At 70.6% G+C, this 57,671-nt stretch carries 44 protein-coding genes (1 of these 44 running past the window's edge); 16 read left to right on the top strand and 28 right to left on the bottom strand.

All coding sequences use genetic code 11. From position 1 onward, the window contains the following. Positions 1 to 117, bottom strand: the start of a protein-coding gene (locus ACIA47_RS29455; protein WP_396711567.1) for a sensor histidine kinase. 1,104 nt of this gene lie to the left of the window's left edge; only the first 117 of its 1,221 coding nucleotides appear in the window; its start codon is at positions 115 to 117; the stop codon falls past the left edge of the window. 41 nt (positions 118 to 158) lie between these two features. Continuing rightward, complete coding sequence (locus tag ACIA47_RS29450; RefSeq protein WP_203120246.1) at positions 159 to 866, bottom strand: DUF305 domain-containing protein; 708 nt, start codon at positions 864 to 866, stop codon at positions 159 to 161. A 138-nt stretch (positions 867 to 1,004) separates the two neighbouring features. On the opposite strand from ACIA47_RS29450, the gene ACIA47_RS29445 reads away from it, so the two are divergent. Beyond that, positions 1,005 to 2,450, top strand: coding sequence for an LVIVD repeat-containing protein (locus ACIA47_RS29445; RefSeq protein ID WP_396711566.1), 1,446 nt, complete (start codon positions 1,005 to 1,007; stop codon positions 2,448 to 2,450). Between the two features lie 155 nt (positions 2,451 to 2,605). Beyond that, a complete protein-coding gene (locus ACIA47_RS29440; protein ID WP_396711565.1) occupies positions 2,606 to 3,817 on the top strand; it encodes an SLC13 family permease in 1,212 nt (403 codons plus the stop codon). Between the two features lie 4 nt (positions 3,818 to 3,821). Here ACIA47_RS29440 and ACIA47_RS29435 read toward each other — a convergent pair whose 3' ends face one another. The 10 genes from ACIA47_RS29435 to ACIA47_RS29390 all read right to left on the bottom strand — a co-directional run bounded on the left by ACIA47_RS29435 (position 3,822) and on the right by ACIA47_RS29390 (position 25,422). Next, positions 3,822 to 4,649: a MerR family transcriptional regulator gene (locus ACIA47_RS29435; RefSeq protein ID WP_112638618.1), complete on the bottom strand. Its 828-nt coding sequence runs from the start codon at positions 4,647 to 4,649 to the stop codon at positions 3,822 to 3,824. Between the two features lie 61 nt (positions 4,650 to 4,710). Further along, on the bottom strand, positions 4,711 to 6,300 hold the full coding sequence (locus tag ACIA47_RS29430; protein WP_396711564.1) for an asparagine synthetase B family protein: 1,590 nt from the start codon (positions 6,298 to 6,300) through the stop codon (positions 4,711 to 4,713). A 4-nt stretch (positions 6,301 to 6,304) separates the two neighbouring features. Continuing rightward, complete coding sequence (locus ACIA47_RS29425; RefSeq protein ID WP_396711563.1) at positions 6,305 to 7,273, bottom strand: DUF5715 family protein; 969 nt, start codon at positions 7,271 to 7,273, stop codon at positions 6,305 to 6,307. A gap of 335 nt (positions 7,274 to 7,608) precedes the next feature. Next, positions 7,609 to 8,406 (bottom strand): isocitrate lyase/phosphoenolpyruvate mutase family protein, encoded by a 798-nt coding sequence (locus ACIA47_RS29420; RefSeq protein WP_396711562.1) that lies wholly within the window; start codon positions 8,404 to 8,406, stop codon positions 7,609 to 7,611. Further along, positions 8,403 to 9,437, bottom strand: a complete 1,035-nt coding sequence (locus ACIA47_RS29415; protein ID WP_396711561.1) for a cytochrome P450 — start codon at positions 9,435 to 9,437, stop codon at positions 8,403 to 8,405. The genes ACIA47_RS29420 and ACIA47_RS29415 overlap by 4 nt, the downstream gene beginning before the upstream one ends. Before the next feature lie 72 nt (positions 9,438 to 9,509). After that, positions 9,510 to 10,253: an ArsR/SmtB family transcription factor gene (locus tag ACIA47_RS29410; RefSeq protein ID WP_396711560.1), complete on the bottom strand. Its 744-nt coding sequence runs from the start codon at positions 10,251 to 10,253 to the stop codon at positions 9,510 to 9,512. Between the two features lie 84 nt (positions 10,254 to 10,337). Further along, positions 10,338 to 12,986: a hypothetical protein gene (locus ACIA47_RS29405; protein ID WP_396711559.1), complete on the bottom strand. Its 2,649-nt coding sequence runs from the start codon at positions 12,984 to 12,986 to the stop codon at positions 10,338 to 10,340. A gap of 111 nt (positions 12,987 to 13,097) precedes the next feature. After that, positions 13,098 to 15,449: a hypothetical protein gene (locus ACIA47_RS29400; RefSeq protein WP_396711558.1), complete on the bottom strand. Its 2,352-nt coding sequence runs from the start codon at positions 15,447 to 15,449 to the stop codon at positions 13,098 to 13,100. 161 nt (positions 15,450 to 15,610) lie between these two features. Next, a complete protein-coding gene (locus ACIA47_RS29395) occupies positions 15,611 to 15,919 on the bottom strand; it encodes a hypothetical protein (RefSeq protein WP_396711557.1) in 309 nt (102 codons plus the stop codon). 62 nt (positions 15,920 to 15,981) lie between these two features. Beyond that, positions 15,982 to 25,422, bottom strand: coding sequence for a LamG-like jellyroll fold domain-containing protein (locus tag ACIA47_RS29390; RefSeq protein WP_396711556.1), 9,441 nt, complete (start codon positions 25,420 to 25,422; stop codon positions 15,982 to 15,984). Positions 25,423 to 26,143: 721 nt separating this feature from the next. Here ACIA47_RS29390 and ACIA47_RS29385 point away from each other — a divergent pair. After that, positions 26,144 to 28,114 (top strand): tachylectin-related carbohydrate-binding protein, encoded by a 1,971-nt coding sequence (locus tag ACIA47_RS29385; protein WP_396711555.1) that lies wholly within the window; start codon positions 26,144 to 26,146, stop codon positions 28,112 to 28,114. Between the two features lie 253 nt (positions 28,115 to 28,367). Here ACIA47_RS29385 and ACIA47_RS29380 read toward each other — a convergent pair whose 3' ends face one another. The 4 genes from ACIA47_RS29380 to ACIA47_RS29365 are packed head-to-tail and all read right to left on the bottom strand — an operon-like array spanning position 28,368 to position 31,212. Further along, entirely contained in the window at positions 28,368 to 28,886 is a 519-nt protein-coding gene (locus ACIA47_RS29380; protein WP_396711554.1) for a 2'-5' RNA ligase family protein, read from the bottom strand. A 60-nt stretch (positions 28,887 to 28,946) separates the two neighbouring features. Beyond that, positions 28,947 to 29,423, bottom strand: coding sequence for a low temperature requirement protein A (locus ACIA47_RS29375; protein WP_396711553.1), 477 nt, complete (start codon positions 29,421 to 29,423; stop codon positions 28,947 to 28,949). 32 nt (positions 29,424 to 29,455) lie between these two features. After that, positions 29,456 to 30,061, bottom strand: coding sequence for a DNA-binding response regulator (locus ACIA47_RS29370; RefSeq protein ID WP_112673405.1), 606 nt, complete (start codon positions 30,059 to 30,061; stop codon positions 29,456 to 29,458). Continuing rightward, positions 30,058 to 31,212, bottom strand: coding sequence for a sensor histidine kinase (locus ACIA47_RS29365; protein ID WP_396711552.1), 1,155 nt, complete (start codon positions 31,210 to 31,212; stop codon positions 30,058 to 30,060). Before ACIA47_RS29365 ends, ACIA47_RS29370 begins: the two co-directional genes overlap by 4 nt. Before the next feature lie 132 nt (positions 31,213 to 31,344). Between ACIA47_RS29365 and ACIA47_RS29360 the strand changes: the two genes are divergently transcribed. Further along, entirely contained in the window at positions 31,345 to 32,274 is a 930-nt protein-coding gene (locus ACIA47_RS29360) for a hypothetical protein (RefSeq protein ID WP_396711551.1), read from the top strand. Between the two features lie 106 nt (positions 32,275 to 32,380). Beyond that, positions 32,381 to 34,126, top strand: a complete 1,746-nt coding sequence (locus ACIA47_RS29355) for a DEAD/DEAH box helicase (protein ID WP_238410740.1) — start codon at positions 32,381 to 32,383, stop codon at positions 34,124 to 34,126. 93 nt (positions 34,127 to 34,219) lie between these two features. On the opposite strand, the gene ACIA47_RS29350 is transcribed toward ACIA47_RS29355, so the two are convergent. From ACIA47_RS29350 to ACIA47_RS29330, 5 genes are all read right to left on the bottom strand, one after another. After that, entirely contained in the window at positions 34,220 to 35,344 is a 1,125-nt protein-coding gene (locus ACIA47_RS29350) for a right-handed parallel beta-helix repeat-containing protein (RefSeq protein WP_203120257.1), read from the bottom strand. Between the two features lie 163 nt (positions 35,345 to 35,507). Further along, the gene (locus tag ACIA47_RS29345) at positions 35,508 to 35,912 is read right to left on the bottom strand and encodes a DoxX family protein (protein WP_396711550.1); all 405 of its coding nucleotides are present in this window, start codon (positions 35,910 to 35,912) and stop codon (positions 35,508 to 35,510) included. A 129-nt stretch (positions 35,913 to 36,041) separates the two neighbouring features. Further along, on the bottom strand, positions 36,042 to 38,372 hold the full coding sequence (gene lon / locus ACIA47_RS29340; RefSeq protein WP_396711549.1) for an endopeptidase La: 2,331 nt from the start codon (positions 38,370 to 38,372) through the stop codon (positions 36,042 to 36,044). A 141-nt stretch (positions 38,373 to 38,513) separates the two neighbouring features. Further along, on the bottom strand, positions 38,514 to 39,383 hold the full coding sequence (locus ACIA47_RS29335; RefSeq protein ID WP_396711548.1) for a manganese catalase family protein: 870 nt from the start codon (positions 39,381 to 39,383) through the stop codon (positions 38,514 to 38,516). Between the two features lie 83 nt (positions 39,384 to 39,466). After that, a complete protein-coding gene (locus tag ACIA47_RS29330) occupies positions 39,467 to 40,198 on the bottom strand; it encodes a sensor histidine kinase (RefSeq protein ID WP_396711547.1) in 732 nt (243 codons plus the stop codon). Between the two features lie 83 nt (positions 40,199 to 40,281). Between ACIA47_RS29330 and ACIA47_RS29325 the strand changes: the two genes are divergently transcribed. Together ACIA47_RS29325 and ACIA47_RS29320 are read left to right on the top strand one after the other, a co-directional pair. Next, a complete protein-coding gene (locus ACIA47_RS29325; RefSeq protein WP_396711546.1) occupies positions 40,282 to 40,905 on the top strand; it encodes a response regulator in 624 nt (207 codons plus the stop codon). A gap of 144 nt (positions 40,906 to 41,049) precedes the next feature. Beyond that, positions 41,050 to 41,397 (top strand): Lsr2 family protein, encoded by a 348-nt coding sequence (locus ACIA47_RS29320; protein ID WP_210784867.1) that lies wholly within the window; start codon positions 41,050 to 41,052, stop codon positions 41,395 to 41,397. A 124-nt stretch (positions 41,398 to 41,521) separates the two neighbouring features. Here ACIA47_RS29320 and ACIA47_RS29315 read toward each other — a convergent pair whose 3' ends face one another. Continuing rightward, on the bottom strand, positions 41,522 to 42,796 hold the full coding sequence (locus ACIA47_RS29315) for a hypothetical protein (protein WP_112602067.1): 1,275 nt from the start codon (positions 42,794 to 42,796) through the stop codon (positions 41,522 to 41,524). Between the two features lie 294 nt (positions 42,797 to 43,090). After that, positions 43,091 to 43,966, bottom strand: coding sequence for a hypothetical protein (locus ACIA47_RS29310; RefSeq protein WP_396711545.1), 876 nt, complete (start codon positions 43,964 to 43,966; stop codon positions 43,091 to 43,093). Positions 43,967 to 44,043: 77 nt separating this feature from the next. On the opposite strand from ACIA47_RS29310, the gene ACIA47_RS29305 reads away from it, so the two are divergent. The 4 genes from ACIA47_RS29305 to ACIA47_RS29290 are packed head-to-tail and all read left to right on the top strand — an operon-like array spanning position 44,044 to position 45,779. Then, on the top strand, positions 44,044 to 44,322 hold the full coding sequence (locus ACIA47_RS29305) for a hypothetical protein (protein ID WP_396711544.1): 279 nt from the start codon (positions 44,044 to 44,046) through the stop codon (positions 44,320 to 44,322). Next, positions 44,319 to 44,699, top strand: coding sequence for an Asp23/Gls24 family envelope stress response protein (locus ACIA47_RS29300; RefSeq protein WP_396711543.1), 381 nt, complete (start codon positions 44,319 to 44,321; stop codon positions 44,697 to 44,699). The genes ACIA47_RS29305 and ACIA47_RS29300 overlap by 4 nt, the downstream gene beginning before the upstream one ends. A gap of 1 nt (position 44,700) precedes the next feature. Then, on the top strand, positions 44,701 to 45,222 hold the full coding sequence (locus ACIA47_RS29295; RefSeq protein ID WP_396711542.1) for a DUF6286 domain-containing protein: 522 nt from the start codon (positions 44,701 to 44,703) through the stop codon (positions 45,220 to 45,222). Continuing rightward, on the top strand, positions 45,219 to 45,779 hold the full coding sequence (locus ACIA47_RS29290) for a hypothetical protein (RefSeq protein WP_396711541.1): 561 nt from the start codon (positions 45,219 to 45,221) through the stop codon (positions 45,777 to 45,779). The genes ACIA47_RS29295 and ACIA47_RS29290 overlap by 4 nt, the downstream gene beginning before the upstream one ends. Positions 45,780 to 45,817: 38 nt before the next feature. On the opposite strand, the gene ACIA47_RS29285 is transcribed toward ACIA47_RS29290, so the two are convergent. Together ACIA47_RS29285 and ACIA47_RS29280 are read right to left on the bottom strand one after the other, a co-directional pair. Next, on the bottom strand, positions 45,818 to 46,774 hold the full coding sequence (locus ACIA47_RS29285; RefSeq protein ID WP_396711540.1) for a TerC/Alx family metal homeostasis membrane protein: 957 nt from the start codon (positions 46,772 to 46,774) through the stop codon (positions 45,818 to 45,820). A 49-nt stretch (positions 46,775 to 46,823) separates the two neighbouring features. Then, on the bottom strand, positions 46,824 to 47,447 hold the full coding sequence (locus ACIA47_RS29280) for a CBS domain-containing protein (protein WP_396711539.1): 624 nt from the start codon (positions 47,445 to 47,447) through the stop codon (positions 46,824 to 46,826). Positions 47,448 to 47,636: 189 nt separating this feature from the next. On the opposite strand from ACIA47_RS29280, the gene ACIA47_RS29275 reads away from it, so the two are divergent. Together ACIA47_RS29275 and ACIA47_RS29270 are read left to right on the top strand one after the other, a co-directional pair. Further along, positions 47,637 to 48,194, top strand: coding sequence for a hypothetical protein (locus ACIA47_RS29275; RefSeq protein ID WP_396711538.1), 558 nt, complete (start codon positions 47,637 to 47,639; stop codon positions 48,192 to 48,194). A 213-nt stretch (positions 48,195 to 48,407) separates the two neighbouring features. After that, positions 48,408 to 48,800: an FKBP-type peptidyl-prolyl cis-trans isomerase gene (locus ACIA47_RS29270; protein WP_396711537.1), complete on the top strand. Its 393-nt coding sequence runs from the start codon at positions 48,408 to 48,410 to the stop codon at positions 48,798 to 48,800. Positions 48,801 to 48,878: 78 nt separating this feature from the next. Here ACIA47_RS29270 and ACIA47_RS29265 read toward each other — a convergent pair whose 3' ends face one another. Further along, on the bottom strand, positions 48,879 to 49,265 hold the full coding sequence (locus ACIA47_RS29265; RefSeq protein ID WP_396711536.1) for an STAS domain-containing protein: 387 nt from the start codon (positions 49,263 to 49,265) through the stop codon (positions 48,879 to 48,881). Between the two features lie 182 nt (positions 49,266 to 49,447). Between ACIA47_RS29265 and ACIA47_RS29260 the strand changes: the two genes are divergently transcribed. Next, positions 49,448 to 50,464, top strand: a complete 1,017-nt coding sequence (locus ACIA47_RS29260; protein ID WP_396711535.1) for an SMP-30/gluconolactonase/LRE family protein — start codon at positions 49,448 to 49,450, stop codon at positions 50,462 to 50,464. A gap of 70 nt (positions 50,465 to 50,534) precedes the next feature. Here ACIA47_RS29260 and ACIA47_RS29255 read toward each other — a convergent pair whose 3' ends face one another. Then, complete coding sequence (locus ACIA47_RS29255) at positions 50,535 to 51,803, bottom strand: Ig-like domain-containing protein (RefSeq protein ID WP_396711534.1); 1,269 nt, start codon at positions 51,801 to 51,803, stop codon at positions 50,535 to 50,537. An 884-nt stretch (positions 51,804 to 52,687) separates the two neighbouring features. On the opposite strand from ACIA47_RS29255, the gene ACIA47_RS29250 reads away from it, so the two are divergent. Further along, positions 52,688 to 53,653 carry a sugar phosphate isomerase/epimerase gene (locus ACIA47_RS29250; protein WP_355496301.1) on the top strand — a complete coding sequence of 322 codons (966 nt, stop codon included), beginning with the start codon at positions 52,688 to 52,690 and terminating at the stop codon, positions 53,651 to 53,653. Positions 53,654 to 53,676: 23 nt separating this feature from the next. Next, the gene (locus tag ACIA47_RS29245; protein WP_396711533.1) at positions 53,677 to 55,776 is read left to right on the top strand and encodes a PQQ-dependent sugar dehydrogenase; all 2,100 of its coding nucleotides are present in this window, start codon (positions 53,677 to 53,679) and stop codon (positions 55,774 to 55,776) included. A 115-nt stretch (positions 55,777 to 55,891) separates the two neighbouring features. Here the strand turns inward: ACIA47_RS29245 and ACIA47_RS29240 are convergent, their stop codons facing one another. Beyond that, positions 55,892 to 57,571, bottom strand: a complete 1,680-nt coding sequence (locus ACIA47_RS29240; protein ID WP_396711532.1) for a right-handed parallel beta-helix repeat-containing protein — start codon at positions 57,569 to 57,571, stop codon at positions 55,892 to 55,894. Positions 57,572 to 57,671: the final 100 nt, after the last annotated feature.

The following is a 57,671-nucleotide window of genomic DNA, read 5'->3' as shown; positions in this document are numbered from 1 at the left end:
ACCCCCCGGCTGGTTCACCGCCGCGGCCAGGGAGACGAGGACCACCAGCGCGGCGACGGCCACGTCGAAGGCGACGCCGCGCAGCGGGCGACCGAACAGGGTGCGTCTCACGGTCACCCAGCGTACGTGTCCGGGACGCTCGCGCCCCGCGCCCCGGCTCAGCCGCCGAGGACCTCGCGCATGCGGTCGATCTCGACGGTCTGCTCGGTGGCGACGGAGTTGGCGAACTCGTTGAGCGTCAGGTCGGAGCCGACCGTGAGCAGGTTGGTGGCCATCTCTATGGCGCCCTGGTGGTGCTCGGTCATCATCCGGACGAAGAGCCGGTCGAAGTCCGCGCCACGGGCCGCGGCGAGCTGTCGCATCGCCTCGGGCGACTGCATGCCGCGCATGGTGCCGTGGTCGTGCCCCTGCACCTCCGCCGGGAGGCCACGGGTTTGCAGCCAGCCGCGCATCATGCCCATCTCCGGCCCCTGGCTGGCTCGGATGCGCTCGGCGATGGCCCGGACGTCGGGGTCGGCGGCCCGGTCGGGGGCGAGCTCCGCCATCGCCAGGGCCTGCGCGTGGTGCGGGATCATCATCCGGACGAACCAGACGTCCAGCGAGTTGTGCGGGGCGGGACCGGCGTCACGGACCTCGTGCGCCGGGCGGGTGGCCGCCGTCTCGCCCGGACGGCCGGGCGCGATGACGGTCAGGTCGGTGGGGACGGGGCTGGCCGTCGGCGACGCGGCGGAGGTGGCGGGCGCGGAGACCGGCTTCGGTGCGCTCGTACCGGTGTCGCCGTCGAGGCGGATCACCATGAACACCACCAGCGGCAACACGAGAGCCAGTGTGACGACCGCCAGGGTGCGTGCGCGCCGGTTGGTCATGGGCCACTCCCTGCAGTCGAGGTCACCGCGATGCTATCCATTGAAGAACCCACTTTCATGTGATCCAGCTCACATCGACGTTCTTCGTCGGGCGGTAACGTGTCAACCATCGTCTCCCCCTTGCGAAGGGCCCCGCCGATGATCAGATTCCACAAGCCACGGTTACGACAACTGCGTGTCGTGGCACTCGCCACGACCGGCCTCCTCGTCGCCAGCGCCCTCGTCGCCCCGGCGAGCAGCGCCCAGACGGTGCCGCAGGCGGCCCCGGCCCCCGCGCTCACCAACACGATCCCGGGCGTCGACGAGATCGTGAGCAGCCCCAACCTGCGCCAGATCGCGAACGTCCCCAAGGTCGCCCCACTGGACGCGACGAACAGCGACATCGCCTTCCAGGGCAAGTACGCGTTCGCCGGCAACTACAACGGCTTCGTCATCTACGACATCTCGCGGCCCAGTGCGCCGACGGTCAAGGCCCGGGTGCTCTGCCCGGGGTCGCAGAACGACATCTCCGTCCACGGTGACCTGCTCTTCCTCTCCACCGACTCGTCGCGCAGCGACGACTCCTGCAACAGCACCACGCAGGGAGCGAACGTGAAGGGCTCGTGGGAGGGCATCAAGGTCTTCGACATCAAGGACAAGGCCAACCCGCGATACATCAAGTCCGTCGAGACGGCCTGCGGCTCCCACACCCACACCCTGGTGCCGGGCAAGGACCGCAAGGCCATCTACCTGTACGTCTCGTCGTACAGCCCGCGGGCCGAATTCCCGGACTGCCAGCCGCCGCACGACTCCATCTCCATCATCAAGGTGCCGGTGAAGAAGCCGACCGACGCGGCAGTGGTCGCGACGCCGAACCTCTTCCCGGACGGCGGTTTCCCCGGCAGCCAGACCGGCTCGGCGACCACCGGTTGCCACGACATCACCGCCTACCCGTCGAAGGACCTGGCCGCCGGTGCCTGCATGGGTGACGGCATCCTGCTCGACATCAAGAACCGGGAGGCCCCCCGGGTCATCAACCGGGTCCGGGACGAGGTCAACTTCGCGTTCTGGCACTCGGCCACCTTCAACAACGCCGGCACCAAGGTGATCTTCACCGACGAGCTGGGTGGTGGCGGGGCGGCGACCTGCAACGAGACCGTCGGCCCGAACCGCGGCGCGGACGCCATCTACGACATCGCCGGCCGCGGCAACGCCCGGACGATGACCTTCCGCAGCTACTACAAGATCCCCCGGGCGAACGCCGACACCGAGAACTGCGTGGCGCACAACGGCTCGCTGATCCCGGTGCTCGGCAAGGACATCATGGTCCAGGCGTGGTACCAGGGTGGCATCTCGGTGTTCGACTTCACCGACTCGGCCAACCCGAAGGAGATCGCCTTCTGGGAGCGCGGCCCGCTCTCGGCCGACACGTTCGTCGGCGGCGGCACCTGGTCCGCGTACTACTACAACGGCCACATCTACTCGAATGACATGGTGAAGGGCCTGGACGTTCTGGAGCTGAACGACTGGCGTACCTGGTCGGCCAAGCTGACCCGCTACCAGGAGCTCAACGTGCAGACCCAGCCCAGCTACCTGGGCTGGTAGGCACCACGCACCACACCGGGCCCGGTCTCCGATCTTCGGGGGCCGGGCCCGGCGCGGTGCGACGCCAGGCTCGTCGGCGGCGGGCACGGTGGGGCCCGTCACCAGGGCGGGGGCTGCGAACCGGCTGGCCAGACGCTGTGCCAACGTGAACAGACGTGACAGTTGCCGCCCCGCCCGAACCGACCACGCGTCGGCGGCCCCACCCCCTGGACCTGGTGGCGGCCGTCCTCGTCGTGATCGGGTCGGCCTGCGCGCTGAGCGGGCTGCTCCCCCGCGCGGAGACCACCGCCACCCTGCACCGGATCCTGCCGCTGCTGCTGTTCCTCGGCACCGTGATCGTGCTCGCCGAGCTGACCGCCGTGGCCGGTGTCTTCGACGTGCTGGCCAGCCGACTGGCCATCGCCTCCCGGGGCCGGTGGGCCGTACTCTTCCTGCTCTGCGGTGGTCTCGCCACGCTGACCACCCTCGTGCTCAACCTCGACACCACCGCCGTGCTGCTCACCCCGGTGCTGCTCGCGCTGGCCCGGAACCTGCGGATCCCCGCCGCCCCGCTCGCCGTCACCACGGTCTGGCTGGCGAACACCGCGAGCCTGCTGCTGCCGGTGTCCAACCTGACCAATCTGCTCGCCGCCGACCGGGTCCGGCTGGCACCTCTGGCGTACGCGGCTCGGATGGCGTTGCCGCAGCTCGCCGCCGTGGCGGTCACCATGGCCCTGCTCTGGTTCGGGTGGTGGCGGCGGGATCGACCCGCCGCTGGGCGCTTCATCCCGCCGACCCGGCACGTGCCGGCCGACCCGGTGCTGCACCGTACGGCGCTCGCCGGTTGCCTGATCTTCGTCGCCGGCATCCTCGCCGGCGTGGAGATCGAGATCGCCTCCACCGTCGGGCTCGCCCTGGTGCTGGTCGGATTCCTGGTCCGCTCCCCCGCCACGCTGCGCCCGGGTCTGGTCCCGGTGCGCCTGCTGTTCTTCGTCACCGGCCTGTTCCTGGTGGTGCAGACCCTCGGCCGGCACGGGTTGGACGACCTGGTCGGCACCCTGGTCGGCGCCGACGGTGGTGCGCTGGGTGCCCTGCGCGCCGGTGGCACCGGAGCGCTGCTCGCCAACGCGGTGAACAACCTGCCCGCCTACCTGGCCGGCGAGTCGGTACTGCCGACCGGTGACCACACCCGCCTGCTGGCCCTGCTGATCGGCACCAACGTCGGCCCGCTGGCCGCCCCCTGGGCGTCACTGGCCACCCTGCTGTGGTTCGAGCGCTGCCGGGCCACCGGGGTGGCGGTGCCGGTGACCCGGTTCGTGCTGACCAGCACCCTGCTCGCGGTCGCCGCGACGTTCGCCGCGGTCGGCGCGCTGCTCCTGGTGAGCTGAGCGCTCAGTCGCGGTACACGGCGACCTGAAGTTCGGTGACGCCCTTCTCCGGGGTGTCCGGGCAGTAGTCGAGGTAGACCTCCCGGGCGAAGCCGTCGGTGCGGTAGCCGTTCTCCTCGATCCACCGAGCGAGCGCCTGCATGCTCGGCTCGACGTCGTCCATCGCACCGTGATGGATGATCGTCGCGGCGTTGCGCAGCTCCGGCAGGTCGCGCACCGTGACGTCGGGCGCCGCGGACGGCTCGGCGTCGACGAGCACACCGGCGTGTACGACGACAGCGTCGCCGCCCGGGTCCGCGGGCTCGTACCAGGCGATGCCCGGCCCCGTCGGCGTGATCCCGGCGGCGGCCAGCCGGCGGAACAACTCCGGGTAGAGCGGCTGGATCACCGGGCCGATGTCCTCGCCCTGATAGCTGGGCGCGACGGCGGTCAGCTCCGCGACGCGGACCGGCGCGATCTCCTTGAGGACGACGTCCTGGGTGGTCATCCGACCCTCCGACTCGATCATTCGGAGCCTCGCCTCGACGGCCGTGAGCCGGGCCGTGTCGGCGGCCAACTGTTCCGCCAGCTGGCTCCGGCGCAGCCGGAGCATGCCGCGCAGCTCGGCCACGTCGACGGCGTCGTCGACGATCGCGCGCACCTGTTCGAGGGTGAGGCCCAATTCCTTGAGGGCGATCACCCGGTTGAGCCGGCGCAGCTGGTCGGCGCGGTAGAAGCGGTAGCCGGTGTGCGGGTCGACGCTGGCGGGGGGCAGCAGGCCGATGCTGTCGTAGTGGCGCAGCATCCGCACCGAAACCCGGCCGAGTCTGGCGAAGTCTCCGATGGTGAACATGGTCCCCTCACACTCGTCCCTGACACCGTGTCAGTGTCAAGCGTGGTGTGCGGGGCGGCCGTCAGTGGCGGGCGGGGCGCGGGCCGACCAGCCGGCGGACCACTGGAGCGGCGTTCCACTTGGCCGCGCCGACCAGGTCGCGGGCGTGCTCCAGGACCGTGTAGTCCGGTCGGGTCAGCCCGTCGGCGATGGCCCGGTCCAGGTCGTTGCCGCAGCGGCTCAGCACGGTGTCGAAGTCCCGACGGACGGGCTCCTGCAGGTCGTAGCCGAAGGAGCGGTGCAGCCGGGCGAAGAGCGGCTTGTACAGCCGGACCCGCTCGTGCAGCCCCGACGAGTACGACATCGGGTTCTTCGGACGGCGGAGGATGTAGTCGGGCAGCACGTCGGCGAACGCCCGTCGGACGATCCACTTCTCCTGCCCGTGGCGCAGCTTCAGATCCACCGGCAACCGCATCGCCAGCTCCACCACGCTGAGGTCGAGGAACGGCACCCGGGCCTCCACGCCGTGGGCCATGGCGGCCCGGTCGACCCGCTGCAACTCGGTGCGGCACAGGTTGCGGATCCGGTGCAGGAACAGCCTGCGGGCCGCCGCCGGGGCGACCTGGTGATACATCGGGTACCCGCCGAACAGCTCGTCGGAGCCGTCGCCGGTCAGCACCACCTTGATGCCCAGGTCACGGAGCCGCCGGAAGATCGGCACCGAGACGACCGCGTTGATGATGTCGCCGTACTCGGTCAGCTCGGAGATCCGGATGGCCTCGCGGACGTCGGCGAGCCGGATGTCACGCGGTCGCAGCTCGACCACCACGTGCGGTACGTCGAGGTCGGCGGCGAGCCGCCGGGCGTACGCCACGTCGGGGCTGTCGGCCACGCCGACGGTCACCGCGACGCAGTCCGGGTGGATGTCGCGCACCTGCCGCAGGGTCAACGAGCTGTCCAGCCCACCGGAGAGCACCACCCCGACGGTCAGGTCGGTCTCCACCCGCATCCGGATCGCGTCGCTGAGCGCGGCGCGGACCAGCAGCGCGGCCTCGTCCGGGTCGTCGATGACCGGCAGGCCGTCGCCGATGGTGAGCAGGTCGACGTACGGGCTCAGTCGCACGTGCCCGTCCGCCTCCGCCCAGCCGTGGTGCCCGGGCGGCACCTCCGCGATCGGGGCGCCGTGCCCGACGAGCGCCTTGACCTCGGAGGCGAGGTGCAGGCAGCCGGGTCTACGGGACCAGTACAGCGGTTTGACCCCGAGCGGGTCGCGGGCCAGGTACGCCCTGCCGGTGGCCCGTTCGACGACCGCGAAGGCGTACTCACCGCGGAGTCGGGTCACCGCCGCCTCGCCCCACTGCTGGAACGCGGCGAGCAGCACCTCGGTGTCGCTCTCGGTGCGGAAGGCCTGCCCCAGGCGGGTCAGCTGCGCCCGCAACTCCCGGTAGTTGAAGATCTCGCCGTTGAAGCAGAGCATCCAACGCTCGTCGGTCGACGTCCACGGTTGCACCGCCCGGTCCCGGTCGACGATCCGCAGCCGGCGGGTGCCGGCGAGCAGCCCGCTCTCCGACCGGGTCTCGGTGACCTCACCGCGCGGGGCCAGGGCGGCGAGCATCCGCCGGAAGGTCGCCGGGTCGGCCTCCGGGCCGATGCTCAACGCGATGCCGCACACCGGCTCAGATCCCCATCTCAGCCTCGTACGCCCGGCGTAGGCGACGCCGGGCGGTCGGCGCGAGACACAGGTGCCAGGCCTGCCCCTCGTCGATCAGGTTCAGCTCACCGGCCTCCTGCCGGCTCAGCAGCAGCTCCGCCAGGGCCTCGCGCGCGCCGAACCGCTCGAACCAGGCCAGCTCGACGTCGGCCGAGTAGCCGAGGCAGTGCCCGCTGGGCAGCATCGCCGCGTAGCCCAGGCGGCGCAGCCGGTACTGGTGCTCGGCGCTGCGGACCAGGCTGGTCACCCAGAGCGGCGGGGTGGCCGGCGGCGCGACGGCGGTGAACTCCCGTCCGATGTCGTTGAGCAGCGCCACCACCTCGCGCCGGGCGCGGCGGAACAGCAGCCCCGCGGTGCGCGGGGTGGCGTCGGGTCGCAGCCGGCGACGCAGCCCGCGGGCGGCGCGGCCGAGCATCGTGGCGGGCTGCTCCTGGTAGCGGAAGCGCAGCAGGTCGCGGCGGCGCAGCCACTCCAGGTCGACCAACTCGGGGCTGCCGTTGACCTGGTCGTCGGTGACGAAGGTCGGCGCGTCCTGCCACCACAGCACGTCGATGCGGGAGAGCAGGTAGATCCGGACCAGTGCGCTGAGGTCAGTCGCGGAGGTGCGGTCGTTCGGTTGGTAGCGGGCCATCTCCAGCAGCAACGTCTCGCGCGCGCCGATCAGCCCCTGCGGGGTGGCGTCGAGGACCGCGGCGAGCGCCGGCTCCCGCAGCCGCTCGTCGACGAGCACCTGCCGGGCCCGGGTGCTCGCCGCGTCGGCCAGGGCGCCGACCTCGACCACCAGTTCGGCGACGGCGGCCCGGTAAGCGGGCAGGTCGGGAGCGGGGGCGGAAACGCGGCGGGGGGTCGCACCGGAGGGTCGGCGGCGGGCCGGAGCGGTGGGCGACGGAGGCGAACCGGGTTGCTGTCCCGGGCTACGGCTGGGCACTCGCATGACGGGTCCCTCTCTCCGGTCACGACACTGGGTGGTTCGCCCTGAAACACACCGTAATCATCGGGACCGGAACGGACCGAACGATCCTCCTATTTACCCCCTAACGGAGCGTGAACGACGCACCGGGGTGATCCTTGGGTTTGGCGCTTTGGAGCTGATGTCGCCAACGAATCAACGCCGCCGGCTTCGCAAGCGGGACCGTGATGCCACACAAGCGGGCGGAGATGTCGCCACACAGGGGGCCGTGATGTCACAAACGATTCAGCCCCAAAGGCACCGTTCAGCCCAGGCCAGACCCCGCCCGGCAACCAGCGCCGGAGCGTCGGCGGCCACCGTCAGTCGCCGTCCGTCCGCACCAGGGCCTGCACCTCGGCGTACGACGGCAGTCCCGCAGGTGTGGTGGGCCGGCCGTCGCGGATGGCGGCGGCGGCGGCAAGCGCGGCATTCAGCGCGGCCCGGAACAGCAGCGATCCGGTGCTGACCCGGGCCACCCCGGCCCCTCCCAACTCAGCCAGCCCCGGCCCGCCCGGCTGGTACAGGGCGTTCACCGGAGCGTCGATCCGCTCGGTGAGGACACGCAGGGTGGCCAGGTCGACGGTCCCGGGCACGAAGATCCCGTCGGCACCGGCCACCCGGTAGGCGCGAGCACGAGCGAGGGTCTGCGGCAGTGGGTCGTCCACCCCGAGCCACCAGGTGTCGGTGCGGGCGTTGACGAACAGCTCCGGCACCGCCGCCTTCACTGCCACGATCTTGGCAGCGGCGACCTCGGTGTCGGCGAGGGTGCCATCGGCGCGCCCGTCCTCCAGGTTGATTCCGACCACGCCGAGCCCGGCCAACTCCGCCACGTACTCGGCGACCTCCGCCGGGTCGTCGCTGAAGCCACCTTCCACGTCCACGCTGAGGAGCACTGGCAGCCGAGCCAGCCGGCGGGCCAGGGCGAGGGTCTCCGCCGCGGTGGCCGCGACGCCGTCGGGAAGGCCGGCGGTCGCGGCGACCCCGAGGCTGGTGGTGCCGATGGCCGGATGTCCACGCGCGGCGAGCGCCGCCGCCGAGGCGTGGTCCCACGCGTTGGGCAGCAGCAGGGGACGACCGGCGCGGTGCAGGGCGTGGAACGCGGCACGACGTTCGCTCATCGGACGCTCACCTCCAGAGTTGTCGGCACCCGCAGGGTCGGGTGCGGCTCGTGGCGCACCGGGGTCGGGCCGCGCCGGCTGCGTTCTCGCAGCACGTCGAGCACCCCGGTGGCCAGCGCCAGGGCGTGCCGGTCGCCGGGGCAACCCCGCTCCCCCGTCCCGAAGGTCAACAGCCCGGCACCGGGACGACCGGGCTGGAACGTCGCGGGCTCGGTGAACGCCCGCGGGTCACGGTTGGCCGCGTCGAAGCGCAGCAGCACCGGACTGCCCGCCGGCAGATCCTGCCCGCCCAGCCGTACCTCGTCGACGGTGACCCGTCGGGTGGCCCGGACCGGTGGGTCGAGGCGCAGCACCTCGGCCAGCAGGTCGGCGGTCCGTGCCGTGGCCGCCGCTCCCGGGACGGCCGGGGGCAGCAGGTGATGGGTGGCGGCGCCGATCAGGCCGGCGGTCGCGTCGCACGCCTGGACCAGCAGACCGATCAGGTTCGCCCGTACCTCCGACGGACCCTGCGGCGCGAGTGCCAGCAGCGCCGTCACCGCCTGGTCGGCCCGCGCGGTCAAGGCCGGGTCCACCCCCGGATGGTACGCCGCCGCGACGACCGCGACCGCCGTCCCGGCGGCTGCCGGATCAGCGAAACCGAGGCGATCGGCCAACGCCCGCAGCGGAACCGGCCGGGCCAGTTCCCGCATCACGTCGACGCGGTCGCCGGCGCGGTCGAGAACAGCAACTGTCAGCCGCGCCGCGTCGTGTCGCAGGTCGTCCGGGTCCAGCGAGGCCAGCGCGCTCACCGCGACCGCCCGACGGTCGGCGTGCCGTCGCGGTGGACTGAACCGGCTGACGGTGGTGCGCAGCCAGGCGAGGGTGCCGGGCGAACCGGTGTCGACGGCCGGTACCTGGAATGCCGGGTCGGTCAGCGCCGCGCTCACGTCGGCGTGCCGGGTCACCCACCAACCGCGTTCCGGTTCGAACGAGGGCGGCCCACACGCCGGTGTTCCCGGGGCGGGCGCAATGTGCGGCCAGTTGTCAGTCACCGCCCGACCGTAGGGCGCGAACCGTTCGCCCCACACCGAACGATGCCGCCGCGTTCACCCGCTGCTCGCCGGTCAGGCGCGGCCGCTCGTGGGCGGCGGGGCTGCCGGCGGGTCGAGGGTGTGTTCGGGGATGGACAGGGCCGCGGCCAGGCCGGGGCGGCCGGTGGGAGTGAGACGGACGGCGCGGCCGGTGCCCTGGCTGACCCAGCCCAGGTCGGTGAAGCGGCGGCAGAGCGCCGCGCCGAGCGCCCCGGCCAGGTGCGGGCGGCGTTCGGTCCAGTCCAGGCAGTCTCTGACCACCGGGCGGCGGGCGGCGCGCAGCACGTCAACGGGTACGCCCAACCCGGCCGCCCAGGCCCACCCGTCGGGTGTCAGCGCCAACCCGCTGGACCGGTCGAGTCGGCGCTCGGCCAGCAGCGCGTCGTACATCAGCACGCCCAACCGCCCGGCGAGGTGGTCGTAGCAGGTTCGGGCGTACGCCAGGGAGGCGCTGGCGGTCACCGCGCGCAGCGACCCGGTCGGTGCGGGCGCGGCCGGAGCGTGCCCGGCCAGGTCCTCGATGAGCTGGGCCACCGACGGCCCGGCCAGTCGCAGGTAGCGGTGCCGGCCCTGCCGTTCCTCGACGAGCAGGCCACCGCGGACGAGTCGGGTGAGGTGGTCGCTGGCCGTCGACGGGGCGACACCGGCGCGCCGGGCCAGCTCACCGGCGGTCCACGCCCGCCCGTCGAGCAGCGCCAGGCACATTCCGGCGCGGGTGCCGTCGGCCAGCAACGCCGCCAGCTCGGCCATCCCCCGACCGTCGGTGCCAACGCTCATCACGCCAGTCTAGGTACTGCTGAACAGCGACCTGGGGGCCTCCGTCACGTGGACGGCGGCCCTCAGGGCTGGTGGTGCCGGGGCTCAGCCCTTCGGCGTCGGAATCAGGTGCGCGGCGAAGCTGACCGCGGACGGGTTCACCTTCGCTGCCGCCATCCCTCCGGGGGCGGCGAACCGCCGGTCCAGCGCGATGGTGGTGTTGTTCCGGTTGCGGTAGACCACCACGAAGCCAACTCCACCGCTGTTCTGGATCTGCGCGATCGTGGGATCGGTGGCGGCGGTGGCGGCGGTCGGGTCGCCCGGGTTCTCGTAGAGGCGCAGCCATTCACCCCAGGTGCCCGAGCCCTGCTCGGTCTCGTACACCCGGTACATCTCATTGTCGGGTCCACGGGCGACAACGGCGATCCGGCCCAACGCCGGGTCGACAATCGCGGCCGGGGAACCGGCAGCGGTGAACGTGCCCACCGTCTGCCAGGTGGTCGGCCAGGCGCCACCCAGTTCCTGCTTCTTCATCACCAGCGAACCGTCGGCCGCACGCGCCACCACAGCGGTGCGGGGGCCCTGGATGAGGAAGGCAGCCGGCACGCCTGTCACGTTTCCGCCCAGGTCGGTCCAACCGGTGAGTGCCCCGTCGGTCGAGTAGAACGCGGTCTTGATGGTGCCGGTGCTGGTCGTGGCGACCAACTGAATCCCGGTGTCAAGCGCGAGAGTGGCGAAGCCACCGGCGAGGTCGACGTCACCGAGGCTCTTCCACGACGCACCGGTCCCGGTCTGACGGTAGTGCCACAGGCGACCGTCGGCGTCCACCGCGAAGATCACGCTGCTGCCGTTGGCGAGAGTGACCGCGACAGGCGGGGCTGCCATGGTTCCGCCGTAGTTCCCGGTGGTGCCCCAGGTCGCGGCGTTTGCCACCGTCTGGGCACCGGCCCAGACCGTACCCGTGGTGTGCAGGACGCTGATCTGCATCTGCTTGCTGGCGCCCAGCACGTTGAGTGCGGGCTGTCCGGTGAACGCCTCCGCGCCGAAGAGGGGGGTGTGCTGGACGCTGGCGAAGTCGTCGGGGTTCGCCTGGTGGACGACCCGCACCTGACCGGTGTTGTCAGTGTGCGCGTAAACGATGGTCCCGAGCGCGCTGCCGTCGCTCGGCTCTCCCTGCCTCGCCGCCGACCGAGAGAAGGATTGCACCGGCAGGAACGGAAGCGGGTCGGCGAACCAGCCCTGCAGGTCGACCAAGATGTGCGCAGTACCGCCGCTGACGTTCTTGATCCGAACTTTCCCCTCGGTGCCCAGCTTGGTCACCACGAGGCTCGATCGGGTGTTGTTGAGCCCGGCGGGGAAGTCGGCAGTCGAGGTGGGGTTCGGAGTGCCGTCAAGCGGCGTGACGGTGAGATAACCGGCGGCCGCGGGACCGACCACGTGCACGTTGAGGACGGCGGCGGCGATGCCGCGAGTCGGCAGGCCGTTGGTGCCGCCCACCCCGACGTCGACGGAGCCGCCCGCGGGCACCGCCTGGGCACCGGTGGGCAAGCGGCTGTCGTACAGCCTTGTCGCCGGGATCGGACGCAGACCCGCGCCGGTGGTCGGGCTGCTGGTCCAGTACCCCTGGACCGTGATGGCGACGTGCACGGCGGGCCCGCGAGCCTCCAGTTGCACGTTACGGCTGCCATCGGAGCTGAGCTTGACCGCCATCACCATGGACGTGGTGGCCTTGACGTAGTCGATGCCGACCTTCGCGGTCGCGCTCGACCCGACCGTCACCCAACCGTTGCCGGTTGAACCTGTCACCACCACGTCGAGCATGACCGCCTTCGCGGTGCTGGGCACCAGCCCGCCACCGGAAAGGTTGGCGGTGCGGGTCCCGCTGGTGGGCAGGGTGCCGGTGGCGATCCCCAGTCCTACTCGGCTGTCGACCACCCGCGTGTGGTTCACCGGCACGAAGCCAGAGCCGACGCTGCCCGTGGCGGTGGTGTAGTAGCCCGCCACGTCCACTTTGATGTGCAGACTGCCGGTCAGGTTGTAAACCGCAATCTTGCCGTTCGCACCCGGCTTGACCACCACCGAGTTGGTGATCACCTCGCCGACCGCGGCATTCAGCTCCGAGGTCGTCCGGCTCGTCTGGTCCGGGTAGACGGACAGGAACGTGTTGGCGGTCGGGCTGATCGCCGTCACGTCCACCATCAACGCGCTGACGCCGCTGGACGGGATACCGCCGATGCCGACGGCGTTGAACGTGGTGACGGACTTGGCGCCCCGGACACCGGTAGTGCCGCCCGTGCCGTCCCGGGTGTCCAGGAGGGTCACGCTGTCGATCGGTACGTAGTCACCACCCCTGCCCGCGGCGTCGGCGTGGGCTGGGGTCGGCGAGACAACCATTGCCAGCACGATACCAAGGGCAGCTAATCCACTGCCGACACGGGCGCGCAAACGTGAGGTTAATAATTCTTTCATGCAAATTCCTCCTAGAGGAAGCAACGGCGAAGGTGGTCGGAAACCGTGCGGAATTCTCATCGTTTCAGCTGCAAGTTCTGGCGACTCCTTTCCAGATTCCCGATAAGCGTCGCCGACTCCGGAGGGAGCGCGGGACCAGACTTGAACTGCCACCTCTCCCACCAACCGTGCCGCTCCAACTACATCCACCAGTCCACGATCTTCGGAGAGTGCATTCAACAAGCCGGCCAGCGGTGTGGCCAACTCGCGGTCAATCACCTCCGGCAGACTGTCGAAGTAGCTCATGTCATCCGTGAAGATCAGGTCTATGAGTTCTCTCGCTAATTGCAGAAACTCTCGGACGCTCGGGGGCCTCCGTCACGTGGACGAAGGCCCCCGGGCTGGTGGTGCCGGGAATCAGGCCGGCGGCGTCGGGATGAGGTGCGGGGTGAAGCTGACCGCCGACGGGCTCACCTTCGCTGCCGCCATCCCTCCGGGGGCGGCAAACCGCCGGTCCAGCGCGATGGTGGTGTTGTTCCGGTTGCGGTAGACCACCACGAACCCGGGCCCGCCGGAGTTCTGGATCGGCGCGATGGTGGGATCGGTGGCGGCGGTGGCGGCGGTCGGGTCGCCCGGGTTCTCGTACAGGCGCAGCCACTCACCAAAGGCGCCCGAGCCCTGCTCGGTCTCGTACGCCCGGTACATCTCGTTGTCAGGCCCACGGGCGACAACGGCGATCCGGCCCAACGCCGGGTCGAGGATCGCGGCAGGGGAACCGGCGGCGGTGAACGTACCCACCGTCTGCCAGGTGGTCGGCCAGGCCCCACCCAGTTCCTGCTTCTTCATGACCAGCGAGCCGTCGGCCGCACGCGCCACCACCGCGGTGCGGTAGCCCTGGTTGATGAAGGCAGCCGGCACGCCGGTCACGTTTCCGCCCAGGTCGGTCCAGCCGGTGAGTGCCCCATCGGTGGAGTAGAGCGCGGTCTTGATGGTGCCGGTCATGGTGGTGGCAACCAGTCGGACACCGGCGTCAACCTTCACCAGAGTGACACCGCCGGTGAGGTCGACGTCACCGAAGCTCTTCCACGACGCACCCGTCCCGGTCTGACGGTAGTGCCACAGGCGACCGTCGACATCCACGGCGAAGACCACGCTGGTGCCGTCGGCGAGGGTGACCGTGGCGGGCCGGCCCACCATGGTGCCGCCCAGGTCGCCGGTCGTTGCCCAGGTCGCCGCGTTCGCCGCCGTCTGGGCACCGGTCCACACGGTGCCGGTGGTGTGCAGGGCGCTGATCTGCACCTGCTTGGTGCCGTTCTGCACGTTGAGAGAGGGCTGCCCGGTGAACGCCTCCGCGCCGAACTGGGGGATGTGCTGGACACTGCTGAAATCGTCCGGGTTCTGCTGGTGGACGACCCGCACCTGCCCGGTGTTGTCGGTGTGCGCGTAGACGATGACTCCGAGCGAACTGCCGTCGCTCGGCTCCCCCTGCAACGCCGTCGAGCGGGAGAAGGACTCAGTCGGCAGGAACGGCATCGGGTCGGCGTACCAGCCCTGCAAGTCGACCACGATGTGCACTGTCCCACTACTGGCGTTCCTGATTCGGACCTTCCCCTCGGTGCCCAGCTTGGTCACCACGATGCTGGACCGGGCGACGTGCCCGGCGGGGAAGTTCGTCGTCGACGCGGTGTTTTCGACGCCGCCCAGGGGCGTGACATTGAAGAACCCGTCCACCGTCGAGGCGACCGCGTGCACATTGAGGACGGCCGCGGCGATGCCACGGGTCGGCAGGCCGTTGGTGCCCGCTACCGCGACATCGACGGCGCCGAAGGCGGGCACCGGCTGGGCGCCACTGGGGAAACGGCTGTCGTACAGGGTGGTCGCCGGAACCGTGCGCAGGCCGGCGCCGGTGGTCGGGCTGCCGGTCCAGTAGCCCTGGACCGTGATGGCCACATGCACGGCCGGCCCGCGATTCTCCAACGTCACGGAGCTGGCACCGGGGTTCAGTTTGACGACCATCCCCATCGAGGTGGCGCCCTTGGCGTAATCGATGCCGGTCTCTGCGGCCGTACTCGACCCGACGGTCAACCAGCCGTTGCCGGTCGCGCCGATCACCACGACGTCCAGCATGACCGCCGTCGCGGAACTGGGCACCAGCCCACCGCCGTAGATGTTTGCGGTACGCGTCCCACGGGTGGGCATGGTGCCGGCGGTGATCCCCTGGCCGGTCCGGGTGTCGACCACCCGGGTGTGGTCCACCGGCACGAAACCGGAGCCGAGGCTGCCGGTGGCGGTGGTGAAGTAGCCCACCACGTCCACTCTGATGTGGACGTTTCCGCCCGCGTTGCGCACCGCGAGCTTGCCGTTCGTACCGGGCTTGACCACCGCCGAGTTGGTCATGACCTCACCGATCGAGGCGTTCATGGCCGAGGCCTTCGGGTCCGTCAGGTCCGGGTAGATGGTCAGGAACGTGTTGGCGGTCGGGTAGATCGCCGTCACGTCGAGCATCAACGCGCTGACGCCGCTGGCCGGGATACCGCCAACGCCGACGGCGTTGAACGTGGTGACGGACTTGGCGCCCCGAACACCGGTCGTGCCGCCGGTGCCGTCCCGGGTGTCCAGCAGGGCGATGCTGTCGATCGGCACGAAGTCACCACCCCTGCCGGCGGCGTCGGCATACGCCCCGGAAACGCCGATTTGAATCCCGCCCGCAACCGCGCCGAGGATTAATACCATTGCGAGCGCAAAGCGCGCTCGTAAACTCACAGCCATTCCGGCAGCTCCACTTCAGCTTTCTCGCTTGCCACAACACCCGGACGTGATCACTACGTATGCAGTTGCTGACGGACTCCATACAAAACACCAAGCGCTCCTGGCCCGCTCATCACTTTCAGACACTTCCAGACACCTGGAGCGCAAGCTGCAAACAGGAGCTACATATTTTCAGAAATTTCTTCGAGCTCCTCTGGAGCAAGCTTCTGCACTCGCCAACCACGTGCCGCCGCGTGCTGAAGGAACTCCTCCGGCAGGCCGACCTGATACTTCTGCACGTAATATGAGAGATCGCTCGGCCAAGACCATTCGCCATCGGTAAGAATGGAGAGTGGCGCAATCTCGGGGCGATCGGGGGCCAGCTCGTCGAACGCGTAACCAGAAGCCGCCGCAACCACCTGCCCATTCTTCAGGTATTCAGCAGCCATGGCAACGACCTCCTCGGCCAACTCACCCTGAGCTTCGGCCAAGCTAGGCCCCTCCGTGCCCCCATGAGGAAGTTCTCTGAAATAGCCAACATCCCGCACAGAAGTCACCCTCGATTCGGTGAAAATACGTCGAATATTCTCGATATCCTAGCAGTCCGCCACTCTTTGCCGACCCGAAGTGTGCCAGCAGTACCGGCCCAGAGCTTACCGTCAGGCGCCATTACGTCGACGCCCATACGGTTGGCGAGGTTTTGGGCGAAACAATTCGCGCCCGCTCCGGTACTACAACTCAGCAGCCGCACCCCTTGACCTTCATAGTCCGGGTGGTTCTGAATAAGTCGTGCAAGTGTACGGTGCCTGATCTTCGTCTTGTCCGCCAGTTCGACGGAATTCCTCGACCCATGAGCGACGACATCAAACCATCCCGGCTTCTGTGCGGTCCGGGTGACGTTCTGAGCGAAGGCGTCGGCCGAATCCATAAGAACCATCCGCCCGGAAGCTCCCGCAGCACCAGCCGCAGTGCGGCCCGTGCTGGCGGCAGCTGAGGCGGCAGCACTAGCTCCTCTCACGGCCACTCCGGAGAGTCCCCGTACGGCGGCTCCGACAGCTTGGCCGGCAACCGCGCCGAGCGCTCCGCCCGCCGCGCCGAAGAGGCCCCCCATGGCGGTCGCGCCAGCGAGGTCCCAGCCGCGCTTGCCGTCCATGTAGCCGGTGACCGCCGAGCCGACCGCGCCGGCGAGCGCCCCGCAGGCCACCGCCCCGACACCGGTCCAGCCGATGGCCGCGGCGCAGCCCAGGCCGACGACGGCACCGACGGCGAACCCGGCGATCTCGGCGGCGTGATCCTCGACGAACTGGGTCGCCTTGTCCCACATCTTCTCGGCGCCCTCGACGAGCGGCGCCAACTTTTGTGCGGCCGCCAGCCAGAGGTTCTGTTTGAACTTCTGTGGATCCTGGATGGCCATTGTGGTGACCGCGACGACACTCGCCGCCATCTTGAATCCGGTGGAGACCACCTTGCCGAGCGCCATGAGCGGCTTCGTCAGGGCAGGGATCACGGCCAACTTGGTGAACTTGACAGCTTGTTTGATGGCCGACTTCGCGGCGGCGGTCACCGCGACCTTTGCCTGGTAGATGCGTTGGGCGACGACCTTGGCCTGTTGTTTCGCCCAGTCGGCGGCGCGGGCCAACTGGTTGTACCCGCTCCGGAGTGCACTGCCAACGATCTTGACCGCGTTCACGGCCTTGTTGGCGATCCACTTCGCCCCGTCGGAGATCACCCGGCCGACCGCCTTGATACCGGACCAGGCGTAGTGAGCGACAGTTGACACAAAGTTCCTGGCGTAGTTGAACGCCGTGGACGCGCCGCTGACGACGTGGGAGACGGTGTTGCTCACCGCGCTCGCGGCCCGCTTCATCCAGCGCGGCCAGTGGCCGTCCGGGTCGTCGAAGTCCAGCGGGGCGCCAGCACCGTAGGTGTAGCGGTTGGCCAGGATCGAGTCGCCGGAGGTGTAGTTGACGCTGTCCCGCGAGGTGAACGTGCCGGTGCCGGGCTGGTACCAGCGGGCGCCCATGTCGACCTGCCCGGTGTCCGGGTCGGTCCAGTCCCCCTGGAAGCCCAGTCGGCCGGTGCTGCCGGTGCTGGTCACCTTCTTACCGAACGGGTCGTACGCGGTGGAGTCGTTCAGCGTGGACAGTTGGGTGTCGGCCGGGTTGATGGCCGCCACCACGTCACCGTGGGCGTCGGTCAGCGACAGCCGCTTGTCGGCGCCCTGGGCGGTGGCGAGCAGCTCGTCGTTCGGGCCCCGGCCGTAGTACTCGTACCCGTCGTGCACCACCTCGTCGCCCAGACCGGCGTAGACGAAGGAGTTGCCGGTGCGAGACGCGACCCGGTCCAGGCCGTCGTAGGTGTAGGTCTGGTCCTGCGCCCCGGTGAGCCGGTCGAAGGCGTCGAACGAGAACTGTTCGGCCAGGCCCGAGCTGGTGCGGGTCCGCAGGGTGCCCCGCGGGGTGTACGCGTAGGTGTAGTCGCCGTCGGAGAGCAGCCGGTTGCGTTCGTCGAAGGTCGCGGTCTTGGACCCGGCCCGAACCCGGTTGCCGCTGGCGTCCCAGGCGTACGTGACGGTCCCGGCCGGGCTGGTCCAGGAGATCAGCCGGCCGGCCTTGTCGTAGTCGTAGGTGTTGTTGCCGGCACCGGCGGTGCCGGTGGTGTTCTTGCTGGTGAGGTGGCCGTTCAGGTCGAAGCCGTAGGTGACCGAGGCCACCGTCTGGCCACCCGCGTTGCGCAGTACGTCGCTGGCGACCCGCCCGTAGTCGTCGTACCCGAAGGTGCGGACACGGCCGGCGCCGTAGTCGACGGTCTTGACGTCACCGGCGGCGTCGTAGCCAAGCTTCTGCTGCTGGCCGGTGATGCTGTCGGTGAGCGTGTCGAGGCGACCCTTGACGTAGCCGAAGCTGGCCGTGCCGGTCAGGTCGGTGCGGCTGGTCACCTGGCCGTCGTCGTTGTAGTCGAAGCTCGCCGTGCCGGACGGGCCGGCGGTGGACAGCAGCCCACCCCTGTCGTTCCAGTTGTACGTGTTGCTGCCACCCGGGGCGTTGACGCTCTTCAGCCGGCCGTCCTGGTCGTAGTCCAGGGTCCGGGTCGCGGTCGGGGTGTCACCCCCGGAACCGGTCTCCACTGTCAGTCGGCCGGCCGCGTCGTAGGTCCGCGTGCGGCTCACCCCACCCGGGGCGCTGAGACGCACCGCGTTGCCGTCGGCGTCGTACGCGACGGTCCAGGTCCGGTCCGCGGCGGCCGGGTGGCTCGCCGTGGACGGCTCGATCGCCGATTCCGGCAGACCCAACGTGTTGTACGTGTAGATGGTGGAGTTGTTGCGGCCGTCGGTGTAGCGGGTCCGGTTGCCGGCGGCGTCGTACCCGAACGTGGTGGTGATCGGGTTGGCGTCGGTCGGCTCGATCTGCTTGACGAGCTGGTCCGCCGCGTCGTACTCGTAGGTGGTGACGGTGTTGTAGGGGTCCTTCGACGAGGTCATGTTGCCGGCCACGTCGTAGCCGTAGCTCTGGGTGCGCAGGACCGTGCCGTCGGCTTTGAGGTTCATGGTGCTGACCCGGTTGCCGAACTGGTCGTACCCGACCCGGGTGGTGCGGCCGAGCCCGTCGGAGACCCGGACCTGGCGGCCGGCGAAGTCGTACCCGAAGATCATGGCTTCGCCGGTCGGCGCGGTGCTGCGGGTGATGTCGCCAGCCGCGTTGAAGGTGTTGACAGTGGTCGCCCCGGTCGGGGACACCGACGACGTCAGGTTGCCCGCGTCGTCGTAGGCGAGCTTGCTGACCAGGTTGCGGGTGGTCGGCCGGCGCTCGACGACGGTCTGGGTGACCTGCCGGTCGAGATCGTCGTAGGTCGACTCCACCCGGGCACCGGTCGGGCCGGTGACCGAAAGGACCTCACCGGTGCGGGTGTAGGTGTAGCGGGTGAGCGCCCGATCGTCGTTGGTCTTCGACGGTTCGTCCCGCACGGTCAACCGGTTGAGCTGGTCGTACGTGTAGCTGGTGATGCCGGCCGGGTCGGTCTCCTCCAGCACGTTGCCCAGGGCGTCGTAGCGGCGCTTGTGCTCAGGGGTGACCGGCTGGGTCGCCCCGGGCGCCTGGTACGTCGGCGCGAGGCTGCGCACCACCCGGCCCAGCTTGTCGTACTCCGAGGTGGAGACCCGCCCGAGCGGGTCCTTGACCGCGACCTGCTCGCCGAAGGTGTTGTAGCCCACCGAGCTGCTCGGGTTGGTGGAAACGGCCGCGTTGCCGTCGCTCTCGGCCAGGACGGTCGGGCCGCTCTGCCCGACCTGACGGCCGAGTTCGTCGTAGCGGAAGGTGCTGGTGTACTTCGCCTTGTCGGCACCGCTCACATTGCCACGCGGGTCGGTGACCGAGGTGCGCAGGCCGCGCCTGTCGTACGTGTAGCTGGTCACCCGGGTGCTGCTGCCGGCGGTGACCTTCTCGGTGAGCACGTTGCCGGCGTCGTCGTAGGTGTAGTCGACGACCTCGGAGGTGGCCAGCACCTCCCAGTTCAGGTTCGACGGGTTGCCGGTCCGGACAGTCTGCTTGACGTTGCCGTTGTAGTCGTAGGTGAAGGTGTTGGTCCGGCGCACCCCCGTCGGGTCCAGCACGGTGCTCGCCACCTTGCCGGCCTTGTCCGGCTTGTGGTCGGTGATCTGGGTGCCGTTGGCCCCGACCTTGCGAGTGACGTTGCCGGCCCCGTCGTAGGTGTTCTCCTCCACGACGTAGTCCCGCTTGGAGCCGTCAGGGTTACGGAAGTCCTTGAGGGTGATCTTCTCCAACAGGTCGTCGCGGTAGTACTTGTACTCCAGTCGCCGTCCCATGGCGTCGGTGTCGCTGGCCAGCCGCCCGGCGAAGTCGTACGAGTAGGAGTGCAGGACCAGGTAGTCGCCGGTGCCGGTGCCGGGGGTGCCGGCCGGGTCGCTACGCCAGTCCCGCAGCCGCACCTCGGCCACCTTGTTCTGGGCGGTGTACGCCCAGTCGTACCGGTTGCCGTTGGCGTCGGTCATGGTCGTCTTGTTGCCGAACCTGTCGTACCCGTAGCTGGTTTCGTTGCCCTCCGGGTCGACGACCCGGACCGGTCGTCCCTCGTCGTCGTACTCGGTGCTGGTGACCCGCTCGGGGTCACCACCGAGCAGGTCGGTGGCGGTGACCTTGGTGGGGTTGCCGTCGGCGTCGTACTCGTTGACCGTCCGGCTCTGGTGCTGCTTGCCGGTGACGGCGTCGGTGGTGACCGGGCCGGTGACGGTGGCGACCCGTGAATGCCCGTCGTAGGTGATCGTGGTGGTGACGCCCGCGGGATAGGTGTCGGAGATGACCTTCTCGGTGATCCGTCGGCCGAGCGCGTCGTAGGTGTACTCGGTCACCAGCCCGGACGGCTCGGTCACCTTGTACAGGTCACCGTTGGCGTAGTACGCGTAGGTGGTGGGCTTGGTCTGCCCGTTGGTGATGCTGCTGGCCAGCAACCCGGACGGGGGAATGCCGTTGATACCGGCTTCGCCGCCGCTGGTGTAGGTGTGGGTGACCCTGCTGAGGTCCGGGTTGGTCTGGGTGAGGAGCTGACCGGTGCGCTCTCGGTACGTGAAGGTGGTCAGGAACCCGTTGTCGGTCGGGCCGCTGGAGCGGCCGTCGCGCTGCTCCACCGCCAGGTCGATGCGCGGGTCGAACGGATCGGTGATGGAGGCCGGGTAGGTGTAGTAGTTCGTGAAGCACTGGGTGGACGTACGGCAGCTCTTGCGGGTGGCGAGACGACCCCTGCTGTCGTACGTCATCTCCACCGTGTCACCGTTCTCATTGGTGACCTTGCTCTGCTGGCCGTCCTCGTTGTAGGAGAACGAGCGGATGGCCATGCCGTCCAACGGGTGCCGCACGAAGATCGGCCCACCGGCGTCGCCGGGGATCACCGTGCAGAAGGCGGGGTCGTTCGGGTCGGGCTGGGTGCAGACCTCGGTGGGCGGCGGGCTCGGCGGTGGGCTTGTCTGCCCGGGTCGGTCCTCCTCGCGGGTCTCCAGTCCGAGCGGGGTTCCGGAGCGCAGCAGTCGACCGGCGAGCGCGTCGTACTCGTACAGGTAGGGGCGGTTGGCCGGGTCGAGGACCTGGACGCTGCGCCGCAGGTCGGTGTCGCCGCCGTAGACGGTGGGCTGGCCCACCTTCCAGGTGCCGCCGTTGTCGTCGGTGTACTCCTTGACCCGGTCGGTGGCAGTGTCGTACTCGACCTCGGTGGCGACCCGGCCGCTGGGCAGGGTGACCCGGGTCAGCTGCTGGGCGGCCGGCTTCGCGTACTGGAAGTGCGCCTTGGCAGTGTCCGGGCCGATCGGGTGGGAGTAGACGGCAACCTCGTCGATGGTGCCGGCGAAGTAACGCTGGGCGGTGCCGCCCCAGGCCGGCCAGGAACTGGGCGTGGTCGCCGAGGCGAGACCGACCTGGTTGAAGGTCAGCAGCGAGTGCTCGATCGGTTGCCCGGTCAGGTCACCGACCTTGACCCCGTCGAGGTACATGGTCTGGGTGTTGGCCATCGCGGAGAGCACCACGTGATGCCACTTGTTGTCGTTGACCGTGATGCCCGAGGTGATCGGTGCGATCGTGCCGGTGGCGAACTGGCCGCGCAGCTTGCCGTCGGTGCCGGTGTAGAGCAGGGGGACGCCGCTGGTGGCGGCCGTGCCCACGGCCTTGTCCTGGTAGCCGATGAGCGGGCCACCGGTCTGGGTCAGGCCGATCTTGAACCACAGCTCGACGGAGACGTCACGGCTCTTTTTGACCAGGCCCTTGGGCAGCTCAAGGTAGGCCGAGGTGCCGTTGAAGGCGGCGGCGGTGCCGTTGGTGCCCTCCAGCACGCCGGGCTGGCCCAAACTGACGTTGTTGCGGTACGTGCCGGCGTCCTTGCCCAGGTTGATCGCCACGTCGCTGGCCGCGCCGGTGCCCTCGGACTCGCCGAGGTGGTAGTACGAGTCGGGCTTGGCGTCGAGAACGGCGGTGCGGTAGTGCGAACCGGCCGCGTAGGCGTAGTTGGTGCAGGCGGACTCCGGGCCGCAGACCTTGGTCAGCAGGTCACCCTCGTAGGTGTAGTTCCAGGTCAGTTTCGCGCCGTTGACCACGTCGGTGCTGACCGAGGCGATGCGGTTGCCGTTCCAGGTGAAGGTCAGCGAACGGCCGGCGGTGTTGCTCTGGCTGTTGGAGACCTGCGCCCGGGCGAACTTGCCGGTCATCGGGTCGAGGGTCAGGTTGACCGAGTGCCCGGAGTTGTCGGTGATCTTCTGGAGTTTGTAGAGCAGGGAGAACTGGTAGGTGCTGCCGGTGCGGTCGACCAGCTTCCAGTTGCTGCTGTCGACGCTGAGCTTCGCGACCCGGCCCGGCGGCGGCGCGTACGTGCCGTCCGGGTTCTTGCCGAACCGCACCTCCTGACCGTCCGGGTAGCGGACCACCACGTTGCCGGAGCCGTCGTTGTCAGGAACCAGCGTCATGTCGTACCGGCTGGACCAGCCGGCGCCGAAGACGCCGGTCGTGCGGGGGTCGAGGCTGTTGTAGGTGCGGACCAGGTTCAGCTCCGGCCCGACGGTCACCACTGTGGCGTCCACGGCGGAGGTGGCGAAGTTGCCGGTCTGGGCGTCGAACTCGCGGCCCTGCTCGGCGTTGGGCGAGGTGGCGATCCGGGACAGCAGGTCCGGTTGTGGCACCGAACTGAGCATGGTCGAGTACGGCGAGATGACCTCGTTGGCGCTGTCCTTGACGAAGGAGCGCCACAGGTAGCTCTTGCCCCAGACCATCCGGCCGGCGGGCACCACCCAGGACTGCTTGGCCTGGTAGCCGGAGTTGGTGCAGTTGGTCGCCGCACCGGCGTCGGTGCGGTCGCAGATCTCGAACTTGAACGACAAAGTGGCGCCGGGTGCGGCGTCGGTGTCCACGGCCCGGGCCCAGAGCAACGGGGTGAGCGTGGGGGCCTGGTAGCCGTTTTCCGGGTAGAGCTCCTGCACCACCGGCGGAACGTCGAACACCTGGAGCACGATCCGACCGGGTGGCACCTGGTGGTCGGTGAAGACCGCGCCGCCGGTACGCACCATTGTGAAGTCGAGGAAGTAGGAGCCGGGCTCCAACCGCTTGACTGTCGCGTCGAGGGTCACCTTCGCGCCACGGGCCAGGGTGGTGGGCAGATTGGCCGCCCGCTGCTGGGTCACCGCCGCGCCGGTCTGCGCGTTGTAGACCCGGTAGGCGAGGTAGTAGTTGGCCGGCGTCCACGCCTCGGCGCCGAGGTTGGTGACCGTCACCTTCACCTTGCCGTCCTGGTTGCGCAGGACGGCGGGCTCCGGAGTGGGCTTCGGGATCGCGTACCCGGCGTTGTACGGGCTGTGCGTGACGTAGAGCGCCGGCGGGTTGGCCGTGCCGGTGCCGGCGAACTTCTTCCACGCCAAGGTGTCGGTGGTCGACGCGCGCAGCGAGAGACCGTTGTTGGCCTGCTGGCCGTTGACCCAGCGCTGCACCAGGTTACGGCCGCCGGCCCCGAGGTCGAACATCTCCCCGGCCGCCGGGCACGCGGATTTCGACTGGCCGAGCGCGACGTACCCGTGGGCGAACGAGCGGCTGACCAGCGCGCCACCCACTGACGGCCCCGGGTACGAGTAGCCGGTGCCGGCCGACCACGACCCGGTGACCGGGTGGACGGTGACCGCCCGCGCCTTGCAGGAACCCGCGTCGAAGTTGACCGCGGAGAGCGCCGCACCGTGGATGGTGTGGTTCTGGAGTCGGCTGACTAGGTTGCCGAACTTGAGGTAGGCGGCCGCGTTGTCATTGGCGGAGCGACCGACGAGCAACTCGTCCTTACCCTCGATGGAGCGATCCCCGTGGACGTACATGCTGCTGTCGGCGTTGATCGCAGCGACCGGCGGGCCGACGGTCGGGTCGACCTCGACCGGGTACCGCCGGGCCGGGTCGGTCAGCCAGGCCCGGTCGGGGGTCACCTTCAGCGCGGTCTGCCCACCCGTGGTGACCAGCTCGTACGCGACCTTGGTGGAGGTGGCGGGACCGGCCGTGCCGGAACCTGCGTCCACCATGTAACCCGCCGGGATGACCCCGCGCTGGCGCCCCTCCCGGTCACTGAGGACGACCTGACCGTCGACCAGCTTCACGGTGAGGTTGCGCAGATTCAGCGGGAACACGTACGACGCGGGCGCCTTGGCCGAGTGCAGGACCAAAGTTTCCTTCACGCCACCGGCCCGGGGCTCCAGGCGCAGGTCGACGTCGGGGCGTACGCCGGGGTAGGTGACGGCGTTGCCGTCAACCCGGCCCGGCGCGTTGGACGCCTCGGCCAGGCCGAACCCGAACTCGGTGTCAGCGTCGAAGCTCAGCCGCGCCAACTGATCCGCTGCGCCGTTGCCGGCGAGGTGCAGACCTACCGAGTCGGCGGCGGTCCCCCACCCGTCGGCGGCCGCCACCAGAGTGTGGTCGATGGGTGCCCAGGTGCCGTCCGGCTTGCGGTAGTTGACCGGGGCGGAGGAGAACTCGGTGGTCTGGGTGCCGTCGGCGTTGTCGAACACCCGCTGGTTGACGTCGCGCTCGGCCGGCCGTTCCCGGCTGGTCCGCTTGTCGAAGCCGCGGGTGTCGTCGACGGGTGCGGTCGCCACGGACGCCTTGTTGCGCCCCGGGGCGGGCTTGTCGGCGAGCTTGTGCAGCGGGTACTGCCCGCGCTGCGACTTCGGCAGGTCACGGTTGGGGCGTCCGGGCGTCACGTGCGCCTTGCCCGCCGCCGAGCCCCATGCCTGGTTCGGCTTCGCGCCGCCGCCCCGACCGGTGGAGGCGACGCCGTCGCGGTCCCGGGCACCGCCCGCCGGCAGCGCGGTCACCCCGCTGCCACCCAGGTTGAGCATCAGCACACCGGCCAGGGCGGCCGCCAGGAGGGACCGGGTGGCGCCGGAGCCGAACACCGAGCGTTGCCGGGATAACCGACCACGCAGATCGGTCAGCCGACCGCGCGGGTCGGGCAGACGCCGAATGCTGAAGGACATGGTCACCCCTGAGGAGAGGACGGGCTGAGAGGCGGAGAGAGAGGCGAGCGAGGGCCGCGAGACCTGCGAAGGCCCACCAGCCGGGTGCGTGATCGCCGTTACCTCTGCACGGGCACGGCGTTACGGCGTCGACACATCGGTCGACGGGAATTTCAGGAGATGCGAAGAGGCGACTCGGGTGGACGGAATTCACGCCGGAGCGGATCGCCCAACAGAATCAGTATTGCCTCGGCACGGCAGAATGCCGCCAAGTTAGCGGTCACAGCTTCACACCCCCGTGTGCTGCTACTCATCGATATGCCGCTGTAGGTTGCAGCACGCTCGATCGGCTGTCAAGCCGCAGTGGAGACGGGCTTCAGCATCAGCGATACGACCTGGGACGATTACTTTCCGTCAAGAGTCCGAGCATTTGAAGGCTTAAGTCCGTTTGATGCTTGCTCGGGCCCGCCCCGGCCGTCCATCGTGGACGCTCTCCTGAGCCCACGAGCCGGACCGAGCTTCGGCGCTTGGCAGGCGACCCACGGTCGTGCATGATGGGCCGCGACCGTGACGGATGAATCACGCGCCGAGCACCGTAAGTTCATCGTGAATTTGCTGGGGATTGCACGGCAAATAATTCAGTACGGTCGTTTTATTATTCTCGGGGGAGGATGACACAAACGTGTCCCAGTTGACCAAAGAATCCACACCACGGACGTCTTCTCGGCGTCGATCGCTGGCGTTGACCGCCGCAGCGCTCATCGGCGCTGCCGGCCTCGTGGCACCGCTGCCGGCGTCTCCCGCACAGGCGGCGACCGACGCCTTCAGCTGCACCGGAGCGGCGGCGTTCTTCAACTCGACAACGACCGGCACGCTCTCCCGCCGCCAGTACAGCACCCCGGGCCGCGACGGCGGCGTCTTCACCGCCGCCACCACCGTCGGGTCTGGCGGCTGGCAGACGTTCGGCCGGTTGCTGGGCGGGCCCGACGGGCGGGTCTACGGCATCAACTCGACCGGGCTCAACCGCTACCGATGGACGGGCAGCAACTGGGACACCGTCGACGGCAAGCAGAGCTGGATCATCAGTACGAGCTTCACCAACTACGCGACAGCCGCCTTCCGCAACAAGATCACTGTGGACCAGATCGGCGACTTCTACGCCGTCGACGCCCAGGGCAAACTGCGCTGGTACCGGTTCGACGAGCCGACGCGAAAATGGACCATCGACGCGCGCGTCATCGACACCGGCTGGGACCGGTACAACCTGATCGTGGCCGGCGCCCCCGGCACCCTCTACGCCCGAACGTCCGACGGCAAGCTCTACCGACACCGGTTCGACCCGGCGAGTCAGCGGTGGATTCTCCGTGACCGTCTGGTTGGCCCGAGCGGCTGGCAGACATTCACCAAGGGGCTCTTCTCCGCCGGCGGCGACACGCTCTTCGGCATCGACAGCGCCGGCAATCTGCTCCAGTACCGCTTCCGCGAAGACAACCTGTCCTGGCCGCTGACCAGTGACAAGATCGGCACAGGCTGGGCCGGCTTCCCGAACGTCTTCACCACCACCAACACCTGCCAGCAAGGGGCGATCACCAGCCCCGCGCTGCCCGCCACTCCGGCGCGGCAGAACGCCCCGTTGGCGGTCGTGCAGGCCCCGCCCGCCGGCACCGCGCTCGGCAGCCTGGAGATCGCCTACACCGACAACATCGGTCAACTGCGGCACGGACGCGCGAACCCGGACTCGCTGTATTCGATCCAGTGGTCACCGGTGCCCGGCACCGAGGCGTACACCGGCAAGCCATCGCTGGTCTCGGACGCCCAGAGCCGGGTCACCATCGTTGCCCACGAGACCACCAGCAACGTGGGTTCGTTGACCCAGAAGACGCCGGCCATGCCGGACTGGAACCCATGGCTCGCCCTCGGTGGGGCGATGCGCTCGGAGCCGACCGCCGTCCGGCTCTCCGACGACACCCGCGTGGTCTTCGCCCTGGACGCCGAGGGCGCGCTGTGGCACCGCCGGCAGGACGGCACGGCCGGGGATCTGTTTCCGTGGACGCCGCTCGGTGGCACCGGCCTGACCGGTACGCCGGTCGCGGTGCCGGGCGCGGACGGCACGGCCACACTCCTGGTGGCCAACACGGCCGGCACCCTGCAGGCTGCCACGTACAAGGGTGGCGCGCTGACCTCCGCCTGGACGGGGCTGGGTGGCGCGGGCTTCGTGGACACGCCGAGCGTGGTGACACTGCCCGGCCGTCGCCTGATGGTGTTCGCCCGACACACCGACGGGGTGGTCAAGAGCCAGTTGCAGAACATCGACGCCACCTGGCCCGGCACCTGGAACGCGGTGGGAGACAGCGGTATCACGCCGGTCGGCTCCCCGGCCGCGGTCCTGAGCCCCAACACCGGCCGCGTCTCGGTGTTCACCCGGACGACCGACGACACCATCCAGCACAGCCGACAGACCGCCGCGGGCTCCACCGCCTGGGGCAACTGGGCCACGGCGACGGTACCGGACGAGACCTATCCGACCGACCCGACGGCATTCGTCTTTCAGAACTCCAATGGCATCCGACTCGGGTTCGTGAGCCGGACCGCCAACGGTTCGGTTCGGCTCTACGACACGGACGAGTCAGCTACCTCGCTCGCCACCCGGGCCGCCCCAGCGGCGGGCATCTCGTTCACCAGGCAGGAGATCCCACAGCCGCGCGACAACTGACCAGGATCGGGCCGGCGGCCGTCGAGGCGACACGCCCCGACGGCCGCCTCGACTTGCCTACTGTCCCTACTCGGAAGAAGCCGCGACGCAGCGGCCCAAACGACCCGGCATCCGCGGCGACCTGCCCTTCATCGATGGCCGCCACGGCTACGCCGGCGGTGCGGGCGGCGGTGGCGGCGGCGACTTCAGCGGCGGGGGCGACGGCGGAGGCGGTGGGGGCAGCAACCGAGGTTCCGGAACACGCGTGACAACCTCAGCCGCGGCCGGTCAGCGGGGTCAACGTCCGGTTCGTGCCGTCGTAGCTGCGGGCTGCGTTGAAGTCGCCCGTCGGGCGCTGCCCACCGGCGACGGCACGAGCCAACCGCAGATCCGCGTTGCGGAACCGCAGAGCCAGGCTCAGGTGCGGCACCCACGCGTCGGGCGCATGCCACGGGCGATGTCCGTCGGTCTCGGCGAGAACGTCCCAGACGGCGGCGTGCAGCGCGGTCAGCGCGGGAGTGGGTCGGACGAGCCAGACCAGTGGGGCGCTGCCGTCGAGGACGACGACTCGGTCGAGCGTCACCGGCACCGGCAGCGCGGCGTCGAACAGGTCGGCCAGGCGGTGTTCGACCCCCGGCGGGAACTCGTCGACGGCGGCGAGGGTGAGGTGCGGCCGGTTGGTCGGGTGGATGTTGCGGGCCAGGCTGGGCAACCCGGCGGCGGCCAGCCGGCTCCAGACCGCCCGGACGGCGACCTCCAGGCCGGGCGAGCAGACCAGTTCCACCGTACGCACGCGCCCACGCTAGCCGGGCGGTCCACGCCACCCCCACAGATCGGAACCGAGCCACACCCTTCAGGCCGGGTGGCGGCGGGGAGCGTCCTCGGCCGACACCGGGTTGACCTCACCCGCGATCCGGGCGCGGTGGGTCAGGTCGAAGATGGCGACGACGGTGATGGTGGCCGCACCCAGCAGACCCACCGCCAGCGGCGGGAGTCGCGCCGCGACCGGGCTCAGGATCAGGCACGCCACCACGGCGGCGAGGCAGTGCCTCGTCAGACGGCCGAACACCCAGATCTCGAAGATCATCCGCCCGATGAGAAAGGTCAGCGGCCCGACCAGGATCGCCACGACGTTGCCGACGGACCGCTGCGCGTCGGGCTCCTTCAGCATCAGCTCGCCCCCGATGCCGGTGAGCAGGATGCCCGCCACCATAACCAGGTGGGTGTAGCTCGCCCGCAGGCCGAGCCGGTACGGATCCACGGCGGTGTCGATCTTCACGGCGAGGCTGCTCGTGGTGCGATCGAAATAGGTCAGCGTCCGTCCACTCACGCTTCGGGGTCGTCAGCGAGGCGCGCCGACGGTCAGAGCCAGCCGTTGTCCCGGGCGGTGCGCACCGCCTCGGCCCGGTCGGCGGCACCGAGCTTCTGCACGGCGGCGGAGAGGTGGTTGCGTACGGTTCCGGTGGACAGGTGCACCCGACGGGCGATCACCGCGACCGGGGCACCGACCTCCACCAGACGTAGCGTCTCCAGTTCCCGAGGGGTCAGCGGGCACGGGGGCAGGGTCAACGCGTCGGCGGCCAGCGACGGGTCGACGTAACGCCCCCCGGCGTGCACCCGGCGGATCACATCGGCGAGCGCCCCACCCGGCGAGCCCTTGGGCAGGAACCCCCGGGCGCCGGCGGTCAGCGCCTGGCGCAGGTGCCCGGGGCGACCGTGCCCGGTCAGCACGACCACCGCGCAGTCGGGTCGGACCCGGGTCAGCTCGGCGGCTACCGCGATGCCGTCCAGGCCGGGCATCTCCAGGTCCACCACGGCCACGTCCGGGCGGTGCGCCAGTGCCGCGGTGACGGCTGTCTTCCCGTCAGCGGCGTGTGCCACCACCTCGATGTCCGGTTCCAGGGCGAGCAGCGCGGCGACGGCGACCCGGATCAGGTCCTCGTCGTCGGCGAGCAGGACGCGGATCACGACGGCGCCGGCACTGTGGCTTCGAGGGTGAAGATCGTGTCCTCCCGGCGTACCCGCAACTCGCCCCCGGCAGCGGCGAGCCGGTCGGCCAGCCCGCGCAGGCCGTGGCTGTGCGCGTCCGGGCCGCGGTCGTCGGCGCCGTCGTTGGCCACCGTCATCCTGGCCACGTCATCCTCCCGATCGATGCGGATCCGGCACCAGTCGGCCCGGCTGTGCCGCAGCACGTTGGTGCTCGCCTCGCGCAGCACCGCCGCCAACTCGATGGCGGCGGGCTGCGGCAGGTCCACCGGCAGCGGCAGCACCGTGCACCGCACCCCGCAGGAGCGCAGCACCCCCACCACCGCGGTGAGCTGTTCGTCGAGGTCGACGGCCCGATAGCCGTGCACGGTCTCCCGTACCTCGCTCAGCGCGGAGGCGGCCAGGCGTTGCACCTCGGCGGCTTCCCTCCCGGCCCGTTCCGGGTCGACCGGGGCGAGCCGGGCGGCGAGTTCGGCCTTCAACGCGATCACCGTGAGGCGGTGCCCCAGGACGTCGTGCACGTCGCGGGCGAAGCGCAGCCGCTCCTCGGCGGCGGCCAGCCGCGCCTGGGCGGCCTGGCCCTGCCGGGCCTCCACGAGCAGGTCCCAGAACCAGACCTGGAACCCGTTGACGGCGGCCACTGCCGCGCCGATCCCACCGGTCACGGCGAGGTGGCGCGGAACGGAACCGTCGGTCCACCAGGCCACCGCGACCGCCACCGCCAGGACGCCGACCGCGACCGCCAGCCCGGCCCGCCACCGCACCAGCAGCGGCGTCATGCCGATCAGCGACGCACCGAGCCAGGCCCAGGTCGGCCACCTGCCGGCCGCCACCGGACCCACCAGCGGAACGGTCAGCACGGCCACCCCGACCAGGCTCAGCTCGGCCCGACGCCGCCAGCGCGGCTCGAGCCACGGCGTCACGGCCGCGTACAGCACGACGGTCTGGGCGATCACGAAGGCGAGGATGCCGACCGCGCCGAGTGTCACCCGGCCCGGGTCGGGCTCGCGGGTCAGACCGACCGCCGGTAACAGGACGCTCGCCCAGACGCCGGTGGCCAACGACACCAGCGTCGCCCGCCGGGCGCCACGCAGCCGGCGGTCCGCCCGGGGAGTCACCGCCTCGCTCGCCACGCACCGATCCTAGGACCGCCCGGCGCACGGTCCACCCATGCGAACTGTCACGGTCGGGCCGTGCGGTCCGCACCGTTTTCCCGTGACGATCGAGTCTGCCGCCCACACCGGGGTCACCGGCAGGGTCGAGGCATGGAGAACACCCGAATGTACGCGGACAGCCTCACCGCCGTACCGTCGCCCGCGCCCCCGCCCACCGACGAGCCGACGCCCTCGCCCCCGACACCGACCACGGCGGCACCGACCGCCGCGGCACCGGCCAGCAGCAGGCGCCGGCTGCTGTGGCATCTGGGCGAGATGGCCCTGGCGATGGTCGCCGGGATGCTGCTGCTCGGGCCGTTGTGGGAGCTGGCCGGCACCGCTCTGGGCGTCGGCGACGCGCTGGCCCGGCCGGAGGTAGCCGCACTGGTGATGGCCACGAACATGACCGTCGGGATGACGGTGGGGATGCGCTACCGGGCGCACCGCTGGCACGCGGTCGGCGAGATGGCCGCCGCGATGTACGTCCCGTTCCTGCTGTTGCTCGTGCCGTTTCGGGCCGGCCTGATCGACGCCGACGCCCTGCTGCTCGGCGGTCACCTGCTGATGATCCCCGCGATGGTGCTGGTGGCGGTCCGACACCGGCACGAGGCGTCGGCGCCGGTACGCCGACACCGGGTCGTGGTGGCGCTCGCCCACCGCTGGCCGGCCGGGTTGGCGCTGCTGATGACCGTGGACATGTGGGTCGACCCGAGCGTGCTCAGCCCGTGGACGATGCTGGTCCTGCCCGGCGGCTACCTGCTGATCGGCGTGGCCCGCCGCACGCTGGGCGGGCGGGGCGTGCTCGCCACCCAACTCGCCGGTCTGGCCGGCTGGGTCGCCCTGACGCTGGTCGCGGTGATGGCCGGCGGGCGGACCGCCGACTGGCTGGTGGCGTTCGGGTGGTTGGCGCACGCCGGCTGGGACCTGGCGCACCACCGCAACCGCCGGGTGGTGCCGCGCGGCTACGCCGAGTTCTGCGCGGTGCTCGATGTGGCCCTGGCCGCGGTGATGGTGCTGGCCATCCTGACCACCGGCGCCTGATCGAGGCCGCCGTCGGGGTCGCGCAACAGCCGCGGCACGGGGCTCGGGGACAGCTCTTGTGGCGGTCGCTGCAACGGCCCGGACGGCGTGATGAAAGGCTTGGCACATGAGTTCCGCACCTGCACAGCACGATGCACCGATCGACGCACCGATTGACGCCGCCCCCGACGGCACCGACGAGGTGAGCGCCTTCACCGAGCTCGGGCTGCGCCCCGAGCTGCTGGGCGCGCTCGCCGCCCTCGGGTACGAGGAGCCCACTCCGATCCAGCGGGAGGCTATCCCACCGCTGCTGGAGGGCCGGGACCTGCTGGGTCAGGCGGCCACCGGCACCGGCAAGACGGCCGCGTTCGCGCTGCCGCTGCTGAACCTCATGGCGGCACACCGCCAGGGCGGCGACCCGGTGGCGCTGGTGCTGGTGCCGACCCGGGAGCTGGCCGTGCAGGTCTCCGAGGCGTTCCACCGCTACGGCAAGGACCTGGGCGCGCGGGTGCTGCCGATCTACGGCGGGCAGCCGATCGGGCGGCAGTTGCGGGCCCTGGACATGGGCGTCGACGTGGTGGTGGCCACCCCGGGCCGGGCGCTGGATCACATCGCCCGGGGCACCCTGCGCCTCGGTGGGTTGGCGACTGTGGTGCTCGACGAGGCCGACGAGATGCTCGACATGGGCTTCGCCGAGGACATCGAGGCGATCCTGGAGCACGCTCCGGCACAGCGTCAGACGGTGCTCTTCTCGGCCACCATGCCGTCGCGCATCGACGGGATGGCCCGCCAGCACCTGCGCGAACCGGTGCGGATCGAGATCGGCCGGGAGCAGCAGGTCGCGGGTGAGGCGCCCCGGGTGCGGCAGAGCGCATACATCGTGACCCGGGCGCACAAGCCGGCCGCGCTGGGCCGGATCCTGGACGTGGAGTCGCCCACGGCGGCGATCGTGTTCTGCCGCAGCCGGGAAGAGGTCGACCGGCTGACCGAGACGATGAACGGTCGGGGCTACCGCTCCGAGGCGCTGCACGGTGGCATGAGCCAGGAGCAGCGCGACCGGGTCATGGGCCGGCTGCGGGCGGGCACCGCCGACCTGCTGGTGGCCACCGACGTGGCGGCCCGTGGGCTGGACGTCGAGCAGCTGACCCACGTGGTCAACTACGACGTGCCGTCCGCCCCCGAGTCGTACGTGCACCGGATCGGTCGGGTGGGTCGGGCTGGCCGCGAGGGCGTGGCGATCACTCTCGCCGAGCCGCGTGAGCACCGGATGCTCAAGACCATCGAGCGGGTGACCGGCCAGCGGATCACCATCGACAAGATCCCTACCGTGGCCGACATGCGTACCCGGCGGCTGGAGCTGACCCAGGCGGCCCTGCGGGAGAGCCTGCTGGAGGACGACCTCGACCCGTTCCGGGTGATCGTGGAGACGCTGACCGACGAGTTCGACCTGATGGAGGTCGCCCTCGCCGCCGTGAAGCTGGCCCACGAGGTGACGTCGCCGGGCTCCGACGACGAGGAGGAGATCCCGCAGGTTCCGGTCCGTGGGCCGCGCGAGGGTCGACCGGAGGCCGGTGGCCGGGGCGGCGACCGGCGGGGCGGGGGCCGGCCACGCTCCGGCGGCGGCAACACCGTCCAGGTCTTCGTCGGCCTGGGTCGACGCGCCGGGGTGCGCCCGCAGGATCTGGTCGGTGCGATCACCGGGGAGACCGGCATCCGCGGCCGGGACATCGGCTCGATCGAGATCGCCGACCGGTTCTCACTGGTGGAGGTGCCGCAGGGGGTGGCCGACGAGGTCATCTCCGGGTTGCGCTCCAGCACGATCAAGGGCCGCAAGGCCACCGTGCGCCGCGACCGCGGCGGCGACGAGCGCTGAGCACGCCGTCGGCGACCGCCGGAGTACGACGGTCGCCGACGCCACTGCCCGGGCGAGGCGGCGGGAAACGCGAGCACCCGCCGCCCGCAGGCGCTAGCCGATGTTCCCGTTCACCACGTTGTTGGCCCCGGCCAGCGACGCGCCACCGGACCGGTGGTCGAACGCCCGCATCACGTTGTTGGCGACGATCCAGTTGTTGCTGGTGCCGACCGTCATGATCGGTCGGTCCTGGCGGCGGGGCGTCGCGTCGTCGTAGAACTGGTTACCGATCACCTGGCACATGTCGGCGTCACGGCCCAGGATCCCGTTCGCGCCGTTGTCGTGGATGTCGAGCCCCATGATCCGGGTACGTCCGGATGAGGAGACCTCGATGCCGTTGGTGGAGTTGCGCCACAGCCGGCCGCCGATGAACTGGGTCCCCCAGACCTGCCGCAGGTCGGCGCCGCTGCCGGTGCCACTCGTGCCGTTCGACTCCAGGTAGACGTTCTGGAAGATGTTTCGATGGGCGGGTTCGCGCAGCTCTACGCCGTTGCCCCGGCAACCCCAGACATGCAGATTGTCGAAGAAGCAGGCGCTGTCCAGCAGCCGTATCCCGGTCTGGCACTCACCGACCCAGACGTTGAGGAACTCGTTGTCGTACGCGACCTTGTTCACGAGGATGCCGACGCCGAGGCAGTCCTCGATGTTGATATCAGTGATCTTGTTGGCGTGAGCGCTGGTGTCCGCGTCCTTGCCGAGGAACTCGATGGCGTGACTGCCCGAGTTGCCGAAGTGCAGGTGGTGGAAGGCCGACCGGGGGCCACGGACGGTCAACAGCACGTTGGAGGTCCGCATACCGTAGAAGTGCACGTTGGAGATCTGGTTGTACTTACCGCTCGAGACCAGACGACCGGTGTAGCCCGGGGCCGGCTGGATGATCGCCGCGCCGATGTTCTCGCCGGTCCAGGTCACACTCGTCGGGAAGCGGACCTCCGATCCGAGACCGAGTGCGCCCACCGGTTGGAAGATCTCCCCGCCACCGGGCGGCAGCAGGTTCAGCGCGGTGGTGACCTTGTCCGACTCGTCACTGCCGTCGAGCCGGCAGCCGACCCGCGGGTCCCGGAGGCTGAGCGGGGCCTCCCGCACTGTCGTGACGGGCGGCGATCCCGCCTGTTCGGCACCGGCAAGGGTGGCCACCGTCGTCGCCACCGCGGCGCCCGCGCCGCCGGCGAAAAGCACCCGCCGTCCCAACCGTCGGCCCGTTGGATCTGACCGTTGTGGCACCGCCGGTGGTACCGCACCAGGTGCGCTCACGATCGGCTCCATACCTCTCCCCCGTTGAGTGCCGCCTCGAGCGGCGGGCAGACTCTACTGTGCATTGTCGCGTGCTGGCCGACGCGGATCAGAGGGCGTACGGGCCGAAACGGCCCCAGGCCACCACGGCGGCGAGGACGAGCAGCACAGCGCAGGCGACCGCACCCTGGATCTCGGCGCGACGCCCGTCCCGGGTGGTCTGCTGCTCGCGGGCACGCAGGTGCACGAGGATGCCGCCGATCATGACGATGACCAGTCCGACGGCGGCGAGCGGGGTGAGCACTGTGGCGATGCCGGTGGCGGCGGGCAGCACGAGCCCGGCGGCGGCCAGCAACTCGACCGCGCCGAGCGACTTGACCTGCGACGGCGGCACCGGGTCCACCCACCGCATCACGTCGCGCAACTTCTCCTTGGGCTGGCTCAGCTTGGCCAGTCCGACGCCGGCGAAGACGGCGGCGAGCAGAATCTGAATGATCCAGAGCACCACGTTCACGGGGGTTCCTCCAGGGGCCGCCTCGCGGCGGAGAGGTGGTTGACGGTGCAGACGAGACAGTAGACCTCCCCCGCGTACCGAAAGGGCCCCCGCCGTCGGAAGACGGCGGGGGCCCGGACGGTCGGAGCGTCAGACCGCGAAGAGCGCCGGACCGTCCAGCGTCTTCACGTCGGCCGGGCGCAGCGCCAGGGCGAGCACGTCGGCCACGTCGGCCAGGGTGTGCACGGTCAGCGCCTCGCGCACCTCGGTCGGCAGGTCGTCCAGGTCGGGCTCGTTGCGCGCCGGGATGATCACCTCGGTGAGGCCGGCCCGGTGCGCGGCGAGCAGCTTCTGCTTCACCCCACCGATCGGCAGCACCCGACCGGAGAGCGTCACCTCACCGGTCATCCCGAACTCGGGGCGGACCGGGCGACCGGTGACCAGGGACGCCAGGGCCGTGACCATGGTGATGCCGGCGCTCGGACCGTCCTTGGGCACCGCGCCCGCCGGGAAGTGGACGTGGATCCGGCGTCCCGCGAGAGCGTTCGGGTCGATGCCGAACCGCCGCCCGTTGGAACGCAGGTAGGAGAGCGCGATCTGCGCCGACTCCTTCATCACGTCACCGAGCTGGCCGGTCAGGGTCAGCCCCGGCTCGCCCTCCATGCTGGTCGCCTCGATGAAGAGCACGTCCCCACCGGCGCCCGTGACGGCCAGACCGGTGGCCACGCCGGGCACGGCGGTGCGCTCGGCCGATTCCGGGGTGAACTTCGGCCGACCCAGGTAACCGGTGAGGTTGTCGGTGCCCACGCGTGCCGGCGTCGGGTCCGTCGCCAGCGTCACCGCCACCTTGCGGAGGATCTTGGCAAGGGCCCTCTCGAGCTGCCGGACGCCAGCCTCCCGGGTGTACTCCCCCGCGATCAGCGCCAACGCCTCGTCGGCGATCTCCACCTCGTCGACGGTCAGCCCGGCCCGCTCCCGCTGCCGGGGCAGCAGGTGGTCGCGGGCGATGGCGACCTTCTCGTCCTCGGTGTAACCGTCCAGGGTGACCAGCTCCATCCGGTCCAGCAGGGGGCCGGGGATGGACTCCACCACGTTGGCGGTGGCCAGGAAGAGCACGTCGGACAGGTCGAGGTCGACCTCCAGGTAGTGATCCCGGAAAGTGTGGTTCTGGGCCGGGTCGAGCACCTCCAGCAGGGCGGCGGCCGGGTCACCGGCGTAGCCGGCGGCCAGCTTGTCCACCTCGTCGAGGAGCACGACCGGGTTCATCGAACCGGCCTCGCGCAGCGCGCGGACGATCCGACCGGGCAACGCACCGACGTAGGTGCGCCGGTGCCCGCGGATCTCCGCCTCGTCGCGGACGCCGCCGAGCGAGACCCGGACGAAGTTACGCCCGAGCGCCCGTGCCACGGACTCGCCGAGGCTGGTCTTACCCACCCCGGGAGGACCGGCGAGGGCGAGCACCGCGCCGGAGCCGCGACCGCCGACCACACCGAGGTTGCGCTCGGCGCGCCGGTTGCGCACCGCCAGGTACTCCAGGATGCGGTCCTTCACGTCGGACAGGCCGGCGTGGTCGGCGTCCAGCACCGCCCGGGCCGCGGCCAGGTCGGTGTTGTCCTCGGTACGCGTGCCCCAGGGCATCTCGAGCACGGTGTCCAGCCAGGTACGGATCCAGCCCGCCTCCGGGGAGGCGTCGCTGGCCCGCTCCAGCTTGCCGACCTCGCGCATGGCCGCCTCGCGTACCTTCTCCGGCAGCTCGGCGGACTCGACGCGGGACCGGTAGTCGGCGGAGCCGTCCGGCTCGTCCTCGCCCAGCTCCTTGCGAATCGCGGCCAGCTGCTGGCGCAGCAGGAACTCGCGCTGGGACTTCTCCAGCCCCTCGCGGACGTCACTGTTGATCTGCTCGGTGACCTCCTGCTCGGCCAGGTAGTCCTTCACCCAGCCGACCAGCAGCTCCAGCCGGGCGGTGACGTCCGGCGCGGCGAGCAGTTCGGTCTTCTGCTCCAGCGTCAGCCAGGGCGCGTAGCCGGCCGAGTCGGCCAGCTCGGAGAGGTCGGTCATCCGCTCCACCGCGTCGATGACCTGCCAGGCGCCCCGCTGCTGGAGCACGGAGGTCACCAGGGCGCGGTACTCGCGGGCGAGTTCACGGGCCCGACCGGCGTAGGCGGGTTCGTCGAGTTCGGTCGCCTCGACCCAGAGGGCGGCACCGGGGCCGGGCACGCCGGAGCCGATCCGGGCCCGGGACAGGCCACGGATGACGGCGGCGGGCTCACCCTCGGGCAGCCGGCCGACCTTCTCGATGGTGGCGACCACGCCCACCGGGCCGTACTCGCCGTCGATGCGCGGCACGGCCAGCAGCTTGCGGTCGCCGGTCGCACGCGCCGCGTCGATCGCGGCCTGGGTGGTGGGGTCGAGGGTCACCGGGATGACCATGCCGGGCAGAAGTACGGCGTCGGTCAGGGGAAGTACCGGAAGAGTTGCCATCGAACACCTGCTATCGCGTTGAGTTGAGCGTGTCTCACTCAAGTAACAAAGCGTTCCCCTTGTTCCGGCCTGTGACTCAGACCACTCTTCCAACCGGTCCGTCGGGTCGCCCGGGACCGGCGGACGACCCGACGAGGTACCTCAGGTGAGCTTGCTCTTCACCGTGTTCTTCAGCGAGCCGGCCACCCCCGGGTTGGTGCCGTACAACCGAGGGTCACCCGGGGGCAGCACCGGTTCCGGCGCGTTCGCCCGCGGGTTGTCGTCGTACCGGAACTCGCCCTTGCCGTCCGGCGAGGGCCCGGACGCCCAGCGCCCCTGGGCGGCGTCGGTGCCCGAGGAGAAACCCAGGTAGGTGTAGCCGTACTCCTCGGTGAACTCGCCCGAGTCCGGGAACGCCTCGGGCACCGGCATGTCCTCCAGTCCGTCCTCCTTGAGCTGCTCGATCGCCGCCAGCCACATGTTCTGGTGCATCGTGTCGCGGGCCAGCAGGAAGCGCAGCATCTGCTTGACGCCCGGGTCGTCGGTCATGTGGAACAACCGGGCGACCTGGAGCCGACCCTGCGCCTCGGCGGTGACGTTGAGATGAAAGTCGGCCAACAGGTTGCCGCTGGCGGTGATGAACGCGCCATTCCAGGGCACCCCGTTGGAGTCGGCGGGCAGGGCGCCACCACCGCCGTGGATGAAGTGCGCCGGGTTCTCGCCGGCGTAGGTCGCCGCGCCTCCAGGGTCCTCCGCGATCCCCTCGGTCAGCGACAGCGGCGCATTGTCCAACAGCCGGGTGATCATCGTGACGATCATCTCGACGTGGCCCATCTCCTCGGTGCCGACGTCGAGCAGCAGATCCTTGTACTTGCCGGGCAGCCGGCAGTTCCACCCCTGGAAGAGATACTGGTTGGCGACGGTCATCTCGCCCCACTTGCCGCCCAGCACCTCCTGCAACCGGCGGGCGAACGCAGCGTCCGGGCCGTCCGGCTTGGCTTCGAACTGCAGATCCTTGACGTGGCTGAACATCCAACCTCCTCGGTACCGCAAACAGGTAGCGAGGCCGTTCCCGCCGCGCTGACCCGAACGGGCCAACCGGTGTCCCGCCCGGGTCAGCGCACCGGGCGAGCCATCGGCAGCAGCACCTCCAGCGCCACTCCACGGGGCCGTAGCCGGTGCGCCCGCAACGCTCCCCCGTCCGTCGCGACGAGCTGTCGTGCGATCCACAGGCCCAGACCGGACATCCCGACGGCCGGCGCCGGACGCCGCAGCGCGACCAGCAGCGCATCGTCGACCCGGCCCTCGTCGGTGACCAGGATGCTCAGGCTGGGCCCGCGGACTGTGGCGTAGAGCCCGACCTGGCCGTCCGGCGGCCCGTGAAGCAACGCGTTCTGCACCAGGTTGACCAGTACCTGTCGGGTTCGTCCGGCCGGCACCGGGCAGGAGGCCGCCCGCCGGGTGGCCCGCACCCGGCGACGGCCGACCGGCACCAGCGCGGCGGCCTCCCGCAGGATGCCCGCCAGCGCGACGGCCGGCTCCGGCTGCGGAGTCGGCGTCAGCACGCCGGTGCCGGCGGTCGCGTCGCGCAGCAGGCTCTGCAGGTGGGCGGCCTGGTCGCGGGCCAGCTCACTGAGTGCCCGCCGGTCGTCCCCGGTCAGCTCCCGACGCTCGTCGGCCAGCGCGCGGGTCAGCGAGGTCAGTGTGCTGATCGGTGTCCGGAACTCGTGGCACAACACCCGCAGCAGCAGCTCCGAATCGGCCGCCTTCGGTCGTCTCTCGCCGGGTGTCGGCTCAATGGGGCGCAACCCTCGCAGCAGGTCCCGCAGACCATGCCGTACGCGCATCCACCCGACTCCTCTCGTTCGGTGCGAACCCGCATGATCGGTACCCGCTGGGGAACGGCGCAGACATGCCGGGAGCCTCCACCTTGCGACTCGTCGTCGTGGACGATCACCCCCTTTTCGTCCGCGGCCTGGAGTTACTGCTCCCGATCACCACCAACGGCCGCGCCGAGGTGGTCGCCTCCACCGGCGACGCCGCCGCGGCGGCGGCCCTGGTCAGCAACTACTGCCCCGACCTGGCCCTGGTCGACCTGCACATGCCACCGCCCGGCGGCATCCGGGCGGTGGCCGCGATCCGGCGGACCACCCCACGGGTACGGGTGGTCGCGATGTCCGGTTCCGCCGAGCCCGAGCCGGCGGTGGAGGCGCTGCGGGCCGGCGCCGAGGGGTTCCTGCCCAAGACCAGCGAACCGGAGGAACTGCTGCCCCCGCTGCTGGCCATCCTCGACGGCTGGGCGGTGCTGCCGGCCGAACTGCTGCGCGCCATGTTGCGGCCCACGCGCTCCGCGCCCGTCGACCTGGACGGCGAGGAACGGCGGCTGCTGCGGGCGATCGCCGCCGGCCGCAGCACCGTCGACATCGCCGAAGAACTGCACGTCTCCGAACGGACGGTGAAACGGATGACCGCCGCGTTGCTGCGCAAGTTGCGGGTCTCGAACCGGGCCGAGGCGGCTGCCGTCGCCGGCCACAGCGGCATCCTCGGGGAATGAAGCCTCGGCACCGAACCGATTCACGGTTTTGCTCGGTAACGGAATCGCGACGCGCCGAATGAATGGAAGGCATATTGTTGCGGATTACCGGGGTGATAGGTCAGACTTTGGACACATCCCGCCGCACACAGGGAGTAATCGGCAATGGCGAGAAAAGTAATCACGGTCCTGACCGACGACCTCGACGGTGGGAAGGCCGACCGGACGGTTGAGTTCAGTCTCGACGGCGTGGCCTACACGATCGATGTCTCCGACGAGAATGCCGGCGTCCTGCGCAAGGCGCTCGATCCGTACATCAATGCGGGTCGGCGGATCGGCCGCGGTCCGGTGGAGAGCACCCGTTCAGTCCGGCGACCGGGGCGACCCACCGGCGCGGGAATGGATCGGGAGCAGAACCGGGCCATCCGGGAATGGGCCGTCAAGAACGGCTACAAGATTTCCGAGCGGGGCCGGATCCCGGTCGAGGTCGTCGAGGCGTACAAGAGCCGCTGACGCGACTCGACGGGGCCCCGCCGGAAACGGCGGGGCCCCGTCGTTTGTTTGGGCACCGGAAACGAAGCGCGGCCGGCCACCCCGGGTTGTCGCCCCGGGCGGCCGGCCGCCGTTGTACGTCAGCTCAGTTGACGTCGATGCGCACCGAGTCGAAGGCGGGGGTCTGGTTGGCCCGCTCCATCATCGGCAGGCGGTGCGAGCCGTCACCGGCCCAGACGGAGCACTGGGCGGTACCGGACTCCGGCAGGCCCGGAATCTGGATCGTCACCTCGTCGGGCTGGGCGCCACCGCGGCCGTCCTCGGTCGCGACGAAGAACGCGGGCACTTCCTGCGGCTCCGGCGGAGCGGTCAGGCTGTCCAGCATCCGGCACGCGGTGTGGAAGTGACCGCGGACCAGGCCCTGGTCGTTGAGGAGCGAGCTCTCCACGTAGTAGCCACCCTGACCGGCGGCCAGGAAGCGGTCCCGGACCAGGTTACGGGTGCTGACCCGCAGGGTGAAGGGCTGGTTCTGGCCGACCTGCTCGGGGAACTGGGTGATCAGCAGCGACGGGTTGTTGGCCGCCGCGCCGACCTCACCGAACTCGGTGCTCACACAGCGGTTGCCGTTCTGGAAACCGTCGTGCGGCTGGAGCCGGCTCTCGTCGCAGTCGTTGGCGAGCACGCCGAGCCCGGCGCCGGGCGCGGTGCCACCGCCGTTGTTCCCGCCACCGTTGTTGCCACCGCCGTTGTTGCCGCCACCGGGGGTGGTGGTGGGCGTGGTGCCACCGCCGTTGTTGCCGCCCGTGCCGCCGGTGGGCTGCACCTGGCACTCGGCGAGCTGTGCGAGGCCCTGAGGCCGGGGACCGACCCGGTCGATGGCGGTCGTGATCCGGTCCAGCACGGCGCGGCGCTTGCCGGCCAACGGCTGGAGGATCGCGCTGCGGATGAACGCCTCACCCTTGTTGCCCTCGGCGGCGAGCCGGCGGTCCGCCTCGGCGATCTGGGTCTGCAACTGGGCGAGGTTGCGGTCCACCTCGGCCCTCGCCCGGTTCGGCACCTGCGGCAGTTTGGCCGCCACATCCGGACAGGCGATGGCCGTGCCGGTGCCCACCGTGCCGTCCTTGCCGTCCTCGCACTCGGGGACCGACTGCTGTCCGTCACCCCAGTGATTACGCACCCACCGACCGTTCTGCCAGGTCCGGCTGGTCGAGCCGCCGCCGGTCGGCGCGGTAGCGCCTGGGCTCGGCTCCACGCACTGCCCGGCAGCCGGGCGTGGCTTATTTGTCCGCCGGTCCTGGGCCGACGAAATCTGAGTCACGGCGACAACTCCGCCGAAGACCGCGAGCGTGCCGACAACTGCCAGCAGACGCTTGCTCCGCGCGTTGCCGGAAGGCCGGCGCGCCCGAGTGGACCTGCGCATCGAATTGCTCTCCTTCTCGATCCGGTAGTGGATTTCTGCCCTCGGCGGACCGACGGATGTGAGGTGGCACGCCGCGGTGGCGACCACCGTGACCTACCCGGTAATGCGTCGATGGCCGACGATGCCCTTTCCGCACCGTCTCCAGCGCCCGGTGGACGCGGATGGGGAGATCCTGTTCATTCGCGCAGGAGTACGGGGCGGCGGCCGGGAAGGTTCAACAGACGCACAGGAAATTGCCGCGACCGGACACGGAGCCGGTGCGGTGCAGGGATCAGCAGGTGAAACGGGCGCTGGTCAGTCGGCGCAGAGGTGGTCGAAGGCGAACCCTCCGACCAGTTCCTGGCGGCGCTGGCTCAGTGCGGCGATCTGCGCGGTCCACTCGGCGCGCGGCAGCAGGTCGGCGACGGTGTTCTCCCGCAGTCGTTCCCCCACGGCGACGGCGGCGAGATCCTCGGCCAGCCGGGCCGCGTCGATACCGCAGGAGAAACGGTGTTCGGTCACCGAGACCTGCTCGATGAGGCACCCGTCGGGGCGTACCTGCACCCAGCTCCACCCCTGCGCCGGCCCGTCCACCCAGCGGACGTGCAGCCCTCGCACGATCGGGTCGGCCACCTGCCCGGCCACGTACGCCTCGACCGCCACAGCGCGGGTCAGCGCGCCGAGGTCGTTGACCGGCCCGGTACGCCCGTCCGGCAGCCGGCCCAGGATGTCCCGGAAGCCCACCGGCGCCGGTTCGGTCCCGGCGGCGGTGGCCCCGCCCGCAGCGTAGGCGCGCGCGTCGATCACGTACTCCACCAGGCGGCGGCCGTGCTCGGCGGCGCTCAACGTGGGCGAGCCGATCCGCAGAACGGGCAGGCCGGCGGCCGCGCTCACCGCGTCCGTGAGCCGCTCCACGCGCTGCTCCGCAGAGCCGGGAGAAGGCACCGGACCGATCTGCACGGCGACGACCGGACGGCCGGTGTCGGCGGCGTGGACCACGAAGTCGAAGCTGGCGCGGCTCGCCGATGTCCACTGGCTGCCAGTGACACCGGGCGGGCGGCCCTGGACCAGATCAGTGAGCCGGCGTGCCGCCAGGACCCGATGGCCGGCGCGGCTGAGCAGCGCGTCACGCCCCGCCTCGGCGGGCATTGCCCGCAGCCAACTGCGGTCGTCGCTCCCGATGCTCGTCATCTGCCTGATCCATCCGCCGGTCGGTCGAGCCGGGCCGAGTCTAGGTGGTCGATCATGGGCCACCGACTTCTCATGTGATGCGTATCACAGCAGTGCCGACGTTCCAGGAATGGCCGTGGGGTGTATCCAGCGACCGCTGGTACCGGACCGGCCCGGAGGTGACCATGTCCCGACAGCAGTTCGGCTTCCTCGCCGGGTTCCTCGCCGTGGCGGTCTGGGCACTCGCCGGCGTCGGCGTGGCCGCCCTCGCCGTGCTCGCCGGCATGCTCGGCTGGCTGGTCGTCCGGGTGCTCGACGGCGACGTCGCGGTGACCGGTCTCGGCGACCGCCGCGCCGACGCTCGGCGGCGCCGATGACCACCCGCCCGTCCGCGGGGACGAACCCCGGCACCGGCCTGGCCGCCGGAACGACCGGTCCGGAGCGCCGCCCGGGCGACACCGCGGACGTCGCGCGGATCGCGGTGCAGGCGGCCAGCCTCGTGCCGGGCGTGTCCGTCGTCCGCCCGGCGGCGGTCCGCCTGGATGACCGGTCCGTCGGACTCGACCTGCACCTGATCACCTGGTACGGGCACAGCGTGCCGACGATCGCCGAGACGGTCCGGGCGGTGGTCACCGACCGGGTGGCCGCCCAGACCGGGCTCAGCGTGGCGGTGGTGACCGTCACCGTCGACGACCTGCTCGTCCCCGGCGTCGACTCCTCCGGCGTCGGCACCGCCACACCGGAGGACGGCTGAGATGCGCACCGCCAACCGGGTCGCCTCGTTGTTGCTGGCCACCGCTCTGCTTCTCGGTGGCGCCGCGGTGGCCGTCCAGGCGTTGCTGCTCGCCCTGCACCGACCGACACCGCTCGACACCAGAGGCTGGCTCGACGCGCTGAGCGGCACCCGGTGGCGCGACCCGACCGTCCGGGCCGTGGCCGGCGGGGCTCTCCTGCTGGGCCTGGCCATCCTCGTCGCCCAACTGAGCCGCTGGACACCGGTCCGCCTGCGCGCCGACGAGGGAGACGGCTGGTACCTGCACCGGCGCTGTGTGGAACGGCGGCTCGCCGACGCCGCCAGCGCGGTGCCGGGCGTCCGCCGCGCCCGAGTCCGGGTCCGACGGCGCGGCGGCCAGTGGCGCCCCCGGGTCCGCGCGACCGGCGACCCGGCGGCCCGGACGGAGATCGAGCTCGCCGTGCACCAGGAGTTGCGCCACCTCACCGCACCCCGCCCCGCCCGGATCGACGTCCGGCTGCTGCCTCGGCGACGGCCGGCGTGACCAACGCCGGGCACCGACTGCTGTGGACCATCATCGCGCTGCTGCTGGTCGTGGGCGGCGCGGCGGCGCTGACGGCCAGCCTCGGCACGTTGCCCGGTGCCGACCCGGGGGCGGTGCTGCTCAGCGCCGAACTGGTCGACCGCTGGCGGAGGGCCGCGCCGTGGAGCACTCTGGCCGCCGCCGTCGCCGGAGCGCTGTTCGCACTGGCTGGGCAACGCCTGCTCACCCGGGAGCTGCGGGGCCCGGACGGCACGCTGCGCGGCACCCTGAGCCACCCCGGGCGCCGTCCGGGCCGGACCCGGCTGGCCACCGACGTTCTCGCCGACGCGCTGGTACGCGACCTGACCGGCAACCCCGGGGTACGCCGGGCCCGGGTGGTGCTCACCGGCGCGCCACCGCACCCCGACGTGTGGATCCGGATGGACCTCACCGCCGACGCGCCGACCGCCGGCGTACGCGAACACGTTCGCGCCGCGGTCCGCCGATTCGCGGCGACGACCGACTGCCAGCCCGCGCACCTCGACGTGACCGCGCGCATCGAGCCCGGCCGTCCCTGACCGCCGCCGGCCGGAGCGGCATGATCGGTGCCGGCGGCTCAACCGTCGGTGGGGCGGCGGGCGGCCAGGATGCTGGTGCCGATGGAGACCGCCAGGGTCAGCACCACCACGGCGAGGGTCAACCAGACCGGCAGCTTGCCCACCGGCGTCTCGGCGAGAATCAGCTTCAACCCGGCGAAGGCCAGCAGCAGCGCGAGCCCGTACCGCAGGTAGCCGAAGTGTCGTAGGAGGCCGGCGAGGCAGAAGTAGAGGCTGCGCAGCCCCAGGACGGCGAACGCGGTGGCCGTCCAGACCAGGAAGGTGTTCGTGGTGATGGCGAGGATCGCCGCCACCGAGTCGATGGCGAAGACCACGTCGGTGGCCTCGATGGCGACGAGCGCCACCAGCAGCAGCGTCGCCACCCGCCGGTTGGCCACCCGGGCGGTGAACCGGCCGCCGTGGTATCGGGTGTCGGTGGGCACCAGCCGCCCGAACAGCCGGACCACGACGTTGCGTTCCGGGTCGACGTCGGGCTTTCCGCGTACGGCCAGCCGCCATCCGGTCCAGATCAGGAACGCGCCCAGCACGAACCCGGCCCAGGTGAGCCGGTCAAGCAACTCGGCACCGGCGAAGATGAACAGCAGCCGGAAGACGAGCGCGCCCACGACACCCCAGAACAGCACCTTGTGCTGGTAACCCGGCGGCACCTGGAAGTAGCCGAAGAGCAGCGCGAAGACGAACACGTTGTCCACCGAGAGCGCCTTCTCCAGCAGGTAGCCGGAGAAGTAGGCGATGGCCGGGTCACCGCCGAGGCCCCACCAGACGACCAACCCGAACAGCAGACCCGCGCCGATCCAGACGGCGCTCCACAGCACCGCCTCGCGGAGCTCGATGACGTGGTTGTCCCGGTGCAGGAGCACATCCACGGCGAGCATCACCGCGATCACCACGCCGACCGCCGCCCAGGCCCACAGCGGGACCGCGACCGTCGCCTCAGCCACCGACGCCCTCCGCATCGACCACCGCGCACCACCCGTTACCAGGCCGGCCGGCCCCTCTCCGAGCCTAGGTGAACGCCCGACCCGCCATCGGGCGGTCCGACGAAGTCGCGGCGGACCGCCCACACGTTCGATGCGGCAGCGACCAGCGGTGGGAGTCGGTGGCGCAGGCGCTGGGTGGGCGCAGCCCACGCCGCACGGCAAGCACCCGGCGAAGCACCTCCTGCACCACGTCCTCACGGATCTCGACGTCCGACCGCAGGTGCACCCGCAGCAGATCGGAACGACTGACGATGCCGATCAACCGACCGAGGTCGTCCAGCACGGGCAGCCGCTTGACGTGCTCGCGGTCCATCAACCGGGCAGCGGCAGACAATGCCGCCTCCGGATTCGTGGTGACCGCCGGCGCGGTCATCAGGTCGCCCGCCAGCAGGGCCGCACTCTTGCCCCGGGCACCGCGGCGTCGGCGGCTCTCGAAGACCCGTCGCAGCGCCGGCTCACCGGCGCGCTCCACCCGGTGCAGCAGATCGGCCTCGGACACCACCCCCAGCACCCTGCGGAAGCCGTCGATCACCGGCACCGCGCTGACCCTGCGGCGCAACAGCACGTCGACGACCTCCCGGTACGGGGTCTCGGCCACCACGGTCTCGACCTCCCGGGTCATCACGTCACCCACTTGCCAGGTCCTCATCACGGCCTCCCTCTCCTGGTCCATCTCGGACGCTACGACCGGCCGCGGACGGTCGTCAGGGTCGCCGGACCGGACCCGAGGGGGTCGAACGTCCCGGGCCGTTGCGGTCTGTCGGCCCTGCCGCCGACAGCGCCGTGGGCGTCCACTGGAGATGCCACCGGGAAGCGCGGTGCGAAGCTGAGAAGGGACGTGGAGACCATGACCGCGACGTTTGAGCGGGTCACCGCCGAGAACACCGCTCCGAGGGCCGGCACCGTTCACGACCAAGCCGTCCGGTACATCCTGGCCGGCACCCGGCTGGCACTCGGCTGGATCTTCCTCTGGGCCTTCGTCGACAAGATGTTCGGCTTCGGGATGGCCACCGAGCAGAAGAACGCCTGGATCAACGGGGGCAGCCCCACCAAGGGCTTCCTGACCTTCGGCGTGACGGGGCCGTTCAAGGACCTCTACACCGGGATCGCCGGTGCCGCCTGGGCGGACTGGCTCTTCATGGTCGGCCTGGCCGGGATCGGTGTCGCCCTGCTGCTCGGCATCGGTATGCGGGTCGCCGCCGTGGCCGGTGGGCTGCTGCTGGTCCTGATGTGGGCCGCCGTACTCCCTCCGGAGAACAACCCCTTCATGGACGACCACCTGATCTACGCCGCGGTGCTGGCGGTCCTGGCCCTGGTCAACGCCGGCGACACCCTGGGCCTCGGCCGGGTGTGGGCCGCACTGCCGATCGTCCGGCGGATGCCCTGGCTCCGGTGAGCCATCGCACCCCTCGGCGGGCGTCACCGACACCGGTGACGCCCGCCGCGTCGTCGTGACCCGCCGCCCGCATGCGGAGCGCCAGGGACCGCCAGCCCCACATCGGCGGCGGGGCCGCGGAGCAGGTGGCGGGTCCGCCGGACATCGGTGGGGGGTGATCCGGCAGGATCGACGTGACCGGACACATCACCCAACACGGCAGGAGATCCCCGCATGAACCAGGCAGCAGGCGCCCAATCGGGTAAGCCCGAGGTTGGTCCGATCGAGGGTGCACCGCCGGCCGACCTCGTGATCGAGGACATCACCGTGGGCGACGGCCCGCAGGCCGAGCCGGGCCAGTTGGTCAGCGTGCACTACGTCGGCGTGTCGCACTCCACGGGCGGCGAGTTCGACTCGTCGTGGAACCGGGGCGAGGCGTTCGACTTTCCGCTCGGCGGCGGCCAGGTCATCGCCGGTTGGGACCAGGGCGTCGTCGGCATGCGCGTCGGCGGTCGCCGCCGCCTGATCATCCCGCCGCACCTGGGGTACGGCGACCGGGGCGCCGGCGGCGTCATCAAGCCGGGCGAGACGCTGGTCTTCGTCGTCGACCTGCTCGGCGTGAGCTGACCGATTGTCGGGGTCGCCGGCCCACGCCGGCGGCCCCGGGCTCGGGTGTGAGCGTGGGGCCCACCTCGTCGTCAGGGGTCAGGCGGCCAGTTGCAGGTCGGTGGTCGCGACCACCGGGCGACGCGCGGCCTCGATCGGCGAGGTCAGCTCCAGAATCGGCATCACGCGGTGCAGCCCGCTGACGCGCAGCACCCGCGCCACCACCGGGCTCGGGTCGACCAGGACCAACTCGCCACCGCAGGCCCGCACGCGCAGATGCGCCGCGATCAGCGTGCGAACGCCAGCGGCGGAGAGCAGCCGCAGCCCGGACATCTCGAGTTGAAGCACCGGGCGGGCCGGCGCGGACCACAGCGCGGACCGGAACGCGGCCACCGTGGCGATGTCGACTTCGCCGACCACCCGCACGAGGACCATCTGGTCACCCACGCTGACCTGCACGTCCAGCCGGTCGCTGTGCTCTTCCATGCCCAGAAATCTAGCCGCCACCACCGACACTTTCGCCCCTCCGCGGAGTGATTCCGGGTACGCCCAGGGGCATACCCCGAGGCTCTCCACCTCCCTCTCGGGGTGGGTTCAGCGGCCCGGGCGGCGCGCCGCGCGGGCGCGGAACCCGGGGGTCGGCCGAGACCGGGGTGGAGAATAGGCCGATGCTGATCCCCCGGCCCCGGCCGCCCCGGCTGATCCGCCCCGTCCGCGAGCCGGCGACCAGCCCTCCGGCGCTGGCCGGGCCATGGGCCCCCACCGACCGCCGGCTCGACGGGGCCGAGTTGCTACCCCTCCCCGCAGGTGCCGTCGGCCCTGAGGACGTGCTGGTCGACCGCTCCGGGCGGGTGATCAGTGGCGACGAGGACGGTCGGCTCTGGTGGTGGCCGGTCGACGCGCTGGCCGGCACCCCACCCCGACTGCTGGCCGAGACCGGGGGCCGTCCGCTCGGCATCGAACTGGACCCGTCCGGCGAGGCCCTGGTGGTCTGCGACGCGTACCGCGGGTTGCTGCGGGTCACCCCGGACGGCGCGGTACGCGAACTGACCGGAACGGCACCCCCGGTGCACCTGACCAACAACGCGACGGTGGGCCGTGACGGCACCATCTACTTCACCGACAGCTCCGACCGGTTTCCGGTCTCGCACTGGAAGCGGGACCTGCTGGAGCACCGTCCCAACGGTCGCGTGCTGGCCCACCATCCGGGCAGCGGCCGCACCGAGGTGGTGACCGACGGGCTGTACTTCCCCAACGGGATCGCGCTGACCCCGGACGAGTCGGCGCTGATGCTGGTGGAGACCAGCGCCCACCGCCTGCTGCGGGTCGAGCTCAGCGGCGGTGTGCGGGTCCTCGCCGACCTGCCCGCGTACCCGGACAATCTCGCCTCGGTGGGCGACGGGACGTACTGGATCGCGCTGCCCAGCCCCCGGGTGCCGATCGCCGAACGGCTGCTGCCCCATCCGCGGCTGCGCCAGATCGCCGCCCTGCTGCCCGACGCGATGCAGCCGCAGCCACGCCGCTACGGGCTGGTCGCGCTGGTCGACGACGCGGGAACGGTCCGCCGGACGCTGCACGGTCCGAACGGGCACTACTCGATGATCACCGGGGTACGCCAGCACGGCGACCACCTCTGGCTGGGCAGCCTGACCGGGTCCGGGGTGGCCCGCGTACCCCTGGGGTGATGGCCACGGGCGGCGACAGGGCCGATCCGCCGTCGTGGCGGGCCGACCCTGTCCTGCCGTAAGTGATGTCTCAGCGACCGCTGACCGAGGGCGCCGGTGCGGGCGAACCGCCAGCCACCGCGCCCGGGTGCGCCGGGGCGACCGGCACGGGCTTGAGCCCGGGCGGCACCGGCAGCGCACTGCCCCGGGCGAACTCGTCCCAGCTCACGTTCCACGCGGTCCAGCCGTTGCCCGGCTGCAGCTCCACCTCGGTGCCCTTGACGGTGACCAGGTCACCAACCTGCGTCACCCCCATCAACCAGTCGGCCGCGGTGGCGGAGACGTTCGCGCAACCGTGCGAGACGTTGGTGTTGCCCTGGTCCCCCTCCGACCAGGGGGCGGAGTGGATGAACTCGCCGCCCCAGGTGTAGCGCTGGGCGTCGTCGACGTCGACCACGTAGCCGCCGTCCGGCTCACCCCGGGTGTCGAAGGTGACCCGCTCGTGCTTCTCCATGATCACCATCTTGCCGCTGGAACTCGGCGTGCTCGGCTTACCCAGGCTGACCGGGATCCGGCGGACCTGCTTGCCGTCGCGCAGCACGGTCATCTGCTTGGTGGCGTTGTCGATCTCCAGCGAGACCTGCCGTCCGATCTTGGAGGTCGCGGTGCGCTCGGCGTCGCCGACCAGTTTCTTTCCGATCGGCAGACCCTCCAGACCGGCCCGGACACTGATGGTGGTCCCCGGCTTCCAGAAATCGGGGGCGCGGTAATAGACCTGACTTCCATCCTCAAGCCACGACCAGGTGCCCGGTTGCGGTGGATTCGTCTTTACGAACAACCGCCGCTGGACATCCGCCCTGGCCTCTTTCGGAATTCCTGGGTCGAACGCCACCGTTACCGGCATCGCCGTGCCGTACGTCCGATTGCCGTTGAAATAGAGGGTGCTGGTGATCTGCGGCTTGGTCGATTTGGCCATCGTCGTGAACGTGGTGGTGCGGGTGGTGGTGGCACCGGAGTCACCGGTCGCGGTCACCTCGGCGGTGTAGGTCCGTCGTGGTTGCAGCGGGGCGCTCGGCACCCAGCCGGAGCCGTCCTCGCGCGGCTCGGCGTTGACCTGCTTGCCCTTGTCGTCGGTGAGGCGTACGCCGGTGACCCGCCCGCCCTTGACCACGGTGCCCAGCTCGGCGCTGACCGGGACGTCCCGGGCCTTGTCCCCCGGCGTCACGGCGAGTTCCGGTGGTGCGGCGTGCTTCTTGGCCGAGCCGGTCACCGGACCCCGGTCGGCGGTGCACGCACCCAGGACGAGTGGTGCGGCCGCGATGGTTACCGCAAACAGCGTCAATCGCCGCCTAGACGTCATGTTCAGTCCCCCCGTTTTTGACTTCCCTTCGCCACATTCTTGCCCGCTTGAGGGGACCATTTGCGGCATTCGGAAATAATCGGCGGCGCATATACCGGAGCATTTTCCGGCAATGTTCCAATTGGCGGAACAGGGGTTCAACCGACCAGTGTGATGCGCTTTGCTCCGCTTGAGCGACGCAACGTCGACTGTCCGGATGGCCGGGGGGTGGTGGCACCCGGGGGTGAGCTCGATGCGCCCCGGCACACGGAGTCAGTTGCGTGTGGAGTTGACGCCAACGAGGCTCGACCGGCCTCCCGTCCGCCTGGCCTGTCGCCACCTACCCGAATGAGGCGTGAGCCCGCGACTTTGTCCGCTTCCTGATCGCTGTGCGGTCGATCCACTTCATGATCGACTCGGCTTCAAGGAAGTCGCGCTATCCCGGTCGTCCTGACACCGCGACTCTCATGAACCCGAGTGGATCACGCGCCGGGGCGAGCCGGACGAGCCCGGCGGGGCCGGGGCGAACCGACGGGGCCGGGCTCTCCGGGCGGATCGGGCGGCGTGATGAGGACGGGAAGTAGAAGGTCAGGCCGGGTGGCGCACCTCGTGGGCGGACTTTTGTCAGTTGAAGCGAAACTTCCGGCGAACGCGACAAACCTTTGCCTTCATCCGGGGGCAAGGGTAAGGTCTCGATCTAGATAGAGGGTTGCCCATTCGTCGATCAACTTACCGCCACCTCTGCCGGGTCGCCGCGTTCCGCTCCCGATGGGTCCGGGCCGCACCCGCGCCGTCCCTCACCGTCCAGCCGGAGCCCGCCTCCGGCCGGTTCGGCGCGCCCGGCGGACGGCAGTCAGGTCGACCGCCGCCGACGGCGTACCAGCCGTCAGGAAGGGACCACCACCATGGATCAACAACTCAACCGACCGGGGCCGACGCCGGCGTCCGAGCCGGTCAGCCGGCGTGGAGTACTGCGCGCCGCGACCGTCTCCGCGGCCGCTGTCGGCGCCGCCGGTCTGCTCGGCGGCCCGGCCGTCGCCGCGCCCGCCGCTTCCACCGGGCAGGCCCAGGGCCGCCGCCGGGTGCCGGTGGACCGGATCAGCATTCAGCTCTACACGCTGCGTGATCAGCTTGCCGCCGATCTGCCCGGCACTCTGGACGCGCTGCGTCGGATCGGCTACCGGCGAGTGGAGCACGCCGGTTTCGTCGGACGCACCGCCGCACAGTTCCGGGCCGCGCTCGACGAGGCTGGGCTGCGTTCCACCTCCGGGCACGTCGGCATCCCGCAGCCGTTCGACGCCGCCACCTGGGAGCAGGCTCTCGCCGACGCCAACGTGGTGGGCTGCAAGAAGATCGTCCACCCGTACTTCGGTCGGGACGCGAGCGGTCAGCCGATCCGGGACCCCGCCGTCTACCGGGCCCTGGCCCGGGACCTGAACCGCGCCGGTCGGCTGGCCGAACGCGCGGGGCTCGACTTCGGCTACCACAACCACCAGCTCGAGTTCGTGCCGCTGACCGGCGGCTCGACCGGGTTCGACATCCTCAGCTCGCAGACCGATTCCCGGCTGGTCCACTTCGAGCTCGACCTCTACTGGACCTGGCGGGGCGCCCACGACCCGGTCGACGTGATCCGGGCCAACCGCGGTCGGATCCGCCAGGTGCACGTCAAGGACCTGGACGTCGAGGGTGGCTTCGCCGACCTTGGCGACGGCGTCATCGATTTCGGCCGCATCTTCGCCCACGAGCGGGAGGCCGGCATCGAGGAATACATCGTGGAGCGTGATGACGCGGGCACCCCGCCGCGCTCCCCTGCCGACGCCCTGGACACCGCTCGCGTCGGCTTCGACTATCTCGCTTCACTTCGGTACTGAAACCACCCCGGGGGACTCACCTGATGAACAGGACCGCATTCGCGTCCGCCCTGCTGCTGGTGACGGCCGGTCTGGCCGTACCACCGTCGGCAGCGTCCGCAGCGCCGGCCGCGCCGCCGGACAGCAGCTTCCAGAAAGTGACACTGAACGACTTCCCGGGCGAGCCGATGAGCCTCGCCGTCCTGCCCGACCTGCGGGTGCTGCACACCTCCCGCACCGGTGAGGTCCGCATCCACGACCCGCGCACCGGGCTGAACACCATCGCCGCCGACATCCCGGTGTACGAGCACGACGAGGAGGGGTTGCAGGGGGTCGCCATCGACCCGAACTTCGCCCAGAACAAGTGGGTGTACCTCTACTACTCGCCGCCGATGGACACTCCGGTGGATGACCCGGCGACCCCCGGCGTCAACGAGGGGGACGCACCGGAGACCGGCACCGAGGCGGACTGGCAGCGGTTCAAGGGCGCGCTGCGGCTGTCCCGGTTCAAGCTGGACGGGACGAAGCTGAACCTCGCCAGCGAACAGCAGATCATCGACGTGCCGACCGACCGGGGCATCTGCTGCCACGTCGGCGGCCAGATCGACTTCGACAGCAAGGGCAACCTGTACCTGTCGACCGGTGACGACACCAACCCGTTCGCCTCCGACGGTTACATCCCGATCGACGAGCGGGCCGACCGCAACCCGGCGTACGACGCCCAGCGCACCTCGGCCAACACCAACGACCTGCGCGGCAAGCTGCTGCGGATCAAGGTGAAGGCCGGTGGTGGTTACACGGTGCCGGCCGGCAACCTGTTCAAGCCGGGCACGGCCCAGACCCGTCCGGAGATCTACGCGATGGGGCTGCGTAACGCGTTCCGGTTCGCCGTCGACAGGCGTACCGACAACGTGTACGTCGGCGACTACTCGCCGGACGCCTCCAACCCGAACCCGGAGCGCGGCCCGGCCGGTCACGGCCGGTGGATTCTCGTCGACAAGCCGGCGAACTACGGCTGGCCCTACTGTGTGACGCCGACGATCGCCTACCGCGACTACGACTTCGCCACCGGCGAGTCCGGCGCCAAGTTCAACTGCAAGCGCCCGGTCAACGACTCACCGCACAACACCGGCAAGCGCGTGCTGCCGCCGGTCGAGCAGCCGGAGGTCTGGTACGCGGCCGCCGCCTCGGCCGAGTTCCCGCAGTTGGGCACCGGCGGCATCGCTCCGATGGGCGGCCCGGCCTACCAGTACGACGGCACCAGCACGTCGCGTACCCGCTGGCCCGCCTACTACGACGGGGTGCCGCTGTTCTACGAGTGGACCCGTGACTACATCAAGGAGTTCCGCCTCGACGAGGACGGCGACGTCGACGACATCCGCCCGGTGGCGCCGTCGCTGGTGGTGGACAACCCCATGGACATGGAGTTCGGCCCGGACGGCGCGCTCTACGTCCTGGAGTACGGCGACGGTTACTTCGCCGAGAACCCGGACGCCCAGCTGTCCCGGATCGACTTCGTCCGGGGCAACCGGACGCCGATCCCGAAGATCAGCGGCACCCCGACCGTCGGGCAGGCCCCGCTGACCGTGTCCTTCTCCAGCGCCGGCACGACCGACCCGGACGGTGACAAGCTGAGCTACGCGTGGGACTTCAACGCGGACGGTTCGGTGGACAGCACCAACCCGAACGCGACCTGGACGTTCCCGGAGAACGGCTCGTACACGCCGACGCTGAAGGTGACCGACCGCACCGGACGGTCCGCCTCAGCAACCCTGCCGCTGGTGGTCGGGCCGACCGCACCGATCGTCGAGTTCGTCACCCCGGAGGCCGGGCAGCCGTTCCAGTTCGGGCAGACGGTCGCGTACGAGGTGAAGGTCACCGACGACCTGCCGGTGGACTGCTCCCGGGTGAAGGTCACCTACGTGCTCGGGCACGATGAGCACGGGCACCCGCTCTCCACCTCGACGGGTTGCTCCGGCACCATCCCCACCTTCCTGGACGGTGGGCACAGCGGCGCGGACAACCTGACCGCGGTGTTCGTCGCGGAGTACACCGACGCCCCGACCGACCCGGGCGTACCCCCGCAGTCCGCTTCGGCGACGGTGGTGCTGGACCCGACCCCGGTGGCCGGTCTGGCCGGCTGATCAGCTCAACCGGAGCGGCGGCGGTCGGAGTGATCCGACCGCCGCCGCACGTCGTTCAGCTCCAAGATCTCGCCGGCACCATCGCCGGAGCGTCCAGAAGGCGGCCAGCGGCCGCTCAGCTCCAGTCGCTGTCCACGTGGTTGTCCCGCCACCGTCCGCCCACCGGCGGGGTGTCCAGTCGCATCCCCTCGTCGGCGTTGCCGGCCAGGTCGTTGTCCTCGACCCGGCAGTCCACGCAGCTGCCGCGCTCGGTGATCCACAGCCCGTGCGTCTGGGTCGGGTTGTCGTGGTTGTCCCAGATCCGGTTGCCCCGGATGGTGGCAGAGTCGAACGGCGCGTCGATGGTGATGCCGGCCCGCCGCCCGGGGGCGGGGTCCAGTTCGTACGCGCAGCCCGGCGGCGGCACGTCCCCGCTCCACGCGCTGAACGCGTCCGGGCGGACCGGGGCCAGGGTGAGTTCGTCACCGCTGTTGGCGGCCACCGTGGCCACGGACCGGCCGACCCGCAGGATCTTGCCCCGGTGCCCGTCGTGCGGCCAGTCGGCGGTCCGGTCCACCAGGGTCCGTTCGCTGTAGCGGACGGCCTCGCCCGCGCCGCCGGCGGCTCGGGCGTACTGCCTCCCGTTGTTGCGGATCCGGTTGTTGAGCAGCACGGCGTCGGTCATCTGGTGGTCGATGCGGACGCCGTCCAGCCCGTTGCCCCAGAACTCGTTGCTCTCGATCACCACGTCCCGGACAGGGCCCTGGTAGCCGCGCCGGAGGTCGCGCGCGTGGTAGCCGTGCTGGCCGTTTCCGCTGATCCGGTTGCCCCGGACGATGTACGGGCCGGGGCTGTTGCCGATGCTGACCCCGTCCCGCAGGTTGCCGTCGATGACGCAGTCGGTGACGAGTCCACCCCGCCCGGCCACGGTCGAGGTGCCCTGCGACGACACGTCGAAGCCGGCCTCCAGGTTGCCGGTCATCGTGCAGGCGGACACGATCAGCCCGTCGGTGCCCCAGTCGGAGATCCCGAAGCGGTTGCCCTGGCTGTGGCAGCCGATGATGCGGTAGCCGCGGGGCGACTCCCAGTAGTCCTTCTGCAACTCCAGGAAGATCCCGTTGGTGCCGTTGGCCAGGGCGGTGCAGTTGGCGATGGTCAGCCGCTCCACCGGACCCCAGCCGCCGACGCCGATACCGATGCCGGCGCCGCCCATCTGCTCACCGTTGTCCAGCCGGCCGCAGCCGACCACCACGACGCCGTCGATCAGGGAGTCCTGGAGGAAGTCGCAGCCCAGCCCGCTGGCGGCGGTGTGGTGGATGTAGAGGTTACGGAAGACGCCCCGCACCACGTACTGGAGCCCGAGGCCCTTGGCCAGGTAGTTGTACTCGGCCATCGCCACGCCGGAGCCGTCGATCTGGAAGTCGGCGAACGTGCAGTCGGCGATGTGCCGGTCCCGGTCAGCGCCGTGCTGGAGCGTCGTCCAGAACGCCAACGGGGTCGGGTCGGCCCGGTTGCCCTCGTTGCTCAGCATGAACCGGGTCGCCGCCGGGCCAGCCCCGATCAGCGACACACCGCTGCGCCACACGGTGCCCGCGTCCCGGATCGAGTAGATGCCCGGCGGGCAGTAGATGACCCGGGCCCGCCCGTCGGACGCGTACCCGGCGCCGAGGCGGTCCACCAGGGCAGCCAGCGCCGGCTGGTCGTTGGTCGAGCCGTCGCCGGTCAGCCCGTACTCCAGCGCGTCGCAGTACAGCGGCGCACCGGCCGAGGCGGGCCGGTGTACCCGGACCGAGTTCAGTAGCAGCTCGTTCGCCACGCCCACAGGCTGGCTCCCTTCGACGCGTTCGGTGCGCTCCGGCGGGGCCGACTTCCCGGTGAAGCCGCCGGGAAACCCCGGCCCGATCACACCGCCGGGC

The sequence above is a fragment of the Micromonospora sp. NPDC051227 genome (genome assembly GCF_044455385.1).
In the GTDB taxonomy this organism is placed as follows: domain Bacteria; phylum Actinomycetota; class Actinomycetes; order Mycobacteriales; family Micromonosporaceae; genus Micromonospora.
This window is presented reverse-complemented; position numbering and strand designations above follow the sequence as displayed.

Excerpts from the sequence above, each read along its gene's own strand:
- ACIA47_RS29360 (WP_396711551.1), top strand. The coding sequence starts at position 31,345 with ATGGAGAACACCCGAATGTACGCGGACAGCCTCACCGCCGTACCGTCG.
- ACIA47_RS29255 (WP_396711534.1), bottom strand. The coding sequence starts at position 51,803 with ATGACGTCTAGGCGGCGATTGACGCTGTTTGCGGTAACCATCGCGGCC.
- ACIA47_RS29420 (WP_396711562.1), bottom strand. The coding sequence starts at position 8,406 with ATGAGCGAACGTCGTGCCGCGTTCCACGCCCTGCACCGCGCCGGTCGT.
- ACIA47_RS29265 (WP_396711536.1), bottom strand. The coding sequence starts at position 49,265 with ATGGAAGAGCACAGCGACCGGCTGGACGTGCAGGTCAGCGTGGGTGAC.
- ACIA47_RS29285 (WP_396711540.1), bottom strand. The coding sequence starts at position 46,774 with ATGCGGAGGGCGTCGGTGGCTGAGGCGACGGTCGCGGTCCCGCTGTGG.
- ACIA47_RS29305 (WP_396711544.1), top strand. The coding sequence starts at position 44,044 with ATGCGTATCACAGCAGTGCCGACGTTCCAGGAATGGCCGTGGGGTGTA.
- ACIA47_RS29445 (WP_396711566.1), top strand. The coding sequence starts at position 1,005 with ATGATCAGATTCCACAAGCCACGGTTACGACAACTGCGTGTCGTGGCA.
- ACIA47_RS29335 (WP_396711548.1), bottom strand. The coding sequence starts at position 39,383 with ATGTTCAGCCACGTCAAGGATCTGCAGTTCGAAGCCAAGCCGGACGGC.
- ACIA47_RS29435 (WP_112638618.1), bottom strand. The coding sequence starts at position 4,649 with ATGTTCACCATCGGAGACTTCGCCAGACTCGGCCGGGTTTCGGTGCGG.
- ACIA47_RS29400 (WP_396711558.1), bottom strand. The coding sequence starts at position 15,449 with ATGGCTGTGAGTTTACGAGCGCGCTTTGCGCTCGCAATGGTATTAATC.
- ACIA47_RS29280 (WP_396711539.1), bottom strand. The coding sequence starts at position 47,447 with ATGAGGACCTGGCAAGTGGGTGACGTGATGACCCGGGAGGTCGAGACC.
- ACIA47_RS29315 (WP_112602067.1), bottom strand. The coding sequence starts at position 42,796 with ATGCGCAGGTCCACTCGGGCGCGCCGGCCTTCCGGCAACGCGCGGAGC.
- ACIA47_RS29355 (WP_238410740.1), top strand. The coding sequence starts at position 32,381 with ATGAGTTCCGCACCTGCACAGCACGATGCACCGATCGACGCACCGATT.
- ACIA47_RS29260 (WP_396711535.1), top strand. The coding sequence starts at position 49,448 with ATGCTGATCCCCCGGCCCCGGCCGCCCCGGCTGATCCGCCCCGTCCGC.
- ACIA47_RS29245 (WP_396711533.1), top strand. The coding sequence starts at position 53,677 with ATGAACAGGACCGCATTCGCGTCCGCCCTGCTGCTGGTGACGGCCGGT.
- ACIA47_RS29330 (WP_396711547.1), bottom strand. The coding sequence starts at position 40,198 with ATGCGCGTACGGCATGGTCTGCGGGACCTGCTGCGAGGGTTGCGCCCC.
- ACIA47_RS29405 (WP_396711559.1), bottom strand. The coding sequence starts at position 12,986 with ATGAGCTACTTCGACAGTCTGCCGGAGGTGATTGACCGCGAGTTGGCC.
- ACIA47_RS29270 (WP_396711537.1), top strand. The coding sequence starts at position 48,408 with ATGAACCAGGCAGCAGGCGCCCAATCGGGTAAGCCCGAGGTTGGTCCG.
- ACIA47_RS29450 (WP_203120246.1), bottom strand. The coding sequence starts at position 866 with ATGACCAACCGGCGCGCACGCACCCTGGCGGTCGTCACACTGGCTCTC.
- ACIA47_RS29390 (WP_396711556.1), bottom strand. The coding sequence starts at position 25,422 with ATGTCCTTCAGCATTCGGCGTCTGCCCGACCCGCGCGGTCGGCTGACC.
- ACIA47_RS29410 (WP_396711560.1), bottom strand. The coding sequence starts at position 10,253 with ATGAGCGTTGGCACCGACGGTCGGGGGATGGCCGAGCTGGCGGCGTTG.
- ACIA47_RS29295 (WP_396711542.1), top strand. The coding sequence starts at position 44,701 with ATGCGCACCGCCAACCGGGTCGCCTCGTTGTTGCTGGCCACCGCTCTG.
- ACIA47_RS29425 (WP_396711563.1), bottom strand. The coding sequence starts at position 7,273 with ATGCGAGTGCCCAGCCGTAGCCCGGGACAGCAACCCGGTTCGCCTCCG.
- ACIA47_RS29310 (WP_396711545.1), bottom strand. The coding sequence starts at position 43,966 with ATGACGAGCATCGGGAGCGACGACCGCAGTTGGCTGCGGGCAATGCCC.
- ACIA47_RS29320 (WP_210784867.1), top strand. The coding sequence starts at position 41,050 with ATGGCGAGAAAAGTAATCACGGTCCTGACCGACGACCTCGACGGTGGG.
- lon (WP_396711549.1), bottom strand. The coding sequence starts at position 38,372 with ATGGCAACTCTTCCGGTACTTCCCCTGACCGACGCCGTACTTCTGCCC.
- ACIA47_RS29300 (WP_396711543.1), top strand. The coding sequence starts at position 44,319 with ATGACCACCCGCCCGTCCGCGGGGACGAACCCCGGCACCGGCCTGGCC.
- ACIA47_RS29250 (WP_355496301.1), top strand. The coding sequence starts at position 52,688 with ATGGATCAACAACTCAACCGACCGGGGCCGACGCCGGCGTCCGAGCCG.